At 49.8% G+C, this 57,063-nt stretch carries 56 protein-coding genes and 1 tRNA gene (1 of these 57 running past the window's edge); 38 read left to right on the forward strand and 19 right to left on the reverse strand.

The window, feature by feature from the left end; genetic code table 11:
* Positions 1-503: 503 nt before the first annotated feature.
* From MJ611_RS07070 to MJ611_RS07085, 4 genes are all read left to right on the forward strand, one after another.
* Positions 504-3,206 carry a D-alanine--D-alanine ligase family protein gene (locus MJ611_RS07070; protein WP_250428903.1) on the forward strand — a complete coding sequence of 901 codons (2,703 nt, stop codon included), beginning with the start codon at positions 504-506 and terminating at the stop codon, positions 3,204-3,206.
* Positions 3,207-3,358: 152 nt separating this feature from the next.
* Positions 3,359-4,135: a PASTA domain-containing protein gene (locus tag MJ611_RS07075; RefSeq protein WP_250428905.1), complete on the forward strand. Its 777-nt coding sequence runs from the start codon at positions 3,359-3,361 to the stop codon at positions 4,133-4,135.
* A 58-nt stretch (positions 4,136-4,193) separates the two neighbouring features.
* Positions 4,194-6,017: a T9SS type A sorting domain-containing protein gene (locus MJ611_RS07080; RefSeq protein ID WP_250428908.1), complete on the forward strand. Its 1,824-nt coding sequence runs from the start codon at positions 4,194-4,196 to the stop codon at positions 6,015-6,017.
* Entirely contained in the window at positions 6,014-6,316 is a 303-nt protein-coding gene (locus MJ611_RS07085; RefSeq protein ID WP_250428910.1) for a rhodanese-like domain-containing protein, read from the forward strand. Before MJ611_RS07080 ends, MJ611_RS07085 begins: the two co-directional genes overlap by 4 nt.
* A gap of 766 nt (positions 6,317-7,082) precedes the next feature.
* Here the strand turns inward: MJ611_RS07085 and MJ611_RS07090 are convergent.
* Positions 7,083-8,375 (reverse strand): site-2 protease family protein, encoded by a 1,293-nt coding sequence (locus tag MJ611_RS07090; RefSeq protein ID WP_250428912.1) that lies wholly within the window; start codon positions 8,373-8,375, stop codon positions 7,083-7,085.
* Positions 8,362-8,994: an HAD family hydrolase gene (locus MJ611_RS07095; RefSeq protein WP_250428914.1), complete on the reverse strand. Its 633-nt coding sequence runs from the start codon at positions 8,992-8,994 to the stop codon at positions 8,362-8,364. Before MJ611_RS07095 ends, MJ611_RS07090 begins: the two co-directional genes overlap by 14 nt.
* 90 nt (positions 8,995-9,084) lie before the next feature.
* Between MJ611_RS07095 and MJ611_RS07100 the strand changes: the two genes are divergently transcribed.
* The 5 genes from MJ611_RS07100 to MJ611_RS07120 all read left to right on the forward strand — a co-directional run bounded on the left by MJ611_RS07100 (position 9,085) and on the right by MJ611_RS07120 (position 12,202).
* A tRNA-Ile gene (locus MJ611_RS07100) sits at positions 9,085-9,158 on the forward strand.
* A gap of 203 nt (positions 9,159-9,361) precedes the next feature.
* The gene (locus MJ611_RS07105; protein ID WP_250428916.1) at positions 9,362-10,129 is read left to right on the forward strand and encodes a DEAD/DEAH box helicase family protein; all 768 of its coding nucleotides are present in this window, start codon (positions 9,362-9,364) and stop codon (positions 10,127-10,129) included.
* Positions 10,130-10,146: 17 nt separating this feature from the next.
* Positions 10,147-10,602, forward strand: a complete 456-nt coding sequence (locus MJ611_RS07110) for a restriction endonuclease subunit S (protein WP_250428918.1) — start codon at positions 10,147-10,149, stop codon at positions 10,600-10,602.
* Positions 10,603-11,085: 483 nt separating this feature from the next.
* Positions 11,086-11,691: a type II toxin-antitoxin system MqsA family antitoxin gene (locus tag MJ611_RS07115; protein ID WP_250428920.1), complete on the forward strand. Its 606-nt coding sequence runs from the start codon at positions 11,086-11,088 to the stop codon at positions 11,689-11,691.
* Position 11,692: 1 nt separating this feature from the next.
* Positions 11,693-12,202 (forward strand): hypothetical protein, encoded by a 510-nt coding sequence (locus tag MJ611_RS07120; protein WP_250428921.1) that lies wholly within the window; start codon positions 11,693-11,695, stop codon positions 12,200-12,202.
* Positions 12,203-12,451: 249 nt separating this feature from the next.
* On the opposite strand, the gene MJ611_RS07125 is transcribed toward MJ611_RS07120, so the two are convergent.
* Together MJ611_RS07125 and MJ611_RS07130 are read right to left on the reverse strand one after the other, a co-directional pair.
* Positions 12,452-12,643, reverse strand: coding sequence for a CsbD family protein (locus MJ611_RS07125; RefSeq protein WP_250428922.1), 192 nt, complete (start codon positions 12,641-12,643; stop codon positions 12,452-12,454).
* A 97-nt stretch (positions 12,644-12,740) separates the two neighbouring features.
* Positions 12,741-13,397 (reverse strand): hypothetical protein, encoded by a 657-nt coding sequence (locus MJ611_RS07130; RefSeq protein WP_250428923.1) that lies wholly within the window; start codon positions 13,395-13,397, stop codon positions 12,741-12,743.
* Between the two features lie 172 nt (positions 13,398-13,569).
* Between MJ611_RS07130 and MJ611_RS07135 the strand changes: the two genes are divergently transcribed.
* Positions 13,570-15,342: a cellulase family glycosylhydrolase gene (locus MJ611_RS07135; protein WP_250428925.1), complete on the forward strand. Its 1,773-nt coding sequence runs from the start codon at positions 13,570-13,572 to the stop codon at positions 15,340-15,342.
* A 100-nt stretch (positions 15,343-15,442) separates the two neighbouring features.
* Here MJ611_RS07135 and MJ611_RS07140 read toward each other — a convergent pair whose 3' ends face one another.
* The 3 genes from MJ611_RS07140 to MJ611_RS07150 all read right to left on the reverse strand — a co-directional run bounded on the left by MJ611_RS07140 (position 15,443) and on the right by MJ611_RS07150 (position 20,154).
* Positions 15,443-18,013, reverse strand: coding sequence for an outer membrane beta-barrel family protein (locus MJ611_RS07140; protein ID WP_250428927.1), 2,571 nt, complete (start codon positions 18,011-18,013; stop codon positions 15,443-15,445).
* Positions 18,014-18,918: 905 nt separating this feature from the next.
* The gene (locus MJ611_RS07145; protein WP_250428928.1) at positions 18,919-19,353 is read right to left on the reverse strand and encodes an OsmC family protein; all 435 of its coding nucleotides are present in this window, start codon (positions 19,351-19,353) and stop codon (positions 18,919-18,921) included.
* 81 nt (positions 19,354-19,434) lie between these two features.
* On the reverse strand, positions 19,435-20,154 hold the full coding sequence (locus tag MJ611_RS07150) for a hypothetical protein (protein ID WP_250428930.1): 720 nt from the start codon (positions 20,152-20,154) through the stop codon (positions 19,435-19,437).
* 269 nt (positions 20,155-20,423) lie between these two features.
* Between MJ611_RS07150 and MJ611_RS07155 the strand changes: the two genes are divergently transcribed.
* From MJ611_RS07155 to hpf, 8 genes are all read left to right on the forward strand, one after another.
* On the forward strand, positions 20,424-21,020 hold the full coding sequence (locus MJ611_RS07155; RefSeq protein WP_250428932.1) for a hypothetical protein: 597 nt from the start codon (positions 20,424-20,426) through the stop codon (positions 21,018-21,020).
* Complete coding sequence (locus MJ611_RS07160; RefSeq protein ID WP_250428933.1) at positions 21,007-22,317, forward strand: DUF4178 domain-containing protein; 1,311 nt, start codon at positions 21,007-21,009, stop codon at positions 22,315-22,317. The genes MJ611_RS07155 and MJ611_RS07160 overlap by 14 nt, the downstream gene beginning before the upstream one ends.
* A 6-nt stretch (positions 22,318-22,323) precedes the next feature.
* Positions 22,324-22,509, forward strand: a complete 186-nt coding sequence (locus MJ611_RS07165; RefSeq protein WP_250428935.1) for a hypothetical protein — start codon at positions 22,324-22,326, stop codon at positions 22,507-22,509.
* 5 nt (positions 22,510-22,514) lie between these two features.
* Positions 22,515-22,733: a DUF350 domain-containing protein gene (locus MJ611_RS07170; RefSeq protein WP_250428936.1), complete on the forward strand. Its 219-nt coding sequence runs from the start codon at positions 22,515-22,517 to the stop codon at positions 22,731-22,733.
* Positions 22,734-22,748: 15 nt separating this feature from the next.
* Positions 22,749-24,260, forward strand: a complete 1,512-nt coding sequence (locus MJ611_RS07175) for a polyamine aminopropyltransferase (RefSeq protein WP_250428937.1) — start codon at positions 22,749-22,751, stop codon at positions 24,258-24,260.
* A 67-nt stretch (positions 24,261-24,327) separates the two neighbouring features.
* Positions 24,328-25,926, forward strand: coding sequence for an FAD-dependent oxidoreductase (locus MJ611_RS07180; protein WP_250428938.1), 1,599 nt, complete (start codon positions 24,328-24,330; stop codon positions 25,924-25,926).
* Positions 25,923-26,999: a hypothetical protein gene (locus tag MJ611_RS07185; protein WP_250428940.1), complete on the forward strand. Its 1,077-nt coding sequence runs from the start codon at positions 25,923-25,925 to the stop codon at positions 26,997-26,999. Before MJ611_RS07180 ends, MJ611_RS07185 begins: the two co-directional genes overlap by 4 nt.
* A gap of 190 nt (positions 27,000-27,189) precedes the next feature.
* A complete protein-coding gene (hpf, locus tag MJ611_RS07190; RefSeq protein ID WP_250428942.1) occupies positions 27,190-27,495 on the forward strand; it encodes a ribosome hibernation-promoting factor, HPF/YfiA family in 306 nt (101 codons plus the stop codon).
* 55 nt (positions 27,496-27,550) lie between these two features.
* Here hpf and MJ611_RS07195 read toward each other — a convergent pair whose 3' ends face one another.
* The 6 genes from MJ611_RS07195 to MJ611_RS07220 all read right to left on the reverse strand — a co-directional run bounded on the left by MJ611_RS07195 (position 27,551) and on the right by MJ611_RS07220 (position 32,209).
* Positions 27,551-28,999, reverse strand: a complete 1,449-nt coding sequence (locus MJ611_RS07195; protein ID WP_250428944.1) for a DUF4153 domain-containing protein — start codon at positions 28,997-28,999, stop codon at positions 27,551-27,553.
* A 64-nt stretch (positions 29,000-29,063) separates the two neighbouring features.
* Positions 29,064-29,354, reverse strand: a complete 291-nt coding sequence (locus tag MJ611_RS07200) for a hypothetical protein (RefSeq protein ID WP_250428945.1) — start codon at positions 29,352-29,354, stop codon at positions 29,064-29,066.
* A gap of 202 nt (positions 29,355-29,556) precedes the next feature.
* Positions 29,557-30,801 carry a hypothetical protein gene (locus MJ611_RS07205; RefSeq protein ID WP_250428947.1) on the reverse strand — a complete coding sequence of 415 codons (1,245 nt, stop codon included), beginning with the start codon at positions 30,799-30,801 and terminating at the stop codon, positions 29,557-29,559.
* A gap of 54 nt (positions 30,802-30,855) precedes the next feature.
* Entirely contained in the window at positions 30,856-31,191 is a 336-nt protein-coding gene (locus MJ611_RS07210) for a potassium transporter KefB (RefSeq protein ID WP_250428950.1), read from the reverse strand.
* A 78-nt stretch (positions 31,192-31,269) separates the two neighbouring features.
* Complete coding sequence (locus MJ611_RS07215) at positions 31,270-31,578, reverse strand: winged helix-turn-helix domain-containing protein (protein WP_250428951.1); 309 nt, start codon at positions 31,576-31,578, stop codon at positions 31,270-31,272.
* A gap of 7 nt (positions 31,579-31,585) precedes the next feature.
* Positions 31,586-32,209, reverse strand: a complete 624-nt coding sequence (locus tag MJ611_RS07220) for a hypothetical protein (RefSeq protein WP_250428952.1) — start codon at positions 32,207-32,209, stop codon at positions 31,586-31,588.
* Between the two features lie 154 nt (positions 32,210-32,363).
* On the opposite strand from MJ611_RS07220, the gene MJ611_RS07225 reads away from it, so the two are divergent.
* From MJ611_RS07225 to MJ611_RS07235, 3 genes are all read left to right on the forward strand, one after another.
* Positions 32,364-33,146 (forward strand): SDR family NAD(P)-dependent oxidoreductase, encoded by a 783-nt coding sequence (locus MJ611_RS07225; protein WP_250428953.1) that lies wholly within the window; start codon positions 32,364-32,366, stop codon positions 33,144-33,146.
* A 386-nt stretch (positions 33,147-33,532) separates the two neighbouring features.
* The gene (locus MJ611_RS07230; protein ID WP_250428955.1) at positions 33,533-34,171 is read left to right on the forward strand and encodes a DsbA family protein; all 639 of its coding nucleotides are present in this window, start codon (positions 33,533-33,535) and stop codon (positions 34,169-34,171) included.
* A 166-nt stretch (positions 34,172-34,337) separates the two neighbouring features.
* Entirely contained in the window at positions 34,338-34,697 is a 360-nt protein-coding gene (locus MJ611_RS07235) for a DUF1801 domain-containing protein (RefSeq protein ID WP_250428957.1), read from the forward strand.
* Here the strand turns inward: MJ611_RS07235 and MJ611_RS07240 are convergent.
* On the reverse strand, positions 34,684-35,613 hold the full coding sequence (locus MJ611_RS07240) for a cation diffusion facilitator family transporter (protein WP_250428958.1): 930 nt from the start codon (positions 35,611-35,613) through the stop codon (positions 34,684-34,686). The genes MJ611_RS07235 and MJ611_RS07240 overlap by 14 nt on opposite strands.
* 179 nt (positions 35,614-35,792) lie before the next feature.
* On the opposite strand from MJ611_RS07240, the gene MJ611_RS07245 reads away from it, so the two are divergent.
* The 4 genes from MJ611_RS07245 (at position 35,793) to MJ611_RS07260 (ending at position 40,307) form a co-directional block, all read left to right on the forward strand.
* Positions 35,793-36,476: a response regulator transcription factor gene (locus MJ611_RS07245; RefSeq protein WP_250428960.1), complete on the forward strand. Its 684-nt coding sequence runs from the start codon at positions 35,793-35,795 to the stop codon at positions 36,474-36,476.
* Complete coding sequence (locus MJ611_RS07250) at positions 36,473-37,858, forward strand: HAMP domain-containing sensor histidine kinase (RefSeq protein ID WP_250428961.1); 1,386 nt, start codon at positions 36,473-36,475, stop codon at positions 37,856-37,858. The genes MJ611_RS07245 and MJ611_RS07250 overlap by 4 nt, the downstream gene beginning before the upstream one ends.
* Positions 37,859-38,015: 157 nt before the next feature.
* Positions 38,016-39,587 carry a SulP family inorganic anion transporter gene (locus MJ611_RS07255; protein ID WP_250428963.1) on the forward strand — a complete coding sequence of 524 codons (1,572 nt, stop codon included), beginning with the start codon at positions 38,016-38,018 and terminating at the stop codon, positions 39,585-39,587.
* A 51-nt stretch (positions 39,588-39,638) separates the two neighbouring features.
* Entirely contained in the window at positions 39,639-40,307 is a 669-nt protein-coding gene (locus MJ611_RS07260; protein WP_250428965.1) for a carbonic anhydrase, read from the forward strand.
* A 139-nt stretch (positions 40,308-40,446) separates the two neighbouring features.
* On the opposite strand, the gene MJ611_RS07265 is transcribed toward MJ611_RS07260, so the two are convergent.
* Positions 40,447-41,064: a porin family protein gene (locus MJ611_RS07265; RefSeq protein ID WP_250428967.1), complete on the reverse strand. Its 618-nt coding sequence runs from the start codon at positions 41,062-41,064 to the stop codon at positions 40,447-40,449.
* Between the two features lie 239 nt (positions 41,065-41,303).
* Entirely contained in the window at positions 41,304-42,167 is an 864-nt protein-coding gene (locus MJ611_RS07270) for an SWFGD domain-containing protein (RefSeq protein WP_250428969.1), read from the reverse strand.
* A 493-nt stretch (positions 42,168-42,660) separates the two neighbouring features.
* Between MJ611_RS07270 and MJ611_RS07275 the strand changes: the two genes are divergently transcribed.
* On the forward strand, positions 42,661-43,062 hold the full coding sequence (locus MJ611_RS07275) for a hypothetical protein (protein ID WP_250428971.1): 402 nt from the start codon (positions 42,661-42,663) through the stop codon (positions 43,060-43,062).
* Between the two features lie 61 nt (positions 43,063-43,123).
* Here MJ611_RS07275 and MJ611_RS07280 read toward each other — a convergent pair whose 3' ends face one another.
* Entirely contained in the window at positions 43,124-45,568 is a 2,445-nt protein-coding gene (locus tag MJ611_RS07280; protein ID WP_250428973.1) for a type IA DNA topoisomerase, read from the reverse strand.
* Between the two features lie 134 nt (positions 45,569-45,702).
* Here MJ611_RS07280 and MJ611_RS07285 point away from each other — a divergent pair, with 134 nt between their 5' ends.
* The 5 genes from MJ611_RS07285 to MJ611_RS07305 all read left to right on the forward strand — a co-directional run bounded on the left by MJ611_RS07285 (position 45,703) and on the right by MJ611_RS07305 (position 49,345).
* Positions 45,703-46,575, forward strand: a complete 873-nt coding sequence (locus MJ611_RS07285; protein ID WP_250428975.1) for a glycosyltransferase family protein — start codon at positions 45,703-45,705, stop codon at positions 46,573-46,575.
* Positions 46,576-46,710: 135 nt separating this feature from the next.
* Positions 46,711-47,538, forward strand: coding sequence for a metallophosphoesterase family protein (locus tag MJ611_RS07290; protein WP_250428977.1), 828 nt, complete (start codon positions 46,711-46,713; stop codon positions 47,536-47,538).
* The gene (locus MJ611_RS07295) at positions 47,539-48,150 is read left to right on the forward strand and encodes a hypothetical protein (RefSeq protein WP_250428978.1); all 612 of its coding nucleotides are present in this window, start codon (positions 47,539-47,541) and stop codon (positions 48,148-48,150) included. It begins immediately after the preceding gene.
* 41 nt (positions 48,151-48,191) lie between these two features.
* Entirely contained in the window at positions 48,192-48,413 is a 222-nt protein-coding gene (locus MJ611_RS07300; RefSeq protein WP_250428980.1) for a DUF2905 domain-containing protein, read from the forward strand.
* Between the two features lie 167 nt (positions 48,414-48,580).
* On the forward strand, positions 48,581-49,345 hold the full coding sequence (locus MJ611_RS07305; RefSeq protein WP_250428981.1) for a YdcF family protein: 765 nt from the start codon (positions 48,581-48,583) through the stop codon (positions 49,343-49,345).
* A 199-nt stretch (positions 49,346-49,544) separates the two neighbouring features.
* On the opposite strand, the gene MJ611_RS07310 is transcribed toward MJ611_RS07305, so the two are convergent.
* On the reverse strand, positions 49,545-50,909 hold the full coding sequence (locus tag MJ611_RS07310; RefSeq protein ID WP_250428983.1) for an NAD-dependent succinate-semialdehyde dehydrogenase: 1,365 nt from the start codon (positions 50,907-50,909) through the stop codon (positions 49,545-49,547).
* A gap of 233 nt (positions 50,910-51,142) precedes the next feature.
* On the opposite strand from MJ611_RS07310, the gene MJ611_RS07315 reads away from it, so the two are divergent.
* The 5 genes from MJ611_RS07315 (at position 51,143) to MJ611_RS07335 (ending at position 54,511) form a co-directional block, all read left to right on the forward strand.
* Positions 51,143-51,478: an arsenosugar biosynthesis-associated peroxidase-like protein gene (locus MJ611_RS07315; RefSeq protein WP_250428985.1), complete on the forward strand. Its 336-nt coding sequence runs from the start codon at positions 51,143-51,145 to the stop codon at positions 51,476-51,478.
* A gap of 3 nt (positions 51,479-51,481) precedes the next feature.
* Positions 51,482-52,546 (forward strand): arsenosugar biosynthesis radical SAM (seleno)protein ArsS, encoded by a 1,065-nt coding sequence (gene arsS / locus MJ611_RS07320; protein ID WP_250428986.1) that lies wholly within the window; start codon positions 51,482-51,484, stop codon positions 52,544-52,546.
* A gap of 448 nt (positions 52,547-52,994) precedes the next feature.
* On the forward strand, positions 52,995-53,342 hold the full coding sequence (locus tag MJ611_RS07325; protein ID WP_250428988.1) for a DUF6970 domain-containing protein: 348 nt from the start codon (positions 52,995-52,997) through the stop codon (positions 53,340-53,342).
* A 52-nt stretch (positions 53,343-53,394) separates the two neighbouring features.
* Positions 53,395-53,907: a rhodanese-like domain-containing protein gene (locus MJ611_RS07330; protein ID WP_250428989.1), complete on the forward strand. Its 513-nt coding sequence runs from the start codon at positions 53,395-53,397 to the stop codon at positions 53,905-53,907.
* Positions 53,900-54,511, forward strand: a complete 612-nt coding sequence (locus MJ611_RS07335) for a TIGR04282 family arsenosugar biosynthesis glycosyltransferase (protein ID WP_250428991.1) — start codon at positions 53,900-53,902, stop codon at positions 54,509-54,511. Before MJ611_RS07330 ends, MJ611_RS07335 begins: the two co-directional genes overlap by 8 nt.
* A 22-nt stretch (positions 54,512-54,533) precedes the next feature.
* Here the strand turns inward: MJ611_RS07335 and MJ611_RS07340 are convergent, their stop codons facing one another.
* Positions 54,534-55,622, reverse strand: a complete 1,089-nt coding sequence (locus tag MJ611_RS07340; RefSeq protein WP_250428993.1) for a L,D-transpeptidase family protein — start codon at positions 55,620-55,622, stop codon at positions 54,534-54,536.
* 238 nt (positions 55,623-55,860) lie between these two features.
* On the opposite strand from MJ611_RS07340, the gene MJ611_RS07345 reads away from it, so the two are divergent.
* Positions 55,861-56,739, forward strand: coding sequence for a hypothetical protein (locus MJ611_RS07345; RefSeq protein ID WP_250428995.1), 879 nt, complete (start codon positions 55,861-55,863; stop codon positions 56,737-56,739).
* Between the two features lie 26 nt (positions 56,740-56,765).
* Positions 56,766-57,063, forward strand: the beginning of a protein-coding gene (locus tag MJ611_RS07350; RefSeq protein ID WP_250428997.1) for a DUF2461 domain-containing protein. The gene runs 383 nt beyond the window's last position; 298 of the gene's 681 nt are visible here — the first part of the coding sequence; its start codon is at positions 56,766-56,768; its stop codon lies off the right edge, out of view.

Consider the following 57,063-nt stretch of genomic DNA (forward strand, 5'->3'; position numbering starts at 1 on the left):
AGAGGCAAAGGCAGAATTCCCCTCCTCAGAGGGGTTAGGGGTAGGTTTATACTTTAGCTGATTAAGAGCTCTCCTTATGTCTCTAGCGCCCTGCCATTCCCTGTCCCTGCAGGCCAGTTGAGTCAGAGAATCAACAGGCCTGGTTAGTCACGAATCTGGAGATTCGCGCCAGTAACTATACTTAATAACCACCGTCTCCTGTTTGGGCAGGTAACCTCCATTCATATTTCATATTTCATAATTCATAATTCATCAAGTGGAGGTGGTTAGACCAACTTAAGGCTCAGCACTCCCAAAATGGACCTAGAACCCCGGCAGAAGTGTTAACAGGTAAAACAGGCAAATAAACTTGCTGCGGAAAAGGAAAAGTTTCTACTTTAGAAGCTGCAATCCGGATTAGCCGGAGTAGTACGTTTAGAATCAGAAATAACAACATTTAAACAACAAGTTACGGCCACTGCAGGCTTGCTGAAGTAGTGGCTAATTTTGTTACCTTTGCGGAGATGAGAATAGGTATAATTTTCGGTGGTCCTTCGCGCGAGCGTGAGATTTCGTTTGCGGGCGGCCGTACGGTTTACGATAATTTAGATAAGTCCCTTTTTGAGGCGGTTCCGGTATTTGCCGACAGCCTGGGCAACTTTATTCTGCTGGACTGGCAGTACATCTACAAAGGTACTATCCGCGACTTTTATCCGCCGGTGGAGGCCCTGCCGGAGAGCGAGCACGGGCTGCAGATTTACCTGGAATCCTTTGGCGAGCTGAGCATTGAGGAGCAGGACCGCATTATTGCCAAGGCTGGTAAGCGCCTGTTGCCGCACCAATTCCGCAACCACTTCGATTTTGCTTTCCTGACGCTGCACGGCCCGTATGGCGAAGATGGCAGCATCCAGGGCTTGCTGGAGTGGTACCATATACCTTACTCAGGTTCCGGTATACTTCCGTCTGCCATCGGTATCGACAAAGTGGCGCAGAAGGAAATGCTGAAGCAGCACGGCTTCCCAACCCCGGACTACCGCACCGTACAGTACAACGAATGGCAGGAGCAGGGCAACCGTCAGCAGCTGTTCGATAGCCTGGTAGCCGATCTTGGGCTGCCGCTGGTACTGAAGGCGCCACACCAGGGCTCTTCTATTGGTGTGTCTATCGTTAAAGAAAATGATTTTGCCGCCTTCGAGGCAGGTATGGACCGCAGTTTCTTTACCAAAACCATCTACAAAGCGCAGTGGCTGGCGATGGGCGAGGAGAAGCAACTGGCCAGTATAAAACAGCTGGTGGATATCCGTGAGGGAATCGGTATGCCGGTGATGCTGGAAGACGGCACCATCATTTACCATCCGGAAGAACTATTCAACCGCATCAACCATACGTTCAATACTACAGGCACTGATACTATTAAGCTGATTAACATCGAGCATGAGCAGCAGGTGTTGGTAGAAGCCTTCATCAAAGGGCGCGAGTTCTCGTGCATCGTGGTGCAGGACGAAGCGGGTAAGCCTATTGCATTGCCGCCAACCGAGATCGTAAAAGGCAGCGAGGTATTCGATTACCGCTCTAAATACCTGCCAGGCCTGAGCCGTAAGATCACACCGATCAACCTGCCAGAAGAGGAGATCCAGCGCATTCGCCAGGCGACGAGCAGGCTGTTCACGGCCTTTGGCTTTAACGTGTATGCCCGTCTGGATGGCTTTATCACGGAAAGTGGTGAAATCTTCCTGAACGACCCAAACACAACTTCCGGTATGTTGCCGTCGTCGTTCTTCTTCCACCAGGCAGCCGAAATCGGCCTGAACCCGTCGCAGTTCCTGACCTACATCATCCGTACGTCGGTAGCAGAACGCCTGAAGTCGGGCAAAGACACTGTAAGATTAACGCGACTGCTGGCTGAACTGGACACAAGTATAAAAGACGAGCAGGCGCACCGCTACGACAAGATCCGCGTGGGCGTGATCATGGGTGGCTACTCGTCTGAACGCCATATTTCCGTAGAGAGCGGCCGTAACATTTACGAGAAGCTTTCTTCGTCTACCAAGTATGAGCCGCTGCCAATCTTCCTGACCGGCAGCAACGAAGAGCATCGTCTGTACACCATTCCGATCAATATTATGCTGAAGGATAATGCAGACGATATCAAGGAAAAGATCCAGCACTTTGAGCATGGCGGCAGACCGCACCCGGTACTGGAGCAGATCATAGAAGAAGCTGCCAGCATCACCCGCAAGTATACCGGCCGCAGCCTGGAAGAGCCGCAGCGCATCACCTACAGCCAACTGAAAAACCTGGTGGACGCGGTGTTTATTGCGTTGCACGGTCGTCCGGGTGAGGATGGCGCGCTGCAGACCGAACTGGAAAAACTGTACATCCCGTACAACGGTTCCGGCATCCGCTCTTCGCAGATCACCATCAACAAGTATGAGACCAACGAGATCCTGCACCAGCATGGTGTGTCGGTGGCCAAGCATCGCATGGCCTGGAAAGAGGATTGGCAGAAAGACAAGGAAGCCTTCTTCCAAAGTATAGAACGCGACTTCAACTATCCTTTCATTGCCAAGCCAGCCGACGACGGTTGCAGCTCGGCCGTGAAAAAGATAAAGAACCGTGCAGAACTGGAAGCATTCACTACCCTGATCTTCCGCGAGATGGAAGAACTCGATACCGAGTGCGCCCGTACCCTGTCGCTGGGCTTCAAGGAGGAGTTCCCAAACAAGCTGGGCTTCCTGATCGAGACACTGATCTCGAGAGAAGGCGCCAAGCACTTCCTGGAGATTACCGGCGGCCTCTTGACCAAGTATGCGCCGGACGGCACTGTAGATTACGAAGTGTTCGAAGCATCGGAAGCATTAGCTGAGGGCGAAGTACTGTCGCTGGAAGAGAAGTTTCTGGCAGGCGAGGGTCAGAACATTACACCGGCGCGTTATGCAGCCGATCCGGAGCGCCGTCAGAAGATCTCCAACAAAGTGAAGGAAGATTTGAAGCGCGTGGCGCAGATCCTGCAGATCGAAGGCTATGCTCGTATCGATGCCTTTGTGCGGGTGTTCGAGAACGACGAGGTGGAGACAATCATCATCGAGGTGAACTCCTTGCCAGGTATGACGCCGGCAACCTGTATCTTCCACCAGACCGCCATCAACGGGTACAAGCCATACGACTTCATCGACCGCATTCTGCGTTATGGCATAGAGCGCACCAAAATGAAAGCCACGGTTTAAGGAGTTAGAGAGTTATAGAGTTAAAAAGTTAGAGTGTTGGGCAATTTTGAATGAGTGAATGGAGGAGACGGAAGCTTAGGTATAAATCCTGAAAATCCTTTTTTAACCTTCGCATCCTGGTTCAAACAATCCAGCAATCAGCAATTAAAAGCATGTTCAAAGCGAATTCTTTTGTAGATGTTATAAAACATCTTGTTGTGATCGGGGTAATTGTGGCCCTGTTGATAGTAGGTTTCTTTTATGTATACCTTCCTTCTGCCACAAACCACGGTGAGTCTATTTCGGTGCCGAAAATTACGGGTATGCAACTGCCTGAAGCCGAGGAGTACCTCGAGGAGCAAAAGCTGCGATACTACGTAAACGATTCGAGCTACAACTCCGACAGGAAGCCTTTCGAGATCCTGACCCAGGATCCGGCGCCGGGTGCCAGTGTGAAGGAAGACCGTAAGATCTACGTTTCCATCAATATGAAGAACCCGCCAATGATCAAGATGCCAAAGCTGATCGATGGATCGGTGAAAAATGCGGAACTGATCCTGAAAAGCTACGACCTGAAGAAAGGCGAGGTAAAGTATGTGCCTGACCTGCAACAGAACGCTGTACTAAAGCAGTTTGTGAATGGCAAAGAAGTAAAGCCGGGCGAGCCGATAGCAAAAGGTTCTGTGGTTGACCTGCACGTAGGCGACGGATTGGGTAATACCGAGTTTGAGATTCCGAACGTAGTAGGTATGCCGGTTGACGAAGCCTCCGTGCTGCTGGTAGGGCAGGGACTGCAGATCGGTACTATCCTGTATGTGCAGGGCAGCGGCGAAGCAGACGGCACGGTACTAAAGCAGCGCCCGATTGCCGAAGTAGGAGCCAAAATACGGGTGGGCGAGCTGGTTGACCTGTGGGTAGCTGGCGAAGAGACCGTACAAGCAATAGAATAATCCGGAAGCGCCTGCCCTGCGGCGGGCGCTTTTACTTTAAACCAAATAAAATGGCAGCATGAAGAAAGAGCTGGTGCTAACGCTTACTTGTTTATGGTTATGTGTGGGTGCCATGGCTCAGGTGGTGCTCTCGCCGTTGCCGTACAATACACAGGCTGCTCAGCCATCAGTCCAAAGTATAAACGCATCCAAGCGACTGGCCCAGGAACCGCTTCCGCTGCCTTTCTTCGACGATTTTGCCACTGTCACTTCATCTTCGCCTGATCCTGCACGCTGGGTAAACAGCGGTGTCTACATCAACAATCGCTTTGCTGTAAAACCAGTTACCAGGAATGTAGCCACTTTCGATGGTCTGAATGCCAATGGTGCTCCTTATGCTCCGAATTCTGTGGGGCGTGGCCCGGCCGATACGTTAACTTCACAGCCCATCACCTTGGGAGGATTGGCACCGTCTGATTCGGTTTACCTGAGCTTTTACTGGCAGTCGGGTGGTCTGGGTGATGTGCCGGACAGAACGACGGACAACACTGCTTTTCTGCAGCTTCAGTTTAAGGACGCCAGCGGTAACTGGGTGCCGGTCTGGACGCAGCCGGGTGTAGGCAACGTTACAGAATTTGCCCAGGTGATCGTTCCTGTTCAGGACGCACGCTTCTTTCATAATGATTTCCAGTTCCGGTTCCGAAGCGAAGGAGAACGCTCGGGCATGCTGGATGTCTGGAACCTGGATTATGTGGAGCTGGACCGCAACCGTCGGAAAGGGCAAAATACCAACCGCGACATTGCCATCAGCCAGACCATAACGCCGCTGCTAAAGTCGTACACCGCCATGCCGTACCGGCAGTTTCTGCAGGATCCGGCAGCCAACCTGCGGGAGGAAGTACTGACGACGGTAAATAACCTGGGCACTTTGCCGGGAGCGATCAACTGGCGTGGTTTCATCAAAAAGTCAGGCGCTCCAGCCGATACTTTTCTTCGTGACCAGGGACTGGTACCGGCTCTGGCGCAGCAGTTTGAAATTAAAGGAAACACAAGGGTAACCAATCTGAACCTGACGCAGGAGGCCTTTGTGCTGGAGCATGGCCTGGTGCTGGACACCAGAGAACCTAATGCCCTGCAGCGGGCCAACGATAGCACCATCCGCAAGACTGAGTTCTCTGACTACTTCGCCTACGACGATGGCACAGCCGAGCAAAGTCTTAGCTTTCCGGCTTCGGGCAACTCACAACTGGCGCAGCGCTTCGACCTGAACCTGCCTGACCAGATCCGTGCATTCCGGGTACACTTTCTGAGGCTGCGCAATGACCTGTCCAATACTTCGCTCACCTTCCGCATCTGGGAAGACAACAACGGAGTGCCCGGCAGAATACTGCATGAGCAAAGCTTCAAAATACAGTACACCGAATGGCGCAATACGTTCTATGAGGTAGAGCTGACAAAGCCTGTTTTCGTCAACGGCAGCTTTTACATCGGCTGGAGCCAACCGGGTAGTCTATACGCAAACGTCGGTTTCGACCTGAATGAAAATGCAGCGGGTAAATTATACCTGTGGACGACCCTGAATGGCTGGCGACAGGATTCTTCTGCCAAAGGTGCTGTTATGATGCGCCCAGTCATGACAGGGGAGGCGCTGGCTGCGGACGAGGAGCTAAATACGGAACAGGTACAAGTATACCCAAATCCATCTGCAGGTGACTTATACATCTCAGGCACGTATAAAAAACTAAGTTTGTATGATGTTACAGGGCGTGTGGTGCTTACCCAAAGCTATACAGGTATAAATGAGCCTGTATCGCTGCATCACCTGGCCCGTGGGCTTTACACATTGCGAATAGAAACCCGTACTACTGTTCTAACAAAAAAGATAATACTTAATAAACTATGATCACGACAGACATAACCGTAGAAGAACTGAAAGATCGCTTAAACAAGGGCGAAACACCAATCATTATAGACGTGCGCGAAGACTGGGAGTACCAGGAATCAAATATTGCAGGTGCTAAAAACATACCGCTCGGCACTCTGCCACAACGCCTGGAAGACCTGGAGGATTACAAAGATCAGGAAGTGATCGTGCAATGTAAATCTGGTAACCGCTCTGCTTCTGCCAAGGCTTTCCTGCAACAGCAAGGCTTCAGCAATGTAAGAAACCTGCTGGGTGGTATTACAGCTTTTAAAGGATAATAAGGGTTGTTGACATAATAGCTTTCGCTGGATTAAACCAGAAGAGGCGCAGTGTAATTACACTGCGCCTCTTCTGGTTTTGACTATTTGTCATTATATAACTTGTCATTTCGAGCAGAGCGAGAAATCTGTAGTAGTTGAAGTTTATACTTGTGGCAAGCTGGCCTTTGCTTCGTCGTAGCCTTTGTTCCTCAGTCTCATTTGTCTATAAGTTTCATTTTGTACTTTTGTGCGCTCAGGGCCGCGGGGCCTCGTCCTCGGGCATCGCGCTGTCTATTGAAGCTGCTCCTCGCTCCGCTGCGGGCTGCTTCGCTAGGCTCAGCACCGCAACAATAGAAGGCGCTCAACCCGAGGACTGGAAATAAGTTCGATAGCAGAGTGTTATGCAACGGGAACAAAGTCCTCCTTTGAAGGGGGCAGAGGGATGATTAACAGTAGATATGAAACTCATACTTCTAGTATAACAGTAACAGAGTTTCCCGCCTTAGAAAAGGAGGGGTTAGGGGTGGTTGGACCAAAGCAACTATGAAACTTATACCTGCAAAGAGGCAACAAGCAGAATTCACCTCCTCGGAGGGGTAGGTAAATCCTGCTAATCCAATAATCCTGTAAATCCTAATTCTGACTAAACACCACAGCCACCCAGACGTTCGCAGGAGGTGCGCACGCTGCGAGGTCTAAACTTCCTCTACTGCTCTTAGGAAAGGGCCGAAATGTGGTAAAACCGCATTCGTAATTAGTAAATCTTAATTCGTAATTAAAAGACCTACTCCACAATAAAAGGCGAAGGGCTGAAGCACAGCAGGAAGACCACAAACGCAAGTATGCCCAACACCTTACGTGCCGGGGTAAGCGGTGCCTCATCAGGGCTGGAGGGGTGGTAAATTCCCATCAGCCGCGACAGCAACAGGCCAAACAACATCCAGCCGCTGTAGCCATCTGCTTCCGGAAAAGCCAACGAAATCAGTACCTGCAGTACCAGCACCAGGGAGGCCAGGTAGAATACATAGTGTGGTTTGGGCACGGCTGGCTCCAGTACAAACACCAGGTAGAGCACATAAGCAGGCCATAGCCAGATGTGGGCCTCCAACTCCGGAAATGTGGCAGCTGCACTGTACTGCACCATGAGCATAACAAAAGCTGCTGCAAAACCATAGCGGGAGTTATGCAGCAGCTTTTTGAATGCCCAGAACATAAACGGAACATAGATAACCAGCAGTTCTTCTGCCCACAGCGGCTTGGCGTAAGGCGAAATCACCCCCAAGCCCGCATAAAGTATAAACAGGGTAAAAAAGATCGGAGACAGCTGGTTAAACCTTCTGTAACCCAGCAAGCCGTACAATACGTGCCCGCCGTCCAGCTGCCCGATGGGCAGTAAATTAAGGGCTGTAAAGAACAAAGCCAGGTACCCCGCAAAAACAAACGGGTAATGGATTACCTCATACTGGTTAGGGAGAAGCGTCTGGTCTGGTGCTACGAATCGCTCGAAAAATAAAAAAAGAAGGTTCTTCCCAAGAGCTAAGTTGCCCATAGAATCGCGGTAGACGTGCTGAGCGTAGTCCAGGCCATACTGCTTATATTCCGGATGTATGGTATAAATGTATTCGGGCTCGGGCAGATGCGTAAAAGCGTACCAAAGCAAAGGCACAGCTACCACAAAGCCAGCCAGCGGACCGGCAATGCCGATATCAAAGAACTGTGTTCGGGAAAAGATGCGGCCTTTGATTCGGATAAAAGCTCCCATGGTACCGATCGTGGAAGTTACCCCAAACCACAAGGGCAGATAGTAGGGGAGCGTAACCCGCGTACGGTAAAACTTAGCTGTAAAATAATGGCCAAACTCGTGAACAGTAAGCACTCCCAGAAAGGGTAACGAAAAGTACAGGCCACCTAAAAACTCAGCCCAGGAAATAGTGCCGCTGCCTGTAAAGCCTTCCGGGCCCAGGAAAAACATTTTGCCGTACCGCCACTCGGCACCTGACATGGTAGTAGTAGCCAGGGTGATAAGAAAAAGCAGCAGGTGCAGGCCGTAACTACGCTGTCGCTTAGATAGCAACATGCCTGAATACCTGGTTTATAGTTAGTGGTGGTTGCAGGTGCAGCGTCTGCAGGCCTAAATTTCTGGCGCTCTCAACGTGCTGAATGCTGTCGTCGATAAAGAGTGTCTCTTCTTTCTGAAGTCCGTTCTCGTCCAGGATCTGTTCAAAAATAGCAGCGTCAGGTTTACGCAGGCCAACCAGGTGCGAGTAATACGTCTGCTCAAAAAGTGAATCCAAACTAGGAATCGTGAAGCTATGTGCTACGATCTCATTGAAGCGCTTCAGGTGAATGGCATTGGTATTGCTGAGCAGGAAAATGCGGTACTGCTTACCAAGTTCACGCAACAGGTCAATGCGCTCTTTTGGTATATCTAACAGCATGGCATTCCAGGCGTCATCAATCTGCTCGTCGGTTGCTTCCAGATCATACTCACGACGCAGGCTGTCGCGGAACTCCTCGCAGGTGCTGTTGCCCGTTTCGTACAGGTCGAACAGCCGGGACTGTGCCCGTTGGGTAAACTGGATCGGGCTGCCGCTTCTGCTATACTTCTGCATTTCGCGTATGCTCTTATCGTAATCCAGGTTGATAATGACCCCGCCGAGATCGAAGATGATATTTTTGATATTGGTTAAATCCACAGAAAAATTTTGTCTTGTATTTGAATATCTCGCTACAAATATGTAGAATTGCACTCCCAAATCAAAGGAAGCAATTTCTTAATAGGGAACGGGCCTATAGCTCATTCGGTTAGAGCAACTGACTCATAATCAGTAGGTGCCTGGTTCGATTCCAGGTGGGCCCACTTGAAAATCAAGCACTTATATCTGAAAAGATGTAAGTGTTTTTTTGTTTTGTATATCTATATCTTAAAGTTTTTGTCTGATCAAAGCTAGATCATTTACCTTTCTCTATTTCTAACAATCCATTTCCTGTTTATTAATAAATCGCTATCTTTATAGATTTTGCTTCTAATAGCCTCAATGCTGAAACAAACTTTGCGACAGGATGAAAAACGAAGCGCATGCGCGGATAAAAATTAACCAGCTTCTGACTGAAGCAGGCTGGCGTTTTTTTGACGATGCTGAAGGTCCGGCAAATGTGCTGCTCGAAAATCATGTGAAGATCACGCAAAAGGAAGTTGATGCATGGGGGAATGACTTTGAAAAGACGAAAGGTGGGTCACTTGATTATCTGTTAGTAGATAGCAACCAGAAGCCAGTTTGTGTGCTGGAGGCTAAAAAGGAAAGTATACATCCGCTTACAGCAAAGGAGCAGGCCAGAAAATACGCCAATTCAGTCGGCGCTCAATTTATCATCTTATCCAATGGGGTTGCTCACTTCCTTTGGGACCTGAAGAAAGGCAATCCTACTACCATTCTTAAATTCCCATCGCCACATGAAATTGGAGCCATTAAGCAATGGAATCCAGATAGAAAGGCTTTGGCTGCTGAACCTGTTGCAAGCGATTTTATTGCGAGTGTGCAAATGCCGGATTACGCCGAGCGGCCAGGTTGGAATGGTTTAGTTCAGAACAGCAAAGACTTTATCTGGAATAATGGGCTTCGGTTTCTAAGACACTACCAACTGAATGCCATCCGGCATTTGCAGAAGGCTGTGCACGAAGGGAAGGACCGTTTTCTGTTTGAAATGGCAACAGGTACAGGCAAGACCCTTACTTCTGCCGCTGTAATCCGCCTGTTTCTGTCAAAACAGGCCAAATATGTTTTAACCATATTTATGAAGCAGAAGAGTTTATTACTCAGCAAGGGCTAGAAAATTCTTCAGCCAGAATGATAAAGGCAGGTACAATATTAATGGCAATGTATGGACAAGGTATAACAAGAGGCAGAGTTGCAATACTCGGAATTGAAGCTGCAATTAATCAGGCTGTTGCTGCAATTTCAATAACAAGCCCAAAAATAGAGACATCTTTTCTTTATTATCAGCTACAAGGTCTATACCAGCATTTAAGATTGATTAGTGATGCAAGGGGCGGAAACCAAAGTAATTTAAACGCACAATTAATTCGTGAGCTTAAAATTTTTATACCTACAATTGATGTGCAAAATCAAATTGTCGTTAAACTCGAAAAAGAGCAGGAACTGGTAAACGCCAACAAGCAGCTGGTTCAGATTTTTGAGCAGAAGATAAAAAACAGAATCGCCAAAGTGTGGGGAGTGGAAAAGCCTGAAAAGGAGGAAGCTATACCTGCGGCCACAGCGGTGCAGGGGGTGTTAGTATCATGAAATTCAATAATGTTGAATATTTTGCAACTTATTAGTTGCATTGTGAGTTAAAAGGTAATAGTTTTGGGGACCGAACAAATTAATCTTCCGACTGTAGAGCAAGTAGAGGCATTCCTTAAAGAGCTGAAGATAAAACTTGACTTTCAACAAGTGTTTTTTGACAGAAGAGGTAAAAACCTTGATTCATATACCATGTTAGCAGAATGGGGCTATAGTTCAAGTAAGTTGGTTTCTTAAAAGAGCTAACCATTGCTAACTATTCCGAAGGCCCTATGGCAGACGACCAAAACGTACCCAGCAAAGGCGATCTGTGGGTATTCGGAAAAAACATTAAGCCTGAAAATCCCAAAAGGAAAAAGCTAGAAACTGAGTTTTATATCAAACTTCAGTTAGGTTACCCAAACTGAGAAGTTATTTGTATTTCATTTCACCCGTCAGAGTATAAAATGAATTACCCTTTTAACAGCTAATAAGATTTTAAATATGAAAAGCCCATATACAGGAGGAGAAGTTAGAAAGATAACTGCCCCTGAAACTATAACTTTTAAAGACGAGCAGTTTACGCTCGAAGTTGAAAGCTATGAATGTGTGGATACCGGCAACCGTTTTGCAACTGGCGAAATGAATGACGCTGTAATAGAGCGGGTACATAACTTATGGAGGGAACGACATAAAATACCTACAATTGCTCAATTACAGGCTATCAGAAAACAACTGGGTCTTAGTAAAAGACAGATGTCGGCTTTGCTAAATTTCGGCGTGAATCAGTATCGTTATTACGAAAATGGCGAAATGCCCAAGGGTGCTAACTTATTACTTTTACGCTTATTAGTCAATCAGGGAGCGCTACCTTATATCTTGTCTGCGCAGGCTGATGGTCTTCCTGAAAAAACTAAGAAAGCCCTGCTGAGATACTTTGATGGTAAGACCCAAATCGTTGAAGTTGAGAATACACCAAAAGTAAATCCTGGTGAAGAGCATGCTGCCTCAATTAATCTGAATGACAAATCATTTACTGATTTTAGCTATCTGCCAGATACAGGCTCACAAGTTCCATCAATTTCTTTAAACGCAGCAACTGCTGCATAATATGAGCGAATCAAAACTTTCTCTTCCAGTTGATTTTACAAAAGCACAGTTGTTATGGGCAGCTTTTACTGACATTAGTATTAAAACCCTGCCGGTTGCAACTGATATAGAAGATAAAAAAGTAGCAGGCTTTACTAATAAAGTATCTCACAAAAAGGGCTTTAATTTAGCCGAAAATGAAATACGAATAGAGCTGGAGATAGACTGCGCTGCTGTAAACCAGGCAGGTCAGGCAATTGGTACTGAAGGCCACTTCCAAATTGGTTTTACGTTTGTAGTTGAAAATTTAGCTGATTACTCTATTGAGATACCTGGGGTACAAGAAAGACTTCCGGCTCCTGAATTGGTCATACCTTTGGTAGGTACGGCATACTCAACTGCACGCGGTATGGTCATGATGAAAACTTTAGGGACTAATTTAGAGGGATTCTCCTTACATATAGTTAATGCACAAAGTCTTATACAGCAACCTATGCCAGAGAAAAAGAAAAAGACGGATAAAAAAGCTTAATCCATTTCCACCCCACTCAAGCTATCTCGAATTGCATCCCATCCTGCCAGGTGAAATGTTCGCCCCAATAAAAGATGCTTTAGTGGGCAAACTGCACCAGCTACCGTACTTGCAAAAAGCAGGTGCTTATACTTTATAGATTTTCGCTCAGCCATTACTTAGCCTCACTATGGGTGGTGGCGCACCAAACACAAAAATCCCCGCACCATGCGATCACCATAATGCGGGGATGTTTAGTTTTTAAGCAGATTACAATGAATCAATCCATCTTTTCAGGTCGTGTTTGGCTTTGCCGGTCTTCTGCTGAAGCCTGCCCAGCCACTCATCTTCCTTGCCCTCTTGGTAGGTAAGATCATCATCGGTCAGGTCGCCGTACTGCTGCTTCATTTTTCCTTTCAGCTCGTTCCAGTTTCCTCTTGCTCTATATTCTGACTCTCTCATGGCTTTACCGGTTTAGTTTTAAAATAATATTGCTCTATTAAATTTTACGGACTAAGAATCAGTAAGTTATTCTGTTTAAATAGAAGATAATTAGGAGTTAGTTTAGCTTGAAACCAAGACCCAGTAAAGCATGTAAAGCTACATTGGTGACATGTGCCTCACCATCTGTAACAGGCACCTGCACGTAAGAGGCAGTGACCCTTCCTTCTCCCAGCACAAACCACCTGTTCGCAAAATAATAACGCTTGGCAACGGCTGCCTCCAGGGTGGGGCCGGAAACATAATACCCTTTGTTCAGGATGCCCCTGTTCTCCGGAAATGGCCTGTTACGAATGGTAGATTCCGGGTGTGTGATCACGATGCCGCCACCGGCCGACCAGGTCAGACCTTTGTAGTTCCACATGCGGTTAAGAGTAAGCAGGTTGAAACCGTCGGTAATGGAAAAGCGCTGTACTTCGGGCGGTCTGTTGCGCAGGATGAGTTTGTGGTGCGTGAACTTTACTTTCCAGCCTTTGGCTTCTTTCCAGGTGCTTACCCGGATGTCGTAGTATACCGGCGGGTTGAATGGTTCGGTGCGGTACCGGGCATCCAGGCGGATGGTCTCAAAGTCGTGCTGTTGAATACGTAGGGGTGTTTTAAAGTTTTGGACAGCTCCGCCGGCTACCGCAACTTCCCAGCTTCTGCTTTGCCCTATACACAGAAAAGGCATCAGCAGCCCGAACAATAAAAAACATGCGTAGTTTATACTTTTCATCTGCACAGTTCCCCTTCTCCCCGGACGTTTATTAAGGTTATACGAACCTCTTTCAGGAGTAATTCTGCCAGTCAGGGCTTTTGTTCTTTATTATCTATCCTATATATTTAGTTGAAGACACAGCTGCAGCTATACTTGGGTAAGATGCAGCATTAACTTAAACCCTTATAAAATGAATAAAACTATACTCCGAAGCGGTTGCTGGCTATTGCTGTTCATGTTGCTCTTTTCTCGGGAGGGAAGTGGACAGGGATACCTGAAAGCAGATGGTAAAAGAATAGTGAATGAGCGAGGCGAAAACGTTTTGCTGCGCGGAATGGGGCTTGGAGGCTGGATGTTGCAGGAGCCATACATGCTACAGGTTTCCGGGGTCGCAGGAACACAGGGCGAGATCCGGAGGAAGGTAGAAGAGCTGGTAGGGCCAGTGAAAACACAGCAGTTCTACAATGCTTGGTTGGCTAACCATACCCGGGAAATAGATATTGACTCAATGGCGGCATGGGGCTTTAACTCTGTGCGGCTGGCGATGCACTATAACCTGTATACTTTACCGGTAGAAGAAGAACCAGTAAAAGGGCAGCAGACCTGGCATGAAAAAGGATTTGCTATGACGGACAGCTTGCTGGCCTGGTGCAAGGCAAACAACATGTACCTCTTCCTGGACCTACACGCAGCTCCCGGCGGACAAGGCAACGACAATGCCATTGCTGACCGCGATCCCAACAAGCCATCTCTTTGGGATAGCAGGGAGAATCAGGAAAAGATTATTGCACTCTGGCGAAAACTGGCGGAACGCTATGCTAATGAGCCCTGGATTGGTGGCTACGATCTGATCAATGAGCCCAACTGGGGCTTCCAGAATGCGACAGATAAAAATGGCTGCAACGAAAAAGAGAACGCGCCGCTGCTGCAACTACAGAAGGCAATTACCAAGGCTATCCGGGAAGTAGATAAGAACCATATCGTTATCATTGAGGGAAACTGCTGGGGCAACAACTATGCCGGCATGATGCCACCCTGGGACAGCAACATGGTACTCAGCTTCCACAAATACTGGAACTACAACGACCAGGCTTCTATACAAAACATGCTGGCCATGCGCGAACAGTACAACGTGCCCGTTTGGTTGGGAGAAACAGGGGAGAACTCTAACCTCTGGTTCCGTGATGCGATTGCCCTGCTGGAGCGGAACAACATCGGTTGGGCGTGGTGGCCGCTAAAAAAGCTGGGTTTCAACAATCCGCTGGAAGTAAAGGTAAATGCGGGTTACCAACACATACTGGATTACTGGCGCGGCAAAGGCGCCAAGCCGGATCAGGACAAAGCCTTCTCTGCACTGATGCAGTTAGCAGAAGATACCAAACTTGAGAACTGCATTTATCATAAAGACGTGGTAGATGCCATGTTCAGGCAGGTTAAATCAGATGAGGTAAAGCCATTCAGAAATCATTTAGTGAAGGGAAAAGCCACTACCACAGTTTATGCTGTTGACTATGATTTGGGCAGAAACGGAAGAGCTTACTTTGATAAAGACACAGCTAATTATCATGTTGCCACAGGAGGCGAGCGCACAGCCTGGAACCACGGACGCACCTACCGTAACGATGGCGTGGATATTATGCTGATTCATGATGATGTTAACAATGGTTATGGTGTTGGCTGGACGGAAGAAGGCGAATGGCTGCAGTATACCATCAGTGTACAGAAAGCAGGTAAGTATACTGTTGGGCTTAGAGTTGCCTCTGAGAAAGAAGGCCAGGTGTTGCTACAGGCTAATGCCAGCACTGTGCCGGGAAGTATAACTGTACCGAATACCGGCAGCTCAACAGCCTGGCAAACCATTCATAAAAGGAATGTTCGTCTGAAGAAAGGTGCGAATACATTGAGAATAAAAGTTGAAAAAGGTGGTTTTAACCTGAATTACATTCAGTTAAGCAAAAGCTAGTAGTAACTCTTCTCAACAAGTTCATCACACAAAGTATAAAAAGCGAAAGCCTCTCCCCTTTTTGGGAGAGGCTTTCTGACAGGTAGGTAGTAGTTGTATATTAGCCAACGCCGTTTCCGTCGCCCTGCTTGGTGTCGTCGTTGCGGATGCTCTTCTTGCGCTTAGGCGGACGCTGCTGCTCCATTTTACCGAAGTTATAGTTAAAGCTCACACGCACGCCGCGGTTGAAGTTGTTGATGCGCACATGCTGCTCGTACTCCCTTGGGTTAGCCTCTGTACGCTTGGCATACACATCGTTGTTCATTTTCATGTTGCCACGGAACGGGTTGTCGAGGCCAATGCTGATGCCGCCCTTCTTGTCGAACAGGTCTTTTTTGATAGCCAGTGAGTGGTAAGAAAAGGAATTGAACTTGCCGAGCAGCTGTATACGGCGCGAATTGAAGCCTCCGTTAAACTGTGCGCTGATGCCTTTGCCGAAAGTATAGGAAGAGTTAGCGTTGATGTTGTACATCCAGCCACTGTTGCTGTTATACTTGCTCTTTAGGTCAACATAGTAAATGTTGGAGCTACCCCCGATTGTCCAGGCATTGGTAGGCTTGGTGTTGCCAAACAAACTAAAACCATAGGTCTTGTTTTTGGCAATGTTCTGGAAGGTCAGGATGGTAACATCGCGCGTATCTCCGTTTTCGTCAACAATCTTTTCGATGGCTGCTACCGGCTCAATGGCGTTGTCCGTCTGTCGCATGTAAGCAGTAACGTTGATGGATGTCGTCTTGAAGAACGTGCTGTACCCTAACTCGTACAGGTTGGTCAGTTCGGCATCCAGGTTGGTGTTACCCTGCACAAACGTGTTGGAGGTCTGCTCCTGGCGGTAAGGGTTCAGGAAGTACATGGAAGGGCGCTGAATACGCTGCGTATAGTTAGCCTTAAAAGTATGCTTGTTCTTCAGGCTATAAGACAAAGCTACACTCGGGATGAAGTTATCGTAGTTGGTGGTGTAGTTCTCTTCTGTAGTTTCACCGGCCTTAACGGATGCGTTGTCGGAGCTGATGTCGGTGTACTCGTAGCGGGCACCGAATTTTACGTTCAGCAACTTCTTCAATGTAAATCCATAGGTCAGGTAAGAAGTCAGCACATCCTGCTGGTAGAAAAAGGAATTCTTTTCAGTGCCCGGCTCCTGAAGCGTACCGTAGGCGGCATCACTTTCCACATCCCGGAATATACTTTTAGCGCCTATCTCCAGCATGGTTTTGTTCTGGAACGGATGCGTATAGTCTGCCTGGAAGGTTAACTCTTTGTTGCTGCCGTCGTTGGTGTTGCGCTTCTGGGTAAACGGCGCTTCGCCATCCGTAAAGTAATCCTGGTTTATGTCGTTCTCGGTGTTGGTAACAGAGTACAGCGAGAGCAAAGCAAGTTCCTGGCCCTGCTTCTTGAAGTAGTGCGTAAAATCCAGGTTATAGTCTGTGCCGATGCGCTGGTTGTGGTTGCGGATCGCGTTTTTGAAGTCCTGCACTACTTTTTCTTCGGCTGTAGCTGTCGCAAACACATCCTGGTCATTTTTCAGCCTGAAGGTACCGCCATTGGTGCGAATACCACCGGACAGCGTGTTTTTAGGATTAAAATCGTAATCAAACCCTAACTGACCGTTCATAAAGGCACCTCTCGGACGCGTACTGCCCGACTGGAAGCTATAAGAGCTTTCATCCCAGGGTTTAGTAGGATTCAAAGGATCATAAACGGTTTCTGGGTTATCAAAAGCGATAATGGTGTTGGTCATGTTGCCTTTGTTGTAGAACATGTGGCCGCCAAAGTTGCCGTTGATGCCCAGTTTGCCACGGCGCACGTTCAGGCTGGCATTGCCGTTGCTGGAGCGTGTTCCGCCGGTTAGTGCCACAGAGCCTGTTACCCCCTGCAGGCCGCCATCGCGCTTGGTAATGATGTTGATGATACCGGCTGTACCTTCGGCATCATACTTGGCCGACGGGCTGGTGATCACCTCCACCGACTTGATCTGGTCAGCCGGGATCTGCTTCAGGGCGTCGGCTATACTTCCGGCAAGTATGGCGGAAGGCTTGTTGTTGATGAGCACACGCACGTTGGAACTGCCGCGCAGCTGTACGTTGCCATCGGTATCTAAAGAGAGCGACGGTACTTTCTGCAACACATCGGCAGCGTTGCCGCCGGCGTTGGTAATGTCTTTATCGGCGTTGTAAACAGTGCGGTCGATCTTCTCCTCCACGATCGGCTTCTCGCCGGTTACTACTACCTCGCTTAGTTTTTTAGCGTCTGAGGCAATGAAAATGGTACCTACGTTTGTGCTCGCGTTATCCGAAGCCACGGTTACATTTTCTACCAGCTGCTGCTGATAACCCAGAAAGCTTACCTGCAGGTTATACTTTCCGGGCGCCACTTTCTGAATAGAAAAGCGGCCTTTGTCGTCGGCCATGGTGCCGTCGATAGGCTTGCCGGTGGCTGTGCTGATCAGGGCGATGGTGGCGAACTCTACGGGCTTTTTTGTGTCGGCGTCAAGAACGGTGCCGCTGATGGTGGCATTGCCTTTGGGCGCCGGTGCGGCCATTGTTTGTTGTTGCTGAGGGGCCGTTTGCCCCTGCTGGCCTAGCACCGGCACGGTACTCAGGCCCAGTAAAATCAGGAGTAGATTCTTCTTCATAGTTTAGTTAATCTTGCGCGTAAATGTGTTCTTCATGGCAGCCTGCTCTTCTTTATCGAATTTCTTTCGGTGCAAAGTAAGGTCGCTTTTTTCAGCTGCTAAAACAGAATATACCAATACATCACTTTTCTATATGAATAGGCAAAAAGAGCCTATCAGGTGTTGGTCGGCAGAAAGCGCAACTTTGTCGGAAGGGGAGCAAACGAAAGTAATTCCAGTGCAATATGTTTGATAAAATTGTGGGGAAAGAGAGCGCGCAGGTGCTGAAAAATGGGAAAACAGACAGTTATACTATGCTATAGCTGAAGCGCTGAAAATTAACCTCTAGTGGCAGAGTAAAGAGGCGGATTTATCGACGAACAAGGTACGGGAGTTGTATGATATATGGGAAGTGATGTTGTTAGAGTCAGGATTTACAGAATAAAATTTACCCACCCCTGCACCCCTCCAAAGAGGGGATTTGGCCTTTGGTTTAGGTGGAGTTATACTTTCATAGTTGCCATGGTCCAACCACCCCTGCCCCTCCTTGTCTAAGGAGGGGAGCATGGCTGTTGCAACTTCCCAAGTGTAAGTTTCATAGCTGCAGGTATAGCACGGACAGGTCGCGACCTGTCCCTACAATGGGTTAAAGTTGCATAGCAGCTCACGAAGCAGAGTCATTTCCAGTCCTTGGGTTGAGCGCCTTGTGAGATCCGGTGCCCGTTTAGGGCAGCCGCAGCGCAGCGGAGGCAGGAGGGAACACAGCGCGATGCCCGAGGACGAGGCCCCGCGGCCGCGAGCGCACCAATGGGAACTATGAAAGTATAGGTAAGTAAGACTGAGGAATACAAGCAGCTACGATAGAAAAGGCTTGTTAGCGCAAAGTATAAACCTTAGCTATAATGAAACTGCTAAACAACCCGTTGTTACTCCTGCGTTGCTCCCGCTCTGATCACCTCAACAGTATAGTCGATGGTGGCTGTTTTGTAAAGTATAAAAGCTACGGAGCAGTACTTCTCCAGCGACAACTCTACTGCGCGTTGTACTTTCTGCTCGTCTAAGGGGCCGCTCAGAGCGAAGTGGATGTGTATGCTTTTGAAAACAGATGGGACTTCACCTTCTACACGCTCGCCTTTCACGGTAATGTCAAAAGAGTCGATCTGCTGGCGTTGTTTTTTCAGGATCTGGATGATGTCGATGGCGCTGCAGCCGCCTAAACCCATCAGCATAAGCTCCATTGGGCGTGCGCCGGCATTGTGGCCGCCAATGGCAGGCGAGCCGTCGATGTTGATGATCACGCCGGCATCGCCTGTGGCCTGAAAATGAAAATCCTGGTCTACTCTTGTTAGGTTTACCTGCATGGCAAGTATGGTTTATAGTGTTAACGATGGGGCTAAATTATCAAATTATCTGCCGGCAGCCAACCGTTCACAGCCATGCCATCAGGCAGCTAACGTTGCCACATACTTTACCAGCGTACGTTTAGCGATTGGCAGCAGCGACTGTTCCAGCGGGCAGGGCACCTTGGAGACTACGGCAAAGGTGGCCGGGTTCGGCAACTGCTGGTTCTCCTTTACCAGCTGTACTTTCAGGCTTTCGTGGGTCTGGGCCAGGCCGCGGCGCACGGTCTTGTAGTGGCGGGTATGTATGCCGCGGTACTTCTCGTAGGTGTTCTCAAAAATGGTTAACTGGTACAAGTATACCTGTGTCTCTTTGCCCGGAAAAGCATCCAGGAAAAGATAGCCTTCGTCGAAATACATGGGCGTAATGCCCACGGGGTTGATTTCGAGGTGGCGCTCGATAAAATCGTACAATTCCTTTCCTTCGCCTACTGCATCCACAAACAGCGGGGCCGCATACTGGATGATCTCCTCGATCTGCTGCATGGTCTCGTCATCGTCAATGATCTTTTCATACACCAGTTCCAGCTTTTCGAAATCGGCGCGGCTGATACGCTGCGGAAACTGTTCGTACACCAGTTTTTTATGTTCCTTTACCTGCAGCAGGTTACGGTAATGCATGATCAGGTCCGAGAAAACAGGGTAGAGGCGCTGTTTCCCGAACTCGGCTTTGGCAGCCTGCAGGTATGCCAGCACGAGGTATTTTTTGTACTCAAAGTCGATCAGTCCTTCGGTCAGCCAGTTGATGGGCAGGGTGTTCATATCCTTCAACTTTTAAATTTATACATGGTCTATTAAACGAAGAGAACAGAAAGTTAGGTTAGGCGGCCATGCAGGACTTTATACTTTATGCTTTGTAACAGAAGCTGTAGGATGAATAAATTTTATTATACCTATATTTGGATGTAATTTGATATTAGCGGTAACTTCGGTTTTCCAAAGTTCAGATATTTACCGCAGTAGCGGCTAATGCACTCATGCTATCGAAAACAGGCGTATCTTTTTCTTGCCTAACCTGCTCTAACAGGCTTATGTTTAAATCTGTGGCCGCCACAGCGCTAGTCTGCCCCCGATGCCAGTCTGTTAACCGCCGTGCCGTACTGGATGGTAGTCAACTTCAAAAAACAGAACTTGTAAAAGAGGATCTGAGCATTATCCGTGTTGGAACTACCGGACAATACCAAGGTATGACTTTTGAGGTACTGGGACGTATTCAGCATTTCTTCTCGGAAGGCTACCGTAACCACTGGTTTATACTTACCGGCAAAGGTGAAGAGTTATGGCTGGGCGAATGGGCAGGAAATTTTAGCCTGTTTAAGGAAATGCCCGCACCTAATCCGAAGGTCTTCAATAAAGCAACTCCCGGTTCAATCATTCAGCTAGCTGACATCTCTTTTCAGGTAGAAGTACTGGACCAGGAACGTGCCACTTTTATAGAGGGCGAAATTCCGGACAGCTATACGCACGAGCATAAATACATAAGTATAGAACTGCTGCAACCCGATACGTTTGGATTGGCTATTGCCAATATCTACAGCCCAAACCGTCAGCAAGTATACGTGGGCCAGTACCAGTACCTGGAAGACCTGCAACTGCAAAACCTGCGCGCGCATCATGAGTGGATTTGATTTAGTAGAGAAGGAAAAGCTGCCCGCTGTTGCTGCAATTTCCTGTACCCGTTGTAACCATAACATCCAGCTGACAACCCATGCCCAAGCCGTAAACATCGGCTGCTCCAATTGCGGCCACGTACTGCAATGGCAAAACAACCAGTGGGCCGGCATCAAAAACCTGAAGCAGCACAAGATTTTGCCGGCCATTCCGGTTGGCAGCAGTGGCCGCATCAAGGGTATTGTGTACAAGGTAGTGGGCTTCGTTCTTTACCAGGAGGCGCGGTCTCAGCACCGCTGGCGCGAGTACGTCCTGTTCAACCCCCTGCACGGCTATGCTTTCCTGTCTGAATATGATGGGCATTGGACCTACTTTACCTTCATCACGGATCTGCCGCTGAAGCCAACCCGTGACAGAAGCATGCACTACCAGGGGGAAAAATACAAGCTGTTCCATAGGTATGGCAGCAAAGTGCTGTATGCAGAAGGCGAGTTTACGTGGAAGATCCTGGAAAATGCAAGCCACTATACTGAATTTGTAGCTCCACCTTACATGCTGGCGCAGGAAACCAGCAGCGATGAAGCCTGCTGGATGAAAGGCACCTACATGGAACCTGGGGAAGTGCGGGAAACATTCGGGCTTACCTCATCCTTGCCTGAGCGGATCGGAGTTGGTGCGATCGAGCCATTCGACAAAGCATTTTCATTTGGAAAAGTATCACAGCTTGGCGGCATTGCCCTTGTCATGCTGGTGGTGCTTCAGGTTTTCTTTATGATTGTGAACCGGCCTCAACAACTCGTCGAGCAGTCTTTTGATGTACCACCACCAAAAGAAGAGTATGGCCCAGTTAACTTATCAGCTATTCCGGGTCCGTCGTTTACCCTGAACTCCATGACCGGAACCTCGAACCTGGAGTTTGAACTCTATGCACCGGTGGACAATGAGTGGTTTGCTCTGGGTATAACCCTCATCAACACAACCACTAACGAGGCTTATGACTTTGAGCTCGGCACTGAATACTACAGTGGGTATACTGGTGGCGAGAGCTGGAGCGAGGGCAGCACCACAAACGATGTGGACCTCTCGGCCATGCCCGATGGTACGTACAGAATGATCCTGCAGCCCTATAAGGGAATACTTAGCAAAGTAAACTCATTCAGGATTCAGGTGCGAAAGGACGTGCCGCTTTGGTCAAACTTCTGGATCGTGCTGTTGCTTCTGGCTGTAGTTCCGGGTGTGCAGTGGATCCGGCATCACTCCTTCGAAAAATCCCGCTGGATGAACAGCGACTATTCGCCTTATACTTATGAATAACCGCACATGAAGAATTCATTAACCTATAAGCTTTTTATCGGATACCTGGTGCTGGTGCTTTCCTACTTCGTGTACCTCTCGGCAACTGGTACCCGCATACTTGGCGACGATAAGGAGAAATTTGAACCTAACGGCAGTTCGGGCTCACGCAGCTCAGGGGGCTACCGCGGAAGCAGCTATTATCACAAATAAACTATATGGAACCACTTATCAACTTTAAGTACGTCATCGCTTCGCTGGTGTACTCGCTCATCGGTATACTTGTACTGGTGGTTACGTTCTGGGCTGTCGAGAAAGCCACGCCGGACAACCTCTGGAAAGAGATCCTGGAGAAACAAAACAAAGCGCTGGCCATTATCTTCGGTGCCTTTATCATTGCCATTGCCATCATCATCGCTTCGGCGGTGCATGGCTAAAACAGCTTACCATTTATGCGTATCAATGTAAAAGCCCTTTTGCTGTTTTCTGTGTTTGTGGTGGCTACGTGTGGGCTTATTTACGAGTTGGTGGCCGGCACATTGGCCAGTTACCTGCTCGGCGATTCCGTAACACAGTTTTCCACGATCATAGGCGTGTACCTGTTCTCGATGGGCATAGGCAGTTACCTGTCCAAGTTCTTCAACCGCAACCTGATTGCCTGGTTCATCCAGATCGAGGTGCTGGTAGCGGTAGTTGGTGGTCTGAGTTCGACGATCTTGTTTTTGCTCTTTAACCATGTGGCTTCTTTCCGGATCGTGTTGTACATGCTGGTGTCGCTTACGGGTATACTGGTAGGCCTGGAGATCCCGCTGATCATGCGCATTCTGGAAGACCGGTTCGAGTTCAAAGACTTGGTGTCGAAAGTGTTTACCTTCGACTATATCGGGGCTCTGCTGGCGTCGGTGGTGTTTCCGCTGTTGCTGGTACCGTACCTGGGGCTGCTGCGCACTTCGTACTTTTTCGGGCTGATGAACGCAGGCGTGGCGCTGTGGCTCTGCTTCTTTTTCAGCAAGGAAATTAGCTGGACGCGTTACCTGAAAACTACCTGTATAGCAGCTATCGCCTTGTTGGTAGCAGGCTTTATCCTGAGCGACCGCATCACGAGCTTCACCGAAAGTATGGCATATGCTGATAAGATCGTTTACTCGGTGCAGTCGCCCTACCAACGGGTAGTGCTTACAAAGAATGAGCGCGAAATGCGCCTGTTCCTGAACGGGAACCTGCAGTTCAGCAGTGCCGATGAATACCGCTACCACGAGGCGCTGGTGCACCCGGGACTAAACGCTGTGCCCAATCCCAAACGCGTGCTGGTGCTGGGCGGTGGCGACGGATTGGCCGTGCGCGAAATTCTGCGTTACCCCAGTGTTGAAAAGATTACGCTGGTCGATCTTGATCCTGAAGTAACCAAGATTTTCAAATCGCATGCTTCGCTGGTTGCTTTGAACAAAGAGGCGCTTTTGTCGGAGAAAGTGGAGATCATCAACGCAGATGCTTTTCAATGGCTGCGCAGTAACCGGCAGCAATACGACTTTGTAGTGATAGACTTCCCGGACCCTTCCAATTACTCTATCGGAAAGCTTTACTCGAATGTATTTTACCGCCTGCTCGATAGCGCCCTTACCCCCAATGGTAAGGTAGTGATACAGGCAACTTCTCCTTTTGTAGCTCCCAAATCATACTGGTGTGTGGTAAATACCTTGGAGAGCTGCGGCTTTACTACGCTACCATACCATGCCCACGTGCCCTCGTTCGGCGACTGGGGCTTTGTACTGGCGCAACGCAACCCCAACTGGCAGTTTAACACACGCTATCCGAAAGATCTGAAGTTCCTGGATGCCGCTACCTTTACCCAGATGACGGTGTTTCCGAAGGATATGCCCATCGTTAAGACCGAAGTGAATAAGCTCAACAACCAGGTGCTGGTGCATTACTTTGAAGAGGAGTGGGCTCAGTTTGTAAATTAAAATAAGCTCTTCATACTTTATCATCATGCCGGAGCAAACAGGAAGAAGGGATTTTTTGCGGAAAAGTATGGCAGCGCTGAGCGGGCTGGCTGTGACGGGCGGAACTATAGCCGCTTGTACCGGCAAAGCAAAACCGCAGGTGCAGGGGAAACTACTGGGGCCTTCGTTTAAGGCGGGGCACCTCCTGCGCAAAGGTATTAACGTGGTGCCAACGGAAACAGAGGAACAGGAGGTAGTAATAGTTGGCGGTGGTGCTTCGGGCTTGGCTGCGGCCCGATGGCTGAAAAAGCACTCAGACAAAAACATACTGCTGCTGGAGCTTGAGAATGAAACAGGCGGTAACTCGGCAGCAGGTAAGAATGAACAGACTGCTTACCCGTGGGGAGCGCACTACCTGCCGCTTCCGAACAACTCGTTTACGGAGCTGCTGGATTTCTTGCAGGAGACAAACGTGATCACGGGCTATGATGCCAAAGGCTTGCCGATCTATAATGAGTACTACCTATGCTTCGACCCGGAAGAACGGCTGTACATCAACAACTATTGGCAGGAAGGCCTGGTGCCGCGATGGGGTGTGCCGGAAAATGACCTGCAGCAGATCGAGCGTTTCCAGCAGTTGACAGAAGAGCTGAAGCAAGCGAAAGGTATCGATGGCAAGTATGCGTTTGACATCCCTGTTGATCATTCTTCTGCAGACGCTCAGTACCGTGACCTTGATCAGCTGACCATGCTGGAGTGGCTGCAGCAACACGAGCTTACCTCAGAATACCTGCACTGGTATGTGGATTACGCTTGCCGCGATGATTTCGGTTCTGCTCTAGCCCATACATCAGCCTGGGCGGGTATACACTACTTTGCCTCGCGAAAAGCTGAAGCGTCAAACTCAGAGCCGCACCGCATCCTTACCTGGCCCGAAGGCAACAACTGGTTGGTGCAACGCCTGCGTGAAAGCTGTACCGACAGAATCCGCACAAATGCCATGGTATACCGGGTAGGGGAGCAGGACGGCAAGGTGGCTGTTGATTACATGGACCTGCGCACGCAAAAGTATAAGCGCATACTGGCCGAGCAGTGCATCATGGCGACGCCGCAGTTTGTGAACCAGCGCCTGCTAAGCGCTCTTCCTGAGCTGCTCTCCACGCGCAACTTACAAAGTTTTGAATACGTCCCCTGGCTGGTGGCCAACCTCACACTGAAAGATGTGCCCCATGGAAAGGGGCTAAGCCTGTGCTGGGACAACGTGATCTATGGCAGCAAATCGCTGGGGTATGTGTATGCCAACCACCAGCAGGTGGCGCTGTTCCCAGAGAAAAAGACCATTACCTTTTACCATGCATTAGCAGATGAGGCACCTGCAGCGGCACGTGGCAAAGCCTATGGCAGCAGCTACGAAGACTGGAAAGCGGTTGTACTACAGGAACTGGAGAAGGCGCACCCAGGCATACAGGAGCAGGTAGAACAACTGGATGTATGGGTGTGGGGCCATGGCATGATCTATCCGAAGCCAGGCTTTATCTGGAGCGAGGACCGGCAGCAGGCTGGTGCGCCATACCAGAACAAGCTATACTTTGCCCACACCGACCTGAGCGGCATCTCTGTTTTCGAAGAAGCTTTTTACAGGGGCATTACGGCTGCCCGGCAGCTACTAAATACGGAACGGGCATGACATCACACCCAAAAAAGCAGCCGTGGCTGCAGTCGCCTTTATTCGACTCACTTTATATTCTGTCGCCTCCTTTTTTGTGCCTGTTGGCCATTGTGCTGTTTCCCGGCTTTTTTCAGGCAAAGAACAATGCCGTGCCGGTTGCGGCATGGATAGTGCTAATCCTGCTCATCGACGTAGGCCATGTGTGGAGCACGCTCTTCCGGACGTATTTTGATAAAGAGGTACTGCGCCGGAAAAGGCAATTGCTACTGTGGGTGCCTATACTTGCCTGGGTGGGAGGAATACTGCTGCACTCCCTGGGCGGAATAGTTTTCTGGCGTATGCTGGCTTATCTAGCAGTCTATCATTTTGTGCGGCAACAGTATGGCTTCCTGCGGCTATACTCCCGCCAGGAAAGTCAATCACAGAACGAGCGCCGCATAGATGCTGTTGCCATTTACACAGCCACCATTTACCCCTTGCTATACTGGCACCTGGAGGGCAACCGCCGTTTCAACTGGTTCATTGATGGAGATTTTTACTTCCAGCCACAGCCTGGCCTGCTCCCTGTTTTAACCGGTTTATACTTGCTGGTGCTGGCGGCTTACCTGATCAAGGAGGTGCAGTTAGTATGGCGCGAGAAGTACGTGAACCTGCCGCGAAACCTGGTGATGGTGGGCACGCTGCTCTCCTGGTACCTGGGCATCGTGTATTACAACGGCGATCTTACTTTTACAACCTTCAACGTGGTGTCACATGGTATTCCGTACCTGGCGCTAGTCTGGATATACGGCAGGCGCAAGTATAAAAAAGCAGCAACAACCGCTGCTATGGCAGAGCGGCTGTCTTTTGGTGCTATGGGGGCGGCATTTTTCCTGGGGCTGGTGTTTCTGCTGGCTTATGTGGAGGAGGGACTATGGGATGCGCTGGTATGGCGTGACCATGAAAGCGTTTTCAGTCTTTTTACCGGCCTGCCACAGGTGGAGGATGAGTTGCTGCTTACTGTGCTGGTTCCGCTGCTGGCACTTCCGCAACTTACCCATTACATCCTCGATGGCTTTATCTGGAAGGTTTCGCGTGAGAAAGCCGGGTAACTTACCAACTTCCATAGCTATAAGTATCCTGTTTATAGTTGGAACCGGCCTGATTCCTGAAAGCCTTTGAAAGGAGTATTGTTTTAACCAAAGCCGGTGCCTTACGTTAAAATGGCAATACCAGGAGGGCAGGGGTATTATACTTCCTACAACTGTAATCTCCCATATGTATACCAAAAAGAGAGAAGCTATGAATTACACAGAGAACTATGAAGGCGTAAAATTAGATGTACAAGCCGTTGATATCGAGATTTCAGATGCCATGCAGCAGAGCGTGCGCGATACGATCAACAAGTTAAAGCGGCACATCAAGAAAATAGATTCCGTGGATGTTTACTTTAAAGAAGAAGCCAGCCAGTCTACCAACCAGAAGAGCGTGCGCATGCGCGTGGGCATACCCGGTAACGATTTATTCGCACACGATGAAGGAGACAACTGGTACCAATTGCTGGATAGCGTAGAAAATAAGCTGACAAGGCAACTACAGAAACGGTAACGTATATTTAAAGTATAAAACAAGGCGCTGCTTCGGTAGCGCCTTGTTTGTTTTGTTACTCCAAACCCTTCAGCTTTTCCTGCACAAGCCAATCGCTGTAGCTCCAGGACTGCCAGTCTCTTGCCGATGCTTCATCTATAAACCGTTTTTTGCGGTAGAGCAAGCTTTGTACTTGTATCTCGCTGAATGTATGGTTTCTGAGTCTGGAGGCTTGTATCAGCTCAGGCAAATTTACATCTGACAAGCGGCTGAGATAAATGTAGTCTGTATTCCGGGCGATGCTGATGTTATAAAAAGTGATGACCCTATCCCAGTTAAACATAGCAAGTACGAGCAGCACCGTATAAAGCGCCCACGCATTTTTGCGGAAGAGAAACCAGTTGTTTTTCAGGTTGGCCACTTTTATGAAGCTGAAGAACAGGCCAATGGCTGTTAAAGTAAGGTAAGTATAAACGCCGATGCGCTTATAGGTGAGCCCGTAGTTGAACACATAAATGCAGTTTTTGGTAAGCGTGAGGAGCACCAGTACCACATTAAGGGCTAGCCAGATGTATGCCAGTTGCTTAAGCCGCTGGTTGTGCCTGTAGAAGTTCAGGTTACCCCTGAACACATAAAGCAGCACGCCAATGGCCAGCAGAATCGAAAAGATAAGACCATAAACACCCTGGTGCAGATAGTCGGCCCACACCACAGACGGCGGTAACGTACCAATGGTCAGGTAAAATGCATCTGAAAGTATAAAGAACAGGAGCAGTAGGTTCAGCATGACCAGCAGCAGGATGCTGGTGCGGTATTCATACTTAAGTGCCGGAAATTTAAACGAAACTGGCTTCCGTACTTTCAACCTGGTAAGGCTGTTGCCGGTCGCAAGGTCCTTCTCCGTGATAAAAGTAATTGTCAGAGGATGCAGTAGACCGAACAGAAGGACAAAGTCCAGTAAGGTAAAGCCTATCCAGCCCCACGAAATAACATCCAGGCGGATCTGGCTTAACACATAGCTAAAGGCACTACTGGCACTAGCGTAAATCATTAAAAAGACAACAGATATTACCAGCGGAATTCCTACCATGCTAATATGCTGCCGCTGCACTCCTGCAAGTATAGCTCCGCCTCCTGCTTGTTCTTTGTTATTGCTTATCCGGATGCCGGTCTCTACCAGGGAGTAAGCAAGAGAATAAACAGCGTTTGCGGCTGCCACGAAAACAGAGGACCGGGGTGAGAAACTAAAGCCAGCCAACAGCACAAGTGAGACCAGGTTCATGAACACTGCCAGCCCGGAGCCATTCAGTAACACACTAACAGCCGTAAGGATACTGGCTCCGGCCGTTAAGTACCAATTGCTGTGCTTCCGGATAGCTTTATCTGTCTGGCGGTATATAAGCACTAGTATCAGGGCAGTGAACAAAAAGAAATTTATACCCGGGCTCTGCTGGTAGAAGAGGTAACTATAGGCTGCCACAGCTGAAAGCAAATACAGGTCATTATTTTTTAGAAGTGATTTCATAAGCATGGGTTTGTTTAAAGTACTTTGTTTTTCAAAGTGATTATGCAAAAAATAAATTTACTGCTCAGCTTCCGGCAAATGGTGTTCCAATAATGCCCACAGCAAGTTCAGCCCAAATTAGGAAGAGCATTACCAGGAGAGCTGCCAAGAGCATGATGCGGTCTTCTGTTTTGTGTACCTTCCGCAATACCAGCTCACACAGAAAGCCGGTGCCGAGCAGCAGAATTCCCATGACAACGAAATCGAACAAGCCCCAATTCACTTCATCAGTAAACTGCATGGCAATTAATGGAATGGATAATAGGAGTGCTACGGTGAGCACAATGCCGGTAAATCTTTTGTTTTGCGTGATCATAATGGTATCTCCTTTTTAATGAATTTGAGTTATTGAATTGCGGTATCTCATCTCGCCGTTGTTGGTGTTCTCACCAACAACTTATACTGCAGCGGTCATCGTGCTTGCTGGTGAAAACACACAGCAAGGGCCACTAGAGCAGCAGTCTTTAAAAACCAAGTTGTATGTCGTGTTTAAGTCTTCTACTATGCAGTATCAGATACTACTTAAATCCGAACAGCAGCGGGAAGAGGAAAACCACCACGATGGTCCAGGCAAAGTAAACCGGTAGGTACAGCACAATGGACCTGCCGACTTCGGTGATGACGGCTTTATTCGTAGCCGCTTTGAACAGCATTACGGTCACGATCAGCAGATGAATCAGTATCAGCACGTTGCCGCCTAGCACCGCCACCCGGTTAGGTGTAATGCCCCACTCCGAAATCCGGAACGAAATAGCGGAAAGCGCAATGCCGTTTACCACCACCGTAACGACTGAAAGCAGCAGCAGTACCCACACGCTCCAGCCAGATCTTTCCTGGGCAGAGCTTTCGGCGACAGAAAAGAAGATCAGCGCCATCACCCCGATCAGCAGCACGTTAAACAACAGCAGGAATTCCCGGTCGTTGTAAGGGTCTTTTCCAGAGTAGATAATGGCACCCAGGTAAATCACCAGCATCACCAGAACCAACGGACTGAACAGCTTTGCAATTACCGGCGATACTTTGTTTACCAGCTGCGGATTTGTTTGAGTAAGATACGTAGCAAGTATAGGTACAGCCGGCAGCCCGAAAGCCACGATGTACTCAAAGTAAAACTCCTCAATCTGGAATCCGATCAGGGCAAATAAGCCGATCGTTATGCCTGTCATCAGCACGCCGGCTATGACCAGCAGCGCCGACATAACGGCCAAATCGCCGTTAAAGCGCAGGTAGTCGAGGCGCTTTGTAGAGTTGCCGAGCTCCTCGCCTGCAAACGAGACCCCAAGTATAACCCACAGCAGCAATGGCAAATGAATACAGGCAAGGATCAGCGTATCGCTTTGGGGGTTGTTTGGCAGGAAATTGATATACAGCAGGCAAACAGCTACAGCGAAGCTGATAAACGCTATTTTACTGTCTGATATCTTGTTCTTCCAGGCGAAGTAGGCAGCCAAAAAGGGAAACACCAGAAAGCCGATGTTTCGCGGATAATAGAATTCTTCACTGATAGGAAAGATGGCGGGCAGTTTGGCAAGTATACCTGCTACCAGAGAGGCAAGTATAACAAACAGGAATTCACTTCTGGATCCCCAGGAAATATCCTCGGAATCATAGCTGAGCCTTTCATGCCAGAAATCAGCCAGGGCGTTGCCTCTCAGCTCCGGGTACAATGCGCTGAACTCCCGTTTAAAAGGTGTCTTATTGCTACGATACAGCCTTTCGAGTTGCCTCGGATCGTTAAGGTGGGAGAGGATTTCGCTTCTCATAAATTTATACTTTGATACTTTTTAAGAATTTTTCTGTCCTGATCTCAAAGCCTTTCAATCCCACATGGTGCCGGCCAAACCCAGCACAGTGCCAAGCCACAGCCCAACCAGGTATACCACAATGCTCAGAAGAATGGCCAGCGTTCTGTTGAAGCCGCGGGAGGCCTGATACTCCATTAATGCGTAAAATGCACCACCCATGGCACCGGCCAGAGGCGTAATGATCAAAGGCCGGATCATCCAGTACTTTCCCCATTCCGGATGCGGTTGATCCACTCCAAATACAAAAAAGGAAATGACGAGTAAAGCAATTCCTGCGCCCACTAAAACAGGTTTGACTACTGATACCCGATGCATAGGCTGGTTGTGTGATTCGTTTTGCTGTCTCATAATTTTATGTTTTAAGTTGATGATCAATCTGGTTTTACTTTAAAGTACTTTGAGTTGCAAAGTATAGCTATAAAAAAATTAGTCGCTTTGCCGGTTGTTTAAAATTAACTGCTCCAGCGCATCTAAGTGGCTTTTAAATGCTTCGCGGCCGGCTTCGGTGGCGTGGTAGGTAGTGTTGGGTTTGCGGCCCACGAACTGCTTTTCCACGCGTAGGTACTCTGCTTCTTCCAGCGCACGCAGGTGGCTGGCCAGGTTGCCATCGGTCAGTTGCAGGGTTTCTTTCAGGGTATTGAAATCAACCTTGTCTTCCACCATCAGCACCGACATAATGCCAAGCCTCGCCCTGCTTTCAAAGGCCTTGTTTATATTTTCAAGATACTCTTTCACAGGGCTGCTAGCGTTCGTATTTAAAGTACATCAGGGTGCCATACACGATGTGCAGCACACCAAACCCGATGGTCCAGGAAAGCAAACCATAACCAATAAAAATGCCGGAAGCCAAACCAAGTATAATCTCGCAGATGCCCAGGTAACGAATATCGCCAAACGTATACTTGCTGCCATTGATCAGGGCCAGACCATAGAAAACAAGCATGGCAGGTGCTACTAAATATAAAATGCCGTGGTAGAGCAGGATAGCACAGAAAATACCGCCTGCTGCCAGCGGAATAGCCAGGTTCAGCAGCAACCGCTGTGATTTGCTGTCCCAGATGCGCAGGTTATTTTTGCGGGCCCGGCGGGCTGTAAAGTATGATGCAGAGCCAAAGGCAAGTATAAGCACGCCAAGCGCTACAGCAAGCATAAACTGGATGTTGGTCCAGGTAAGGGCGGTGCTGTAGTCGTGGTTGTAGCGGATATTGTACTGCACGAAATGCCACTTCACGACGGCTGCCCCGGTAAGTGCCGACACGCCCGCCGCGATGCCGGACAAGCCGCTGAGCGAGATAAAGCGGGAAGAGCGATCCATGATGTTGCGGATCTCGTGCAGGGCTTCTAACTGGTCGTGCTGCTGATTCATGCTAAAGTACTTTGAGTTTCAAAGTTACTAGGGGTTTACGTAATGTCAAGAGCAGCGGCTATAAATATTTTCTTTTTCTATACCTAGAGTTTCTGAATGTGCAACCCTTCTCCTAAACCCTAGTTAAACTTACCACTTACAGCGTTCATACATAATGGCAGACACTTACTATAAAAATAAAACCATACTGATCACAGGTGGTGCGCAGGGCATTGGCCTGGGCATGGCTGAAGCCTTTGCAAAAGCAGGAGCTAGTGTTATCATCACCGACCAGGACGAGGAAGCAGGGCAGCAGGCGCTGAAGCGTTTGCAGGACCAGCAACTTGCTGCCCGGTTTATACTTTGCGACGTAAGTTCCGAAGCACACGTAAAGGCACTCATGCAGCAGGTAGGAGAGAAGTATGCCCAACTCGACGGCCTCATCAACAACGCCGGCTTAGCCGATCCTTTTATGGGAACGCTGGAGGAACTGGATGTGGAGCGCTTCGACAAGGTACTGGCTGTGAACCTGCGCGGGCCGCTGCTTTGCAGTAAGTATGCGCTGCCGCTGCTCAAAAAAGCAGCACACCCGGCTATACTTAACATTACCTCCACCCGGGCGTTTATGTCAGAGCCTGATACGTTTGGTTACACGGCCTCTAAAGGCGGGCTGGAGGCGCTCACGCATTCGCTGGCAGTGAGCCTTACCGATCCGTTGATCCGGGTAAATGCCATTGCTCCAGGCTGGATAGAAGTTGGCCCCTGGCAGAAAGAAAGCGAAAAGTACGAGCCGCAGCACAGCCAGCAGGACAAAGCGCAGCACCCTGTCGGTCGGGTAGGCACACCGGAAGACATTGCCCAGGCAGCCCTGTTTCTCTGTTCCGATAAAGCCGGCTTCATCACCGGCCAAAGCATCACCATAGACGGCGGCATGACCGTGAAGATGATCTATGTGTGAAATGGTTGTATTGTTAAATTGCTGATTGTTGTTTTTCTACGGTGTGCAAAGGCCGCTTCCTATGAGTGATAGCTTTCAACTTTCTAACTTTCTGCCCTACTCCGCCCTTGCTGCGTGTATTCACCAGCTAGCACTACAGCCGCTGAAGTATAAGACAGTTGAAGTATAAGTTGTTGGTGAAAACACCAACGACGGCAGAACAACGCCGATACAGGCAGTCACACAATGGACTTCTTTGATTTAACCATCCAACAATGCAGTAATTTAGCAATCAGAAAATCAGCAGATTAAGCTGATCAACAATTTAGCATTGCAGCAATTCAGCAATAAACATTAACCTTTCGGGCCTTCATTTCGGTAAACTATAAGCAACGATTTTGATACGTATGATGGATTCTCCTTATAGCCCTGTTTTGCTTTATGTTACCGATCCGATGTGTGCCTGGTGTTATGGTTTTACACCCGTCATCAGGCGACTGCGTGCGCTGTGGCAGGGCAGGCTCAAAGTGGAGGTTATTTTAGGAGGGCTAAACCCTTACGCTGAAGAACCTCTTACCCGCGAACAGAAAGAGAAGCTGGCAGTTAGCTGGCACCGGGTGCAGACCAGAACATCGTTGCCCTTCAACTATGGATTTTTCTTACGGAACGGCTTCGTTTACAACACCGAGCCTGCCAGCCGCGCCTTGCTGGTGGTGCGTCAGATGCGGCCGTTATTAACCCTGGAGGTACTGCGGGCGCTGCACTCTGCTTTTTATGTGGACGGTGCCGACCTGACCAATCCCTATGTGCTGGCACAGCTGATCAGGCCTTTCGGTATTCGCGAAGACGTATTCCTGACGCTGTTCGAGTCAGACGTGATCATGGAGCAAATGGAGGGGGAATTTGATTTCGTAAACACGCTGGGTGCTAAAAAACTGCCAAGCGTTTACATAGAAGGTCCGGCAGGGCCCGAGCTGCTTGCCACAGGCTTTTGCCAGCTCGACGAACTCGAAGAACTCCTGCTCAAACGGCTCGAAGAAGTATAACAGGAGCTGTCGAAGTATACTTTTTGCATGCGCAACTATAAACACATGTAATAGCTTTTTAATTGGTAGCTGTAAACTAAGCTGGCGTACTAAATTTGCTCTATATTTAGATTTTAGTATATTGTGCCGTAAATATCTAATGCGCTAAAGAGACAGCTGCCAAAAAATGAAAAGCAAAACCGCCTTTAATCAGGTAGACGAATACCTGGAAAAGCTGCCCCATGAAAAGCAGGTGCTTGCCCAGGCTGTGCGTCGCATCATTCATAACACGGTTGCACACCTCGAGGAGTGCGTGCGCTGGGATATTCCCTGTTATTTCTTTTACGGGCCGGTTTGCTACTTCGCATCATCCCGCAGCGGCATTCACTTCGGGTTTTTCCGGGGCAAGGAGCTTGCTGATCCGGCAAGGCGCCTGGTTAGCCGCAACGGGCAAATGCCGCATATCAAGGTGCGCTCCCTGGAAGACATCGACGAGCTATACTTCGCCGACCTGATCCGCGACGCCGTTTCACTTAACCAGAACTAAAATCAGGCGTGCAGCTTTGCTGGCTGCATACTTCCCCCGGCAGTTCCAGTTCCACGGTTACATGGTGTATGTCCATATTGGCCATGGCAGCACGGATACGCTGCTTTACTTCTTCCGCCTGCTGCAGTTGCAGGTTTCCTTCCACCACGGCATGTAAAGTCAGTACATGGTGCGTACCATCCAGCGACCACAGGTGCAGGTCGTGTACCGAACGGATATCAGGCAATTGTTCCAGCCGCTGCTGTAGCCTGGTAAGGTCTATCTGGGCAGGTGTGCCTTGCAATAAGATGTTCAGGCTCTGGCGCAGGTTGCCCACCACGTTGTAAAGCACATAGGCAGTTATCGCAACCGAAAGCAGCGGGTCTATTACAGGTACATCAAAGAAGTATAAAACCACACCGCCTACCAATACGGCAATCCAGCCCAGCACATCTTCCAGCAGGTGCAGCATGGCCACGCGCTCGTTTAGCGTGTTGCCTTTCTTCAGGCGCAAAACCGCCAGGCCATTTACCAGCACACCCAGCAGCGCAAAGCCGATCATACCGGGTGCGTTTACCGGCTCCGGGTTCAGGATGCGTGGTATAGCCGCCGATAGCACCAGCACAGAGCCCACCAGCAGAATCACAGAGTTGATAAATGCCCCCAGCAGCGAAAACCGCTTGTACCCGTACGAAAAAGCCTGGTCTCCGCCCCGACCTGAGAGCCGCTCAAAATACCAGGCCAAGCCGAGCGCCAGCGAGTCACCCAGGTCGTGGAGGGCATCCGAAAGTATGGCCATGCTGTTGATCCAGAACCCGCCAATGATTTCGACGATAGTAAAACTAAGGTTCAGGAAAAAGGCCAGCCGTATGTTATCGCTGGCATGATGATGATGGTGGTGATGGTGCCCGTGATGATCGTGATGTGCATGTGCCATAGCTATAGAAACGAAATCGGTAAGGTATAAGATACCCGGGCGGGCGCAACAAACCTTAAGTTAAACTGTTAGCCAACTACTTTGTACATTTGCAGCGAAGGGTAGTTGTTTCGGAACGGCACCAACAGGCAGGCGCGTGCTGCTGTACGCAGGTAAAGGTTTGGCAAAAAAAATATACTATGAGAATACTACTGGTCGAAGATGAACCCAAAGTTGCTTCCTTTATCAAGAAGGGGCTGGAAGAGCAGGCATACGAAGTAGACCAGGCGTATGACGGATTGTTCGGTGTGAAACTGGCCCTGCAGAACGAGTATGATCTCATTATCCTCGATATTATTCTGCCCAACCTGAATGGCCTGGATGCCTGCCGCGAGATCCGGAAACACAACGCAAATGTCTCGATCCTGATGCTGACCGCTTTGGGCACTACGGACGATAAGATCACAGGCCTGGATGCCGGTGCCGACGATTACCTGACCAAGCCTTTCGAATTTAAGGAGCTGCTTGCCCGCATCAGGGCACTTACCCGGCGCTCAAACGATAACAGCAGCAGCGAAAAGCTATCGCTGGCCGACCTGGAAATGGACCTGGCCAAAAAGACCGTAACCCGCAGCGGAAAACCCATCAACCTGACCGCACGTGAATTTGCCTTGCTCTATTACCTGCTCCGCAACCAGAACCGTGTGGTGTCGCGCGTGGATATCACGGAAAATGTCTGGGAAACTTCCTTTGATACAGGCAGCAACGTAATCGATGTGTACATCAACTTCCTGCGTAAGAAAATAGACAAAGGCTTCCCGACAAAGCTCATACATACGTTGGTAGGGATGGGGTATGTGCTAAAAGAACAAGACGACGTATGAAAATCCGCTCCCGCTTAACGCTTCAGTTTGCCGGCATCTTCGCCCTCATTCTCACTCTTTTCTCGCTGGTGATCTATTACTTTACCTCCCTTTACCGGCAGGACGATTTCTATAACCGCATTGAGCGGCGTACGGAGGCTTTGGCAGCCCATGTGCTGGAGGCTGATGAAGTAGACTCCGCAAGGCGCCGCAAAAACGAGATAGAATATTACCACGAACTGCCCTATGAGATGGTAAGGGTATACCGGACCAACGGAGAGCTTATTTTCTCGAATGGGAATGGTGTGCTTAACGTAGAGCAAAACCTGCTGGACCGCGTGCAGCGCCAGAAACTTGTAACCCTGGAGCAGGGGGTACGCCAGATTGTGGGCAAGTACTATACCGATAACCAGGGCGAGTTTGTGCTGATTGCCTCCTCTGTAGATGCCTACAGCCTGCGCAAGCTGCAGCACTTAAAAGTTATTCTGATCGTAGGTTTCCTGGGGTCGCTGGTGATCGTGGTGCTGGCGGGCTGGGTTTTTGCGAAACAGGCGCTTCGGCCCATCACCAAGGTGGTGAGCGAGGTAGAAAAGATCAGTGCCTCAGACCTGCACCTGCGCCTGAGCAATGCCGATGGCAAAGACGAGCTGTCGCACCTGGCCAAAATATTCAACAACATGCTGGACCGCCTGGAAACTGCATTTGAAATGCAAAGCACGTTTGTATCGAATGCATCGCACGAGCTGCGCACGCCGCTGACCGCCATGATCGGTGAGTTGGAAGTGGCCCTGATGAAGCCCCGTGAGCCGGAAGAGTATAAGCGGGTGCTGCAGTCCATGCTGGAGGATGCCCGTTTGCTGACCGAACTTTCCAACGGATTGCTGCAGATCGCACAGGCTAGTATAGATTCGTCCAAGATCAGTTATACGTACCTCCGCTTCGATGAGCTGGTCTGGATGGCCCGCGACCAGGCCGTAAAGCGGCAGCCCAACACCCATTTCGATATTAACTTCGAAGAGCTGCCCGAAGATGAAGACCGCCTGATGGTAAAAGGCAACGAGGCGCTTTTGCTGATTGCTATCGTGAACGTACTGGAGAATGCAGCTAAGTTCTCGCCGGCCGGCCATCCGGTTTCGGTGCTCATCGCTGCGGACAAAGAACGTGTGCTGTTGAAGGTACGGGACAAGGGGCTAGGCATCGCCAAGGACGACCTGAAGCATGTTTTTGTGCCTTTCTTCAGGGCTTACAACGTGCGCAACATTACCGGGCACGGGATCGGGTTGCCTCTTACAGAGCGTATCCTGAAACTGCACAGAGGCAGTATTTCGGTGCACTCCATCATACACGAGGGTACCGAAGTGGTGGTTACATTGCCCCAGGCCTACAGCTTTGTTCCGGCTTAATCTGCATTTTAATCAAATTTTAATAAGGTTTTAATTCCCTGTTAATGTTGCAAAAGTAGCTTTGCCAACATTAGGTGAGTAAAATGTCTTATGTTCCTGCACTCCTCTTGCCAAGGGTGCGGGAGCCTAGGGCGCATAAAGCAGGAAAAAAAGTCTTATGAAATCAAATACAGGTACTATTAATTACATGTCCCGCCTTAGCAAGGATTTTCCGGCGGGTTTGGTAGTGTTTCTTGTTGCACTTCCACTTTGTCTGGGTATTTCCCTGGCATCCGGTGCGCCATTGTTTGCTGGTATTGTAACAGGTATTGTGGGCGGCCTGGTGGTCTCCTGGCTCAGCGGCTCTCAGTTAAGTGTAAGCGGGCCGGCTGCGGGCTTAACAGTGATCGTGCTGAACGGAATCGAAACACTGCAGACCTACGAAGCATTTCTGCTTGCCGTAGTGCTGGCCGGGGTGCTGCAACTGGTGCTGGGCTTTTTGAAGGCTGGTGTAATCGGTTTATACTTTCCATCTTCCGTGATCCGGGGCATGCTGGCCGCCATTGGCCTTATTCTTATTCTGAAGCAGATACCACATTTTATGGGTGCAGATGACGATTTCTTCGGAGATATGAATTTTCTGCAGCCCGACGGGCGTACCACTTTCTCGGAACTGGGCCATGCTTTTTCAGCCATTAACCTGGGCGCCTTGCTGGTGGGTATTATCTCCCTTACCATACTTCTTGCCTGGGACACCGCCTTCCTGAAGCGTTTTAAGTTCTTCAAGCTGGTGCCGGGTGCTCTTATCGTGGTGCTGGTATCTGTTGGCCTGAACTTTCTGTTTATCAATTCCTTTCCGGAGCTGGCCATTGCCAGCAGCCATCTGGTAAGCCTGCCGGTTATCGGCAGTGTGCAGGAATTGGGCAACGAATTGCGCCTGCCGGATTTCAGTGCTTTTGCTAATCCGTCGTTGTACGTAGTGGCGTTTACCATTGCCATCATTGCCAGCCTCGAGACGCTGCTGAGCGTGGAGGCCGTAGATAAACTGGACCCGCACAAGCGGCGTACACCCACTAACCGCGAACTGAAAGCGCAGGGTATGGGTAACATCATTGCCGGTATGCTGGGCGGCCTACCAATGACTGCCGTGATCGTGCGCAGCTCTGCCAACATTGCCGCCGGTGGCGAAACAAAAGTATCTGCTTTTATCCATGGCGTGTTCCTGCTGCTGTCGGTCCTGTTCCTGGCCGGTTTCCTGAACCAGGTGCCGCTATCTGCGCTGGCGGCGGTGCTGCTGATGGTAGGTTTTAAATTAACCAAACCAAGCCTGTACAAGGGGCAGTTGAAGCTGGGCGCTGAGCAGTTCATCCCGTTCATTGTTACCATCATTGCTATCCTGTTTACCGACCTGCTGATGGGTATCCTGATCGGTCTGGCAGTAGGCGTGTTCTTTATCCTGAAGGCCAACTATAAATCGCCGTACTTCTACCACAAAGAGGAGCAGAAAGACAAGGAGATTATCCGTATCCAGTTAAGCGAGCACGTATCGTTCCTGAACAAAGCCAGCATCGTACTCACCCTTGATCATTTGCCGCAGAACAGCCACGTGATCATTGATGGCGATAAAACGGAGTTCATCGATTACGATGTGCTGGAGGCCATACAGGAGTTCAAGAAGACGGCACATGAACGCAACATCAAAGTAGAGATAAGGAACATAGCGGATGTACAGGTGCTGGACATGCACTAAAAGATCAATATGGAGTAAACTATAAAGAACAACTAAGCATACATACACAACATGAAAAAAATACTGGCAAATAATAAGAAATGGGTAGCGGAGAAGCTGAGCGAAGATCCGGATTACTTCAATAAGCTGGCCTTAGGGCAGGAGCCGCGTTACCTGTTTATCGGTTGCTCCGACAGCCGTGTTCCTTCTTCAGCTATTACGGGTACGGGCCCGGGCGAAATGTTTGTGCACCGTAACATTGCCAACCTGGTTGTGCACTCCGATATGAACCTGCTCTCCGTATTGCAGTATGCCGTGGAAGTGCTTAAAGTAAAAGATATTATCGTTTGCGGCCATTACGGATGTGGCGGTGTAGCAGCAGCTGCCAGCAACAAACAGTTTGGCCTGATCGATAACTGGCTGCGCAATATCAAGGATGTGATGCGCCTGCACGAACGTGAGGTGATGAGCATCTACGATGAAGAGACCCGCCTGCGCCGCCTGGTAGAGCTGAACGTGATCGAGCAGGTACACAACCTGTCCAAAACGTCCATCATCCAGAATGCCTTGCTTTCAGATAACCCGCCAAGGTTGTACGGCCTGGTGTATGATATCAAGGAAGGTTTGCTGCGCGACCTGAAAGTGGATGTGGAGGGCTTCAAGCGCTATGAGCACATCTATAACGTGACCGCAGACAATGTACAGGCAGAAGCTGTACAGGAAGAGAATACTACTACCTAATACCTGACTTTTTTTCCGGCTGAAGCCCCTGCTCTTGCAGGGGCTTCTTTATTTTGCCGGTGGTGTATGCTTTATACTTGTAAGGGCAATAAAAAAGCTCCGCTTACGGCGGAGCTTTTTCAATAAAGGTCTTTTACTATTAACGGCCACCCAACAGGTAGCTTGCCATCAAATAGAAAGTAGAATTGCGTACCTGGCGGTTTTCCAGGGTATTTTCATCGCCAATCTTTTTAAGGCCGCCGTTATATCGTAGTTCCAGGCCCAGGCCATTGGTGGCGCGGAATCCAAGACCTGCTGCATAACCCAAATCGATCTGGTAGGGGTCATCGGTGATCTCTCTTTTTACAGTAACAGTGGTGCTGCTGTTGTTTGGCGTTGTATCGGTGATGCGGCGTGCTTTGGCAATAAACGAAACCTGCGGGCCAAGGTCAATGAACAAACCGCCCTGCGAGAGGTGGAGCAGTACCGGCACATCTACATAGTTTAACCTGTACTTGTCTTCGATGTTGTTACCGCTTGCCTGGTACTCGAGCACAGCGCCTTTAGAAGTATAAAGTGCCTCTACCTGCACACCGATGATCTCAGTAATGTGTTGTTGCAGCATCAGGCCTGCTGTATAGCCAAAACGGTAATTAAAATTTTTTGCATCATCGCCTTTAAAGCTAGCATAGGTTGCACCGGCCTTGATACCCAGTTGCTGGGCAGATCCGACGCTGGCTATCAAAGCGAAACTAACTAATAGGATAAGTTTTTTCATGGTAAGTAGTGATATGTAAATTGCACTTGAAACGATCAAAGTAAGCTAAAAGATACTTCCCGAACTAACCCAAATTATACTTTCCTGTGGTATAACAACCTTCAAGGCTGAATGTCAGCTAAATGCAAAAAGCCTCTCTGCTAAAACAGAGAGGCTTTTTCTGTGGAATCACATCCACTATTCTATTTAAGAAAATCCGTAGCTTCTGTTTAGAAACACAGAAGGGCTAACGGGTGTGTTTACCATTCATAGTCTCTTCTTGAAGAAGAACCATAGGAGTATGGAGGTCCGCTATAGGTGCCGCTGCTGTAAGAAGAAGAGGAGCTGCCGTAACGGTTATAGTCGTTGTCACGATCGCGCATCTCATCCATTCTTCTTCTGCGTTCTGCTTCTTCGTCACCGAACCAGGATTTTACCTCATCTCCGGCACGCTCAAAGAAGCCTCTGTCATGTCTGTCTCTGTCGTAGTCGGTGCTACTACCGTAGCCACCGCTGGTAGTGTAGCCAGTGCCATAAGTACTCAAGCCGTATGAGCCGCTGCCGCTGTTGCCCCAGCGGTCGCTGATGCGGTTACGTATTTCGTCTCTTCTTTCGTCTCTGTTGTCCCAGCGGTCACTGATGCGGTTACGTATTTCGTCTCTTCTTTCGTCTCTGTTGTCCCAGCGGTCGCTGATGCGGTTACGTATTTCGTCTCTTCTTTCTTCTCTTCTGTCTTGCCTTTCGTCTCTTCTTCTGCGGCGTTCTGCGTCATCGTCACCGAACCAGGATTTTACCTCGTCGCCGGCACGGTCCCAGGTATCACGGCCACTGTGGCGGTCTCTATCCCATCTGGAGCCTGTCCAGCCAGAATGGGAGCCATAGTCAGATGATCCTGAGCCAGCTGATCTGCCATAGGTAGAAGTATGTCCGTGACCGGTATCTGAATACGTGTCGCGGGCAGATCCGAAGCCACCTGCTCTGTTGCTGTAAGAGCCACGTGAGCTGCCTGAACTGCTGCCTAAGCCGTAATCGTCGGATGAATAATAGTTACGACCGGAGCTTCTGGTCTCTGATCGGTAATTGTCATTGTACGGGTTATAACCCGAGTTTTCATAGCTTCTCATAGCATTGTAGTTTTTGGTTGTACTTAAATTTTTTACTCAATAAAGAGCCACAAGATTTTGCAATCCTGCCTTCACTTTTTACGAGAGCAGGGGCTTAAAGTTATCCAACACAGCCTGTATCAGGTGCATGTGTTTTGTTGTTATCATTTGAATCATACTATTTTAGCTGCTATCCGAGGTATAATTTGCCCGTTGCAGGATCCTCCTAAAAAAAGATGAAAATGGAAGCGCTCTGAACCCGTTCGGGATTACCACAAACTGATGTCTAAAATTTTATGCAGCTGGTTTGAACTCAGTTGGAAAGGCAGATGTTTTAATGACTTTGCTTCCTGTTTTATACGAGAAGTATACGTTGCCTCGTTATTTATAAGAGACAGAAACGATGGTGTTGGCTGTGGCAGGCTCAAATGTAAGATTTCACATAAGAAGGATATTGCTGCTGTTGACCCACCTGGTGCGTGTGTGAAATCAACTTTAGTCAATAATCAATAGTATGAAATTTAAAGCAGTACTGGCTTCGGCATTTGCTATGCTTTCGCTGACAGCCTGTGAAGATCTATTTGAGGGAGGAAGTCTTCAGCCTGACGGGTCGAAGCCTGACCTGGTGATCAAAGCTCCTATGAGCAACCAGTCTTTTACCAAAGCGCAGGGAGTGCCCCTGATCTTGAGCATCGTCGACAAAGACGAGGTGAAAGACCTGGAAGTGATCATAAAAAGTGCAAACAGCGAAACCGAACTCACCCGGTTTCATCTGCCAACTGAAAAGAGTGTGGTGGAACTGGATACGATTTTGACAGCGGCCAGCTATGTAGCCGGTACCTACAACCTGACAGTAAACGTAACCGACAAGCGTACGAACTTCTCTACCAAACAAGTGCAGTTTGTGGTGAAGTAAACCTGTTGTAAGAAAGTATAAAAGAAGGGCAACTATAGTTTTATAGTTGCCCTTTTGCTTTTTAATCGAACTGGTAGACGATCTGCCCCTGTTCGTTTATGATGAGGGCGGCATCGAAGGTGTTGCCGGTTTTGGCGGAAGTGAAGCCTTTTATTTTCGGTGTTTTGCCTTTCAGTAGTAAGGTGCTGATCTGCTTTTCGGAGATCTGTTTGCCACCCATTTCGAAGGGAACCTTGAACTCGCAACCCTCACGGAAGCGGCTGCAGCCGTAAGCGGTTTTGCCTTTCAGCAATTTGCCCTGCTTGCAGCGCGGGCATTGGGCAAACGGATCGGCAGCGGGAGCCTTTTCTGCTTTCTCCAGCACTACCTGGTGCGCTGCATCCAGCTTCAGGGTAGCATCGAAGCTTTCGCCTGCCTCTGTTTTCAGGCCTTTTATCACGCCGGTTTTGCCTTTGCTGAGCAGGGTGGTTACCTGCTTTTCAGTCAGCGGCTTGCCGTGCTGCTCGATCGGGATGAGGAAGCGACAGCCCTCTTTAAAGCGGATACAGCCGTAGGCTTTGGAGCCTTTTACTATATGGCCTTCTTTGCAGGCAGGGCAGGAGCCAAGTCCTGCAGTGGCAGGAGCCGCCGGTTTTTCGGCTTTGGCAGCTTTGGGTTTGCTGGCTTTAGCAGCAGGCTCGGCGGCGGCAGGCGCTTCCAGGGTAACCGTGGCGCTGTCGTACTTTACTTCCTGCACCAGGTCTATCACAAACTGCTGAAGTTCCTGCAAGAATGCCTCTGCTTTAAAAGCGCCGCCTTCGATCTGGCGCAGCTTGCGTTCCCACTGGCCCGTCATCTCCGCCGATTTCAGCGTCTGGTTCCGGATCACGCCAATCAGGTCAATGCCCATTTGGGTGGGGATGATCTTTTTCTTTTCCTTGCGGATGTACTGTCGCTTGAACAGGGTCTCGATGATGGCAGCGCGGGTAGAAGGGCGGCCGATGCCGTTCTCTTTTAGGGCATCTTTCAGCTCTTCGTCTTCTACCTGGCGACCGGCGGTTTCCATGGCCCGCAGCAGTGTGGCTTCGGTGTATTCCTTGGGTGGGTTGGTCATCTTCTTGTCCAGCAGCGGCGCGTGTGGCCCGTGCTCGCCGATCACAAAGTTGGGAAGTATACCAGCGGTTTCTTCTTCCTCTTTGTTCTCGCCTGGGTTGCCGGTCGGTTCCGGCTTGATGTCTTCGGCACCGTAGAGCACGCGCCAGCCCGGCTCCAGTATCTGCTTGCCACGCACCCTGAACGTATAACCAGCCGACTCCGCCGTAACCGTGGTGTTGCTCACGATACAGTCAGGGTAAAAGGCGGCAATAAAGCGGCGGGTGATGATGTCGTATACATCGCCCTCACGGCCGTACAAACCGCTGGCGTTTGCCCCGGTCGGGATGATGGCGTGGTGGTCGGTAACTTTATTGTTGTTGAATACTTTTTTGCTCTTGCGGATCTTGCTTTGCAGCAGCGGCGCCACTTCCTGGCTGTAGTTGCCCAGCCCCTGCAGGATGCCCGGTATCTGCGGGTAAATATCGTCAGGCAGGAACACGGTATCCACACGCGGGTACGACACTACCTTTTTCTCGTACAAGCTCTGCACAGTTTTGAGGGTTTCGTCGGCGGAGAGGCCCAGCTTGTTGTTGCACTCGATCTGCAGCGAGGTCAGGTCGAAAAGCTTAGGCGGTGTTTCGGTGCCTTTCTTTGTCTCAACATCTGTAATGGTGAGCTCAGCTTGCTGGATGGCCTCGAGTATCTTCTGTGCTTCTTCCTCTTTCTGAAAACGGCCGTTGGTGCTGGAAAAAGTCGTGTCGCGGTAAATGGTTTTGAGCTCCCAGTATGGCTGCGGCACAAAATTGGCGATCTCGTGGTGGCGGTTCACCAGCATGGCCAGCGTCGGCGTCTGCACCCGACCAATGGAAAGTGTCTGGCGGCTGCCGTTGGCATACTTCAGCGTGAACAAACGCGTAGCATTCAGACCGAGCAGCCAGTCGCCGATGGCGCGGCTTTTGCCAGCCTGGTAGAGCAGGTCAAACTCAGAGCCTTCGCGCAGCCGGGCAAAACCCTGACGGATGGCGTCTTCGGTCAGCGAGGAGATCCAGAGGCGCTTAAACGGTTTTTTATACTTGGCCTCGGTCAGTACCCAGCGCTGGATCACTTCCCCTTCCTGGCCGGCGTCACCGCAGTTGATCACCTCTTCTGCATTGTCGAGCAGCTGCTTGATGATCTTGAACTGCTTTTGCACGCCGCTGTCGTTCATGAGCTTGATGCCATAACGCTCGGGCAGCATGGGCAGGTCGTAGAGGCTCCAGCGCTTCCACTCGGGGCGGTAGTCATCTGGCTCACGCAGGGTGCAGAAATGCCCGAAGGTCCAGGTTACCTGGTAGCCGTTGCCCTCGTAATAGCCGTCTTTACGGGTTTTGGCACCCAGCACGGTGGCTATTTCGCGGGCTACACTTGGTTTTTCAGCAATACAGACTTTCAAGCGAATAAGTATGTTAGGGTTTACTACAGAAGTCAAATTTACGGTTTTTACGCCGGAAATCCGAGCCAAAACCGCATACGTGCGTATGGCCGGAAATGCATAACTTGCCGCCGGAATCAAAACCAGCAGCCACCATGAAAGTAAGCGGATTTACCTTTGTCCGGAATGCAATCAAGTATGATTATCCTGTTGTAGAGGCCATTGAGTCGATACTTCCGATATGCGACGAAGTGGTGGTGGCCGTGGGCAAATCCGAAGACGATACATTGGGACTCATCCAAAGTATAAATTCCCCGAAGATCCGCATCATCGAAACCGTGTGGGACGACAGCCTGCGTGAAGGTGGCCGTGTGCTGGCCTTGGAAACCGATAAGGCTTTTGCTGCCATTTCACCGGACTCGGACTGGGCCTTTTACATACAAGGCGATGAAGTGCTGCACGAGCAATACCATGCTGCGGTACGCGAGGCGATGGAGAAGTATAAGGACGATCCGAGGGTTGACGGGCTGCTGTTTGGTTACAAGCACTTTTATGGCTCTTATGACTACGTGGGCGAATCTCTGCGTTGGTACCGCCGCGAGATACGGGTGGTGCGCAACCGCAAAGACATCTACTCTTACCGCGACGCGCAGGGCTTCCGCAAAGGCGATAACCAGAAGCTGAACGTCAAGCTGATAGACGCTGAGATTTACCACTACGGCTGGGTGAAAGATCCCAAAGCCATGCAGGGGAAGCAGGAAAGTTTCGGTAAACTATGGCACTCCGATGAATGGATGGAGCAGCACATTGCCAAGGCCGAGGAGTTTGATTATTCCGGTATCGATGCATTGGGGCTGTTTAAAGGCACACACCCGAAAGTGATGCAGGAACGCATTGCGCGCACCAACTGGAAGTTCACCCACGACCTGAGCCGCAACCAGTATCGCTTTAAGGATAAGGTTAAAATGTTAGTGGAGAAGTTGACCGGCTACCGCATAGGAGAGTACCGCAACTATAAAATTGTATAGGTTTATACTTGCTTGTAAGCCAGTAGGTAAAGTATAGCCGGCCTTTTTCTAACACATCCTGCAAAGGCCACATTGAAACATAGTGCAAGTGCTGTTGGTATAGCAGGTAAAATACTACAGTAACGAACCTATGTCATGAACCATACTTTATACCTGCGCTGGCTGGGCATACTTATGCTGCCGCTAACGCTGTTGCTGCAGGGCTGCGAAAAATTTGAGTACAGCCCGTACGAGGTACGCCTCGACAGCGACGAAAAGAACATCAACCAGCGCAACATTGAAAAGATACAGGCGCTCCAGATTTCCCCTTCCGACACGCTTCGATTTATACTTACCGCCGACTCCCAGGGCTTTTATGAAGAGAATGAGATTCTGGTAAACCACATCAACCAGCACCACGCCAACGCCGATTTCCTGCTGCTGGGCGGCGATGTCACCGACTTTGGCCTGGTAAAGGAATTTACGCTGGTGAACGACGAGTTCAAAAAGCTCAAAATGCCGTACGTGGCGGTGGTGGGCAACCATGATGCCGTGAACAACGGCAAAGAAGTTTTCCAGGCCATGTACGGCAAGTTTGATATCAGCTTTGAGGTGGCCAACAAGAAGTTTATACTTTTAAACACCAACCACCTTGAGTTTGACAAGCAGGTACCGGACTTGGTTTGGCTGGAGAACGAGCTGAAGGGCACCGAGAAGTATAACCAGGTGTTTGTGCTTTCGCACATTGCGCCGCGTAGTCCTGAGTTCGGACCGGAAAAGGCAAAGATTTACGAGTCGCTGCTGAGCCAGTACAACGTCGATTTTTCGCTGCACGGGCACAGCCACAAGTATAGCCAGTACTTTGCCTCGGACAACAAGGTGCCTTACATGGAGGCCGGCTCCACCGAGAAGCTGGAATACGTGGTGTTTACCGTAACGCCGGATAAAGTAAGTTTTGAACGCGTACAGATCCAGAATCCCTAAATGAAAACGATACGATTGCTCCTGACCCTGTTGTGCCTGGCTGGCTTTGCCGGCGGTACACATGCCCAGGCACCTACAGATACAACTGCCGGTAACCCTCGAAAATGGTATGCGCCGGATGGCCTGGTGCTGCAGTTTGCCGGTAACATTGGTATGTTTTCGGGTGGCGCCAGCTATAGTTTTGCCAAAGATAAGATCAATACCGACCTGGTGTACGGCGCGGTGCCGAAGCTCGATGCCCAGGAAATGCTGCACATCCTCACGCTGCGGGGCATTTACAAGCCCTTCAAAAAAATACCTCTGGACGATAAGTATAGCCTGACGCCGTTGCGCTTTGGGCTTGGTGTCAGCTACTATTTCCGCGACCAGGTATCTACTAAGTGGAGCAAAGATTACCCCGATGCCTACTACTGGTGGGTGAGCAGTCTGCGCATGACGGGCAGCCTGGGCCTTGGCATTAACCGTAGCATCCGCAACAGCAAAATAAAGGAAGTGAGCCTTTATACCGAAGCCGGCACCTACGACCTCATCGTTACCTCGGCCGTAAAAGACAAAACCCTCGGCCCCTGGGATATCATCAACTTTTCGGTAGGAACACGTGTGGCCTTTTAAGGATGGTTTTATATTTTGCAGAACGTTAAACAAACAAGCAGATGCAGCCACTTGGAAAGTATATTGTTATCATCGGGGTGATCGTTGTTGTGATTGGGCTGATCGTATGGCTGGCAGGCGACAAACTGAACTGGTTCGGCAACCTGCCCGGCGATATCCGGGTGGAGCGCAGGAACTTTCGTTTCTACATGCCCATCACCACCATGATCCTGCTCAGCCTCCTGCTTTCGCTGTTGTTGTGGGTATTCCGCCGTTTCTTTTAAGCACAGGTTATACTTTATACTTTCGGCATTGACCATACTTTGCTAACTTGCCCGGGTATAAGCCACCAACCTTTATGCCGAAAATCAAGCTGCACAAAGACATCATAGCCTTCCTGACGATGGGGCTGGTCTTCCTGTTGCTGTGGCTGTTTTTCTGATCTGCGCACATGTTCTTTATACTTTCCAAAACGCTTCACCTGTTGCTGGCGCCCCTGCTCTGGATCGTGCTCCTTTTGCTGCTGGGCTTGTTTTTGAAGTCGGAGCGGGTAAAAAGAGGGTGCCTGGCAGCAGGTATAGGGTTGCTGTTGTTGCTTACCAATCCATTTCTGGCGAACCTGGCCTGGCGCACCTGGGAAGTGGACGCTGTTCCGGTTGCAACGCTTGGGGAGTATGATGCGGCCATTATTCTGACGGGCGTAACGGGCACAAAGGAGCACATCCCCGACCGGATCCATACCTACAAAGGGTCAGACCGTTTTCTGCACCCGCTGATGCTGTACCGGTTAGGTAAGATCAAAAAGTTTATCGTAACAGGCGGCACAAGCAAATTGCTGCGAAAAGAAGTGCCGGAGGCAGTGCAGATCAAGACGCTGCTGATGCAGGCAGGTGTGCCGGCGCAGGATATTATCACGGAATCACGGAGCCAGAACACCTACCAGAATGCGCAGAACACAGCCATACTTCTGAAACAACACCCGGATCTGCAGCGACTGCTCTTGGTTACGTCCGCCTTCCACATGCGCAGGGCAGCTGCCTGTTTCAGCAAGGCCGGCATAAAAGCCACTTCCTTTAGTACAGATTTCTACTCCAACGTACCTCGCTACACCCCCGATGAACTCTTCATTCCCAGTGCCTATGCCTTTTCCAACTGGCACCTGCTCATTCACGAAATAGCCGGTTACGTGACGTACAAGCTGATAGGGTATTGTTAAATTGTTAAATTGTTGATTGCTTGTTGTTTGTTGTCTTCCTTGCCCTTGCTGCGTGTTTTCACCAGCAAGCTCGACGGCCGCTGAAGTATAAATTGTTGGTGATAACACCAACAACGGCGGACAGGAATTCCCCTCTTGGGAGGGGAAGGGGTGGGTTAACAATCAACAATTAAACAATTCAGCCAATCAACAATTTATCTTACCCAACCCAGATACTCTTCTGATTCACAAACTCCCGGATGCCGATGTAAGACAGCTCGCGGCCGTATCCAGATTTCTTGATGCCGCCAAAAGGCATTTCAGGTGAAGATGCCACCAGCGCGTTCACGAAAACAGCGCCTGATTCTACCTGGCGGGCTACTTTCAGGCCGCGTTCCTTGTCTTTCGTCCAGACAGAGCCGGCCAGGCCGTAGCGGTGGTCGTTGGCAAGGTTGATCGCTTCCTGCTCGTCTTTTACGATCATTACGCTGGCAACCGGTCCGAACATTTCGTCTTCATAAGCAGGAGTGCCGGGCTTTACGTTCTTGAGGATCATCGGCTTGAAATAGGCGCTGTTCTTGTCGGAGCGGCCACCTTCCAGCACCACTTCGGCGCCTTTTTCAATGGTTTCCTGTACCTGTTTTTCCAGTTCTTCGGCCAGGTCTACGCGGGCAAGCGGGCCGTAGTCGCATTCTTCCTCCAGCGGGTTACCGGTTTTAAGGGCAGCCATTTTCTGCTTCATTTGCTTCAGGAAATCGTTGGCTATACTTTCCACCACAATAAAGCGCTTGGCGGCAATGCAGCTCTGCCCGGTATTTACCATCCGCGACTGCACCGCTATAGATGACGCCTGCTCCAGGTCGGCATCTTCCAGCACGATAAAGGGATCGCTGCCACCCAATTCCAGCACCGTTTTTTTGATCTGCTGGCCGGCTTTTTCAGCCACTTTTGATCCTGCCATTTCACTTCCTGTCAGCGTAACCGCTTTTACAATATCATTCTCGATTATGGCATCCACATCCTTCGACTCTACCAGCAGCGACTGGAACACGTTTTCAGGGAAACCGGCTTCTCGTATCACTTCTTCAATGGCCAGCGCGCATTGCGGTACGTTAGACGCATGCTTCAGCACCCCTACATTGCCTGCCATTAGTGCCGGAGCAGCAAACCGGAATACCTGCCAGAAAGGGAAGTTCCAGGGCATTACGGCGAGTACCACACCCAACGGCTCATAGGAGATCAGGCTGCGCGAAGCACTCGTTTCGATTTCTTCGTCTTTCAGGAAGTCGGCTGCATTTTCGGCATAGTAACGGCAGGCACTCGCGCACTTTCTTACCTCCCCAATCGCAGCTTTCAGGGGCTTGCCCATTTCCAGTGTAATGATCCGGCCATACTTTTCCGCATCCTGTTCCAGCAGGTCGGCGCACTTGTTCATGTAGCGGGCACGCTCTTCAAAACCGGTTTTCTTCCAGCTCTGAAAAGCCTCCTGGGCAGCTTCCAGTTTCCGGTTCACTTCTCCGGCAGATAATGCCTGAAAGGTCTCGATTACTTCGTTTGTTGCGGGGTTCAGGGTTTGTATAGCCATGCGTTCTGTTCAATAGGTTTGGTGTAAATATACGGAAGGCTCCTTATTGCGGGCGAGTACATGGAGCAGAAAGCGATATCTTATACTTTGGCTTCCGGTAGCGGTAAATATTGCTAAATTGCCGTAGGTGTGCCGCGCCTGCGTATTATCAGAACAATGCCGGCACTGGGCTGTTCTTTTGTTCGGGCACTGGCCTTGCTAATTTTTATACTTATCATACTTACCACTTATAAATGGAAAGCACTTATTATAATCCTGCCGATCTGAAGAAGTTTGGAAATATTACCGAGTTACAGCCTGAAATGGGGCGCAAGTTTTTCGATTATTATAACGAAGTTTTCAAAGAAGGTGCCCTGACCGAGCGCGAAAAAGCCCTGATCGCGCTGGCCGTATCACATGCCGTGCAGTGCCCTTATTGCATCGATGCCTATACTTCCGGCTGCCTGGAAAAAGGCGCTGACGAAAACCAGATGATGGAAGCTGTGCATGTGGCAGCTGCTATAAAAGGCGGCGCAGCCCTGGTGCACGGTGTACAGATGATGAACAAGATCAAAGAACTGTCGATGTAGCGTATGGCGTTTGCAACCAAATCGCTTAAAGCACAGCATCACCAGTTTGCCAACCCGGCTTTTCAGCTGGATGTGCTGCAGCAGCCCTTGCATGGGGAGCCGTTTCCGTTGTTTTCGGAGCGCCTGCAGCAGCACGGGCTGTTCCCGCTACGGCCGGTAGGCACTACCATTCTGCAGGTAAATGTAGGCAAGATGTGCAACCAGACCTGCCGCCACTGCCACGTAGATGCCGGCCCCGACCGCAAAGAAATTATGACGCGCGATACCTTGCAGCTTTGCCTAGATGTTCTGGCGCAGGCCCCGCAGCTCACCACCGTGGACATTACCGGCGGTGCCCCGGAAATGAACCCGGATTTCCGTTGGTTTGTGGAGGAGCTCTCGAAGCTGAACCGGCAGGTGATCGTGCGCTGCAACCTCACGATCATACTTGCCAACAAGAAGTACCATGACCTGCCCTTATTTTTTAAAGAAAACTGGGTGCAGGTCGTATCGTCATTGCCATACTTTCAGGCCTCCCGCACCGATGCCCAGCGCGGCGAAGGCGTGTTCGAGAAATCAATAAAAGCATTGCAGTTGCTCAATGAAGTAGGTTATGGCAAGGAGGGAAGCGGACTGAAGCTGGACCTGGTCTACAACCCATCGGGGGCTTTTCTGCCGGCCAGCCAGAAATCGCTGGAGGCGGAGTTCAAGCGCAGGCTGCGCAGCGGCTACAGCATCGAGTTCAACAACCTGTTTTGCATCACTAACCTGCCCGTGAGCCGTTACCTCGATTACCTGGTAGAAAGCGGCAACTACGAAAGCTACATGGAGAAACTAATCAGCGCCTTTAACCCGGCAGCAGCCGCTAACGTGATGTGCCGCAATACCATCTCGGTTGGATGGGATGGTTACCTCTACGACTGCGATTTTAATCAGATGCTAGAGCTTGGCGTGGAGCCGGGTGCACCGCAGCATATCCGCGACTTTAACCTGGCGCAGCTGGATGCCCGCAACATCGTGCTGAACCAGCATTGCTACGGGTGCACGGCAGGCGCAGGCTCCAGTTGCGGCGGCGAAACGGCAGGTTGAATCTTTGAAGTATAGCAACAACCAGTAATGTTCCCCTCCTTAGACTACCGAGAACGCGAGTTCGAAGGTAGCGAGCGTAGCTCTGAGGGGGTAGGGGTGGTTGGATAGCAGCAACTATGAATTTTATACTTGCAACATGCGGAAGCTCCCTCTTGGCTCAGTCTTTTAGTTCTAGAACCCTGGCGCGAATCTCAGATTCGTGACCTAACAACAAGCTTGAGTCTCTGACTCAACCGGGCCAGAGGCCCACACCATAGCTAGTCACGAGCGAGGACGCTCGCGCCATGGTGAGAACGATGGAAGTATAACATCAAGAATAGTAAAAGCCAATTCCCCTCTTGAGAGGAGTAGGGTGTGTTTTTACTTTGGGTTTACCGAAAAGACGTCTGACAGCAAATGCAACCGTGCCGTGTATTTCCGGGTCACAGTATAAACCATCTAAAAAAACATGAGATACACAGCCCTGCCATCGTTCATTCTAATCCTCTTTGCATTCTTATCCAGTGGATGCGATGAAGAAGAGGACATAAGCTGCATCAGAGATTGTACCGACCAGTACCTTGCACAAAACAACATGGTCAGGTACCGGGGAGAAGAAATAGGCTGTAAATCTTTTCTGAGCTTGTATGAGTACAAAAACAAACAATATTACCTGCTGGGTAACCATTGTGCCGATATGGTAAGCTATCCGACAGACTGTGATGGAAACAAGCTGTGTGAAAACGGAGAGGACAGCGAATGCAGGGAGTTTTACAAAAGTGCCCGGTACATCGGGATAATTGGAATCAAAGAATAAAGCACGCCACAAAACTTGGAGTGCACAATCAAACCTTGGTAGGACCGTGGATATGAAGAAAACAATCTGCTTGATCGTGATGCTCTGCACGGGCCTGTTGCTGAACGCCTGCGGACAGACAACAGACCAGGCCTATGCACTGATGCTACGCGGGCTGTACAAAGAATCGGTGCCTACGGTGAGTGTGCAGCAGCTGAACCAACAGCTGCAGCAGAAAAAAGCACCTGTTCTGATCGATGCCCGCTCCGAAGCAGAGTATAAAGTCAGCCACATTGCAGGAGCCCGCTTTGCGGATTACGACACGTTTAAGCCTTCGCAACTGAAAGACGTACCAAAGCATACGCCAGTGGTAGTATACTGCTCGGTTGGCTATCGGAGCGAGCGGGTAGGGGAGCAACTGCTCAAAGCTGGTTACACCAATGTACACAACCTGTACGGCGGCCTGTTTGAGTGGGTGAACCAGGGAAACCCGGTGTACAACAATCGGGGCAAGACAGACAAAGTACATGCCTATTCCCGAAGCTGGGGGGTGTGGCTACAGAAAGGAGAGAAAGTATATGAGTAGCAAAAACCTGTTGATGTTGTTTGTGCGCAACCCGGAGCTGGGCAAAGTAAAAACCCGCCTGGCAGCATCTGTTGGCCCTGAAGTTGCGCTGGAGATATACCTGCACCTGCTGCAGCATACCCGTACCGTTACCCAGAACCTGGCTGTAGATAAAGTGGTGTACTATTCTGATAAGATAGAAGAACAGGACATGTGGCCCGGCCAGCACTACCAGAAAAAGGTGCAGCCAGCCGGAGACCTGGGCGAGAAGATGGCTGCTGCCTTCTCCGAGGCTTTTGCCGCAGGCTATACTTCCGTCGTGATCATCGGGAGCGATTGCCAGCAGCTGACGCAGGAGATCATCGAAAAAGCCCTTCAGGAACTGCAGACACATGAGGTGGTAATCGGGCCAGCCCTGGACGGGGGCTACTACCTGCTGGGCATGAACCACCCGCACCCGGAGCTGTTCCAGAACAAACGCTGGAGCACCGAGCATGTATTCCCGGATACGCTCTACGACATCGAACGCCTGCACCTGTCGCACACGTTGCTGCCCAGCCTGCAGGATGTAGACCACCTCGAAGACCTGGAAGAGCCGGACCAGTGGCTGGGCTCCAACAGCTGATTCGTTTATTTGTATGTTAAAATTACTCCTGCCTCGTTAGAGGTGGTGCTTTGTCGTAACCGTAAATATCGTCCCGGAACTGAATGCGGTCCCGGTTATCTATCCAGGCAGTCAGGTACGTAATAAGCAGCGGTGTGGGCTTTTTCAGACGGATGTTTTGTTCAGGCTTTTTGCTGGTAAGCAGGCGTTCCACTCTTTTCGCTGAATATCCGGAACGCTCCTGAAGCAGGTATTTGGCCAGCTCCTCCGGATGCTGCACCCGGATACAGCCGTGGCTCAGCGCCCGGTATTCCAGGTCAAACAGCTGCCTGTTTTTGGTGTCGTGCAGGTACTGGTCTACCCTTGTGTTAAAAAGGAACTTGATCCTGCCCAACTCATTCTGCTCTCCTGGCTTTTGTACGATCCTGTAATTAAAGTTGTGAGGTGTTACCTTTGCCCAGTTAATCTGCCAGGGGTTAACCCGTACGTACCCTCCCAGGATAGTCGGTTTGAACAGCCTCATGTCCCTTTTGTCCAGGTACCCCGGATTACGCTTAAGAATAGGCAGTATCTCTTTGCTGGCAATGGACCGTGGTATAATCCAGGAGGGATTAACAATGATGGTATGTACAGCAGTGCGGACACTTCGGGTAGGCAGGTCGGGCTTGCCGATGATGGTGCGGGTTTCTAAGATCACGTTACTGCTGTCTACCAGCCGCAGCGCATACTCCGGAATATTGACAATGAGGTAGGGCGGCTCAAGGCCCCGGCTGGTAGCACTCCAGCGGCTGAGGCTGTTTTGCAGTTGAACCAGGCGTCTGGCTGGGGGTACGCTCATGGCAGCGGCTGTCTTAGGCCCGTAAATACTATCCGCTATCAGCCCGTGTCGCTCCTGGAAGTTGGCCACGGCAGCAGCCACTTCAGAAGTATACACTTCATCGGTTCCGGCAAGTTCATGCGGCAGGTCTCCAAGCAGGATCAGGTTTTCCTGTAGCTGTTGCACACGGGGGCTTGTTGTGCCGGATTTGAGCAGCGGTCTGCCTGGTACCGGTTTCCATGGTTGCGTAGCCAACTGCTGGTAATACACTATCGCCTCCTGCATGCGTACCGCATAGTCAGGTACAAGCAGCATGGGCTCTTGCGGAGACTGCGCATCGCTAATCCTTGCTAACAGGTAGAAAACCAGAATTAAAACCAGGCGGGGCATGTGTAGCGTAATAGGGTGTCTTTTATAGTTTACGTTTTTACATCAAGAAAGGCGGCTGGTTCAGGGAAGGATTTGCAGCAGGGCGGAGGGTGTTAGCAGGCATTCTGATGCGGTTTGTTTTAAATGAAGATTCTTCCGTAGTTTAGCTTAAACTATCCTGCCTATGCGACCGAACCTGTACATTTTGCTGCTGTTATGGATTACAGGGCTAAGTATGGCCTGCAAGCATGAAGCAGGCAAGCAGAAATCTTCCGTTAACAGCACAGAGACCTATCAGCAGTTGGAGGAGTATTTCGATCTGAACTGGGCCATGCACAAACTTTGGGAAAATGGGCTGGCAGAAGTGGCTGTGTATCATGCCGAACGTGTGGTGTACAATAAAAAGCGGACATTCGAATATACGCTCATCACGGTGAAGGAAGATTTCAACAAAGAGCATAACGTCAAAACCGACGACTATACCCGCAACGATCTGTTCCCGGTGATGAAGGTGAACGAGTTTTGTCGCATTCCTACCGAGGAATACCCGTACCATTACCTTACCTCGCTCTTCATCCGGAGGGAAAACCCGCTGCACCTGCACAAAATGACAACTTCCTCGCAGGAGTGGTGCGGCAACACCTTCAAAGCCATTACTGACGAGGGCGAGAAGTATAATTTATACTTCAACTCATACTTCGACGGGCAGAGCGAAGGCAACCGCAAACTGCAGAAAGACCTGCTGCTGGAAGACCAGTTGCCTTACACGTTGCGCAGCCTCCGCTTCCGCAATGGGCTTACATTTGAAGCTAATGTGCTGGAAACGCAGCAGACAAACAAAGCCACTGATCCAAAAGTATACAAGGCAACGATCAGCACCACTAAGGCTGATATAGCGGGTGCAGCGGCCTGGCAGGTGCTGGTGCAACTCGACGAAAACAAACGCAGCCTTTATTGGTTTGCTGCTCAGTACCCGAACCAACTCCTGCGGCAGCAAGCCTGGGATGGCCGAAACCTCGAGCTAAAGAAACTTAGCCGCTATGCCTATTGGCAAACAGAATAACAAGTATAACTTTGAACAAAAAGCCCATGGCTACTACCATAGAAAAAAGTACGCTTACCTTTTTATCCGACCTGAGCAAAAACAATACCCGCGAGTGGTTTAACCAGAACAAGCCCCGCTACGATGCGGCACGCAAAAACTACAGCCAGTTCCTGGACGAGCTGCTGGCAGAGATGGCGCTTTTTGAGCCGGTGGCGCACGGTCAGCAGGGCAAAGACCTGCTGTTTCGCATTTACCGCGATGTACGCTTTTCGAATGACAAGCGCCCGTACAAAGACCATTTTGGCGCTTACATTGCAGAAGGCGGACGCAAATCCATACTTC

Origin of the sequence: Pontibacter ruber (genome assembly GCF_023630205.1) — a bacterium.
GTDB classification, from domain to species: domain Bacteria; phylum Bacteroidota; class Bacteroidia; order Cytophagales; family Hymenobacteraceae; genus Pontibacter; species Pontibacter ruber.

Coding starts and splice junctions, on each gene's coding strand:
- MJ611_RS07070 (WP_250428903.1), top strand. CDS start 504: ATGAGAATAGGTATAATTTTCGGTGGTCCTTCGCGCGAGCGTGAGATT.
- MJ611_RS07075 (WP_250428905.1), top strand. CDS start 3,359: ATGTTCAAAGCGAATTCTTTTGTAGATGTTATAAAACATCTTGTTGTG.
- MJ611_RS07080 (WP_250428908.1), top strand. CDS start 4,194: ATGAAGAAAGAGCTGGTGCTAACGCTTACTTGTTTATGGTTATGTGTG.
- MJ611_RS07085 (WP_250428910.1), top strand. CDS start 6,014: ATGATCACGACAGACATAACCGTAGAAGAACTGAAAGATCGCTTAAAC.
- MJ611_RS07090 (WP_250428912.1), bottom strand. CDS start 8,375: ATGTTGCTATCTAAGCGACAGCGTAGTTACGGCCTGCACCTGCTGCTT.
- MJ611_RS07105 (WP_250428916.1), top strand. CDS start 9,362: ATGAAAAACGAAGCGCATGCGCGGATAAAAATTAACCAGCTTCTGACT.
- MJ611_RS07110 (WP_250428918.1), top strand. CDS start 10,147: ATGATAAAGGCAGGTACAATATTAATGGCAATGTATGGACAAGGTATA.
- MJ611_RS07115 (WP_250428920.1), top strand. CDS start 11,086: ATGAAAAGCCCATATACAGGAGGAGAAGTTAGAAAGATAACTGCCCCT.
- MJ611_RS07120 (WP_250428921.1), top strand. CDS start 11,693: ATGAGCGAATCAAAACTTTCTCTTCCAGTTGATTTTACAAAAGCACAG.
- MJ611_RS07125 (WP_250428922.1), bottom strand. CDS start 12,643: ATGAGAGAGTCAGAATATAGAGCAAGAGGAAACTGGAACGAGCTGAAA.
- MJ611_RS07130 (WP_250428923.1), bottom strand. CDS start 13,397: ATGAAAAGTATAAACTACGCATGTTTTTTATTGTTCGGGCTGCTGATG.
- MJ611_RS07135 (WP_250428925.1), top strand. CDS start 13,570: ATGAATAAAACTATACTCCGAAGCGGTTGCTGGCTATTGCTGTTCATG.
- MJ611_RS07140 (WP_250428927.1), bottom strand. CDS start 18,013: ATGAAGAAGAATCTACTCCTGATTTTACTGGGCCTGAGTACCGTGCCG.
- MJ611_RS07145 (WP_250428928.1), bottom strand. CDS start 19,353: ATGCAGGTAAACCTAACAAGAGTAGACCAGGATTTTCATTTTCAGGCC.
- MJ611_RS07150 (WP_250428930.1), bottom strand. CDS start 20,154: ATGAACACCCTGCCCATCAACTGGCTGACCGAAGGACTGATCGACTTT.
- MJ611_RS07155 (WP_250428932.1), top strand. CDS start 20,424: ATGTTTAAATCTGTGGCCGCCACAGCGCTAGTCTGCCCCCGATGCCAG.
- MJ611_RS07160 (WP_250428933.1), top strand. CDS start 21,007: ATGAGTGGATTTGATTTAGTAGAGAAGGAAAAGCTGCCCGCTGTTGCT.
- MJ611_RS07165 (WP_250428935.1), top strand. CDS start 22,324: ATGAAGAATTCATTAACCTATAAGCTTTTTATCGGATACCTGGTGCTG.
- MJ611_RS07170 (WP_250428936.1), top strand. CDS start 22,515: ATGGAACCACTTATCAACTTTAAGTACGTCATCGCTTCGCTGGTGTAC.
- MJ611_RS07175 (WP_250428937.1), top strand. CDS start 22,749: ATGCGTATCAATGTAAAAGCCCTTTTGCTGTTTTCTGTGTTTGTGGTG.
- MJ611_RS07180 (WP_250428938.1), top strand. CDS start 24,328: ATGGCAGCGCTGAGCGGGCTGGCTGTGACGGGCGGAACTATAGCCGCT.
- MJ611_RS07185 (WP_250428940.1), top strand. CDS start 25,923: ATGACATCACACCCAAAAAAGCAGCCGTGGCTGCAGTCGCCTTTATTC.
- hpf (WP_250428942.1), top strand. CDS start 27,190: ATGAATTACACAGAGAACTATGAAGGCGTAAAATTAGATGTACAAGCC.
- MJ611_RS07195 (WP_250428944.1), bottom strand. CDS start 28,999: ATGAAATCACTTCTAAAAAATAATGACCTGTATTTGCTTTCAGCTGTG.
- MJ611_RS07200 (WP_250428945.1), bottom strand. CDS start 29,354: ATGATCACGCAAAACAAAAGATTTACCGGCATTGTGCTCACCGTAGCA.
- MJ611_RS07205 (WP_250428947.1), bottom strand. CDS start 30,801: ATGAGAAGCGAAATCCTCTCCCACCTTAACGATCCGAGGCAACTCGAA.
- MJ611_RS07210 (WP_250428950.1), bottom strand. CDS start 31,191: ATGAGACAGCAAAACGAATCACACAACCAGCCTATGCATCGGGTATCA.
- MJ611_RS07220 (WP_250428952.1), bottom strand. CDS start 32,209: ATGAATCAGCAGCACGACCAGTTAGAAGCCCTGCACGAGATCCGCAAC.
- MJ611_RS07225 (WP_250428953.1), top strand. CDS start 32,364: ATGGCAGACACTTACTATAAAAATAAAACCATACTGATCACAGGTGGT.
- MJ611_RS07230 (WP_250428955.1), top strand. CDS start 33,533: ATGATGGATTCTCCTTATAGCCCTGTTTTGCTTTATGTTACCGATCCG.
- MJ611_RS07235 (WP_250428957.1), top strand. CDS start 34,338: ATGAAAAGCAAAACCGCCTTTAATCAGGTAGACGAATACCTGGAAAAG.
- MJ611_RS07240 (WP_250428958.1), bottom strand. CDS start 35,613: ATGGCACATGCACATCACGATCATCACGGGCACCATCACCACCATCAT.
- MJ611_RS07245 (WP_250428960.1), top strand. CDS start 35,793: ATGAGAATACTACTGGTCGAAGATGAACCCAAAGTTGCTTCCTTTATC.
- MJ611_RS07250 (WP_250428961.1), top strand. CDS start 36,473: ATGAAAATCCGCTCCCGCTTAACGCTTCAGTTTGCCGGCATCTTCGCC.
- MJ611_RS07255 (WP_250428963.1), top strand. CDS start 38,016: ATGAAATCAAATACAGGTACTATTAATTACATGTCCCGCCTTAGCAAG.
- MJ611_RS07260 (WP_250428965.1), top strand. CDS start 39,639: ATGAAAAAAATACTGGCAAATAATAAGAAATGGGTAGCGGAGAAGCTG.
- MJ611_RS07265 (WP_250428967.1), bottom strand. CDS start 41,064: ATGAAAAAACTTATCCTATTAGTTAGTTTCGCTTTGATAGCCAGCGTC.
- MJ611_RS07270 (WP_250428969.1), bottom strand. CDS start 42,167: ATGAGAAGCTATGAAAACTCGGGTTATAACCCGTACAATGACAATTAC.
- MJ611_RS07275 (WP_250428971.1), top strand. CDS start 42,661: ATGAAATTTAAAGCAGTACTGGCTTCGGCATTTGCTATGCTTTCGCTG.
- MJ611_RS07285 (WP_250428975.1), top strand. CDS start 45,703: ATGAAAGTAAGCGGATTTACCTTTGTCCGGAATGCAATCAAGTATGAT.
- MJ611_RS07290 (WP_250428977.1), top strand. CDS start 46,711: ATGAACCATACTTTATACCTGCGCTGGCTGGGCATACTTATGCTGCCG.
- MJ611_RS07295 (WP_250428978.1), top strand. CDS start 47,539: ATGAAAACGATACGATTGCTCCTGACCCTGTTGTGCCTGGCTGGCTTT.
- MJ611_RS07300 (WP_250428980.1), top strand. CDS start 48,192: ATGCAGCCACTTGGAAAGTATATTGTTATCATCGGGGTGATCGTTGTT.
- MJ611_RS07305 (WP_250428981.1), top strand. CDS start 48,581: ATGTTCTTTATACTTTCCAAAACGCTTCACCTGTTGCTGGCGCCCCTG.
- MJ611_RS07310 (WP_250428983.1), bottom strand. CDS start 50,909: ATGGCTATACAAACCCTGAACCCCGCAACAAACGAAGTAATCGAGACC.
- MJ611_RS07315 (WP_250428985.1), top strand. CDS start 51,143: ATGGAAAGCACTTATTATAATCCTGCCGATCTGAAGAAGTTTGGAAAT.
- arsS (WP_250428986.1), top strand. CDS start 51,482: ATGGCGTTTGCAACCAAATCGCTTAAAGCACAGCATCACCAGTTTGCC.
- MJ611_RS07325 (WP_250428988.1), top strand. CDS start 52,995: ATGAGATACACAGCCCTGCCATCGTTCATTCTAATCCTCTTTGCATTC.
- MJ611_RS07330 (WP_250428989.1), top strand. CDS start 53,395: ATGAAGAAAACAATCTGCTTGATCGTGATGCTCTGCACGGGCCTGTTG.
- MJ611_RS07335 (WP_250428991.1), top strand. CDS start 53,900: ATGAGTAGCAAAAACCTGTTGATGTTGTTTGTGCGCAACCCGGAGCTG.
- MJ611_RS07340 (WP_250428993.1), bottom strand. CDS start 55,622: ATGCTGCTTGTACCTGACTATGCGGTACGCATGCAGGAGGCGATAGTG.
- MJ611_RS07345 (WP_250428995.1), top strand. CDS start 55,861: ATGCGACCGAACCTGTACATTTTGCTGCTGTTATGGATTACAGGGCTA.